General features: G+C 39.3%; 50 protein-coding genes (2 of these 50 only partly in view). 34 read left to right on the top strand and 16 right to left on the bottom strand.

What is annotated here, in order from left to right; all coding sequences use genetic code 11:
- From gyrA to E4S40_RS04195, 5 genes are all read left to right on the top strand, one after another.
- Window positions 1–354: the final stretch of a DNA gyrase subunit A gene (gene gyrA / locus E4S40_RS04215; protein WP_135071291.1), read on the top strand. The gene continues 2,178 nt to the left of window position 1, outside the view; 354 of the gene's 2,532 nt are visible here — the last part of the coding sequence; its start codon lies beyond the left edge, outside the window; its stop codon occupies window positions 352–354.
- 28 nt (window positions 355–382) lie between these two features.
- Window positions 383–1,591: a tetratricopeptide repeat protein gene (locus E4S40_RS04210; protein WP_135071288.1), complete on the top strand. Its 1,209-nt coding sequence runs from the start codon at window positions 383–385 to the stop codon at window positions 1,589–1,591.
- A gap of 182 nt (window positions 1,592–1,773) precedes the next feature.
- A complete protein-coding gene (locus E4S40_RS04205; RefSeq protein WP_135071286.1) occupies window positions 1,774–2,883 on the top strand; it encodes an acyloxyacyl hydrolase in 1,110 nt (369 codons plus the stop codon).
- Window positions 2,884–2,983: 100 nt separating this feature from the next.
- Window positions 2,984–5,443, top strand: a complete 2,460-nt coding sequence (locus tag E4S40_RS04200; RefSeq protein WP_135071283.1) for a PIG-L family deacetylase — start codon at window positions 2,984–2,986, stop codon at window positions 5,441–5,443.
- Between the two features lie 112 nt (window positions 5,444–5,555).
- Window positions 5,556–7,256, top strand: a complete 1,701-nt coding sequence (locus E4S40_RS04195) for a sodium:solute symporter (RefSeq protein WP_135071280.1) — start codon at window positions 5,556–5,558, stop codon at window positions 7,254–7,256.
- A gap of 37 nt (window positions 7,257–7,293) precedes the next feature.
- Here the strand turns inward: E4S40_RS04195 and E4S40_RS04190 are convergent, their stop codons facing one another.
- Entirely contained in the window at window positions 7,294–8,142 is an 849-nt protein-coding gene (locus tag E4S40_RS04190; protein ID WP_135071277.1) for a DUF2911 domain-containing protein, read from the bottom strand.
- A gap of 132 nt (window positions 8,143–8,274) precedes the next feature.
- Between E4S40_RS04190 and E4S40_RS04185 the strand changes: the two genes are divergently transcribed.
- The gene (locus tag E4S40_RS04185; RefSeq protein WP_135071274.1) at window positions 8,275–9,195 is read left to right on the top strand and encodes a 2-hydroxyacid dehydrogenase; all 921 of its coding nucleotides are present in this window, start codon (window positions 8,275–8,277) and stop codon (window positions 9,193–9,195) included.
- Window position 9,196: 1 nt separating this feature from the next.
- On the top strand, window positions 9,197–10,039 hold the full coding sequence (locus E4S40_RS04180; RefSeq protein ID WP_135071271.1) for a universal stress protein: 843 nt from the start codon (window positions 9,197–9,199) through the stop codon (window positions 10,037–10,039).
- Here E4S40_RS04180 and E4S40_RS04175 read toward each other — a convergent pair.
- Window positions 10,026–10,727: a tetratricopeptide repeat protein gene (locus E4S40_RS04175; protein ID WP_135071268.1), complete on the bottom strand. Its 702-nt coding sequence runs from the start codon at window positions 10,725–10,727 to the stop codon at window positions 10,026–10,028. The two genes, E4S40_RS04180 and E4S40_RS04175, sit on opposite strands and share 14 nt — an antisense overlap.
- Before the next feature lie 115 nt (window positions 10,728–10,842).
- On the opposite strand from E4S40_RS04175, the gene holA reads away from it, so the two are divergent.
- From holA to trmB, 9 genes are all read left to right on the top strand, one after another.
- On the top strand, window positions 10,843–11,865 hold the full coding sequence (gene holA, locus E4S40_RS04170; RefSeq protein ID WP_135071265.1) for a DNA polymerase III subunit delta: 1,023 nt from the start codon (window positions 10,843–10,845) through the stop codon (window positions 11,863–11,865).
- A 16-nt stretch (window positions 11,866–11,881) separates the two neighbouring features.
- On the top strand, window positions 11,882–14,869 hold the full coding sequence (locus E4S40_RS04165; protein WP_135071263.1) for a tetratricopeptide repeat protein: 2,988 nt from the start codon (window positions 11,882–11,884) through the stop codon (window positions 14,867–14,869).
- A 3-nt stretch (window positions 14,870–14,872) separates the two neighbouring features.
- Complete coding sequence (locus E4S40_RS04160; protein WP_135071260.1) at window positions 14,873–16,552, top strand: TonB-dependent receptor; 1,680 nt, start codon at window positions 14,873–14,875, stop codon at window positions 16,550–16,552.
- A 63-nt stretch (window positions 16,553–16,615) separates the two neighbouring features.
- Window positions 16,616–17,494 (top strand): SPOR domain-containing protein, encoded by an 879-nt coding sequence (locus tag E4S40_RS04155; RefSeq protein WP_135071257.1) that lies wholly within the window; start codon window positions 16,616–16,618, stop codon window positions 17,492–17,494.
- Window position 17,495: 1 nt separating this feature from the next.
- A complete protein-coding gene (locus E4S40_RS04150) occupies window positions 17,496–18,185 on the top strand; it encodes a MotA/TolQ/ExbB proton channel family protein (protein WP_135071254.1) in 690 nt (229 codons plus the stop codon).
- 2 nt (window positions 18,186–18,187) lie between these two features.
- Window positions 18,188–18,577, top strand: a complete 390-nt coding sequence (locus E4S40_RS04145) for an ExbD/TolR family protein (RefSeq protein WP_135071251.1) — start codon at window positions 18,188–18,190, stop codon at window positions 18,575–18,577.
- 1 nt (window position 18,578) lies between these two features.
- On the top strand, window positions 18,579–19,535 hold the full coding sequence (locus E4S40_RS04140; RefSeq protein WP_135071248.1) for an energy transducer TonB: 957 nt from the start codon (window positions 18,579–18,581) through the stop codon (window positions 19,533–19,535).
- A gap of 3 nt (window positions 19,536–19,538) precedes the next feature.
- Window positions 19,539–20,840, top strand: coding sequence for a bifunctional folylpolyglutamate synthase/dihydrofolate synthase (locus tag E4S40_RS04135; RefSeq protein WP_135071245.1), 1,302 nt, complete (start codon window positions 19,539–19,541; stop codon window positions 20,838–20,840).
- Window positions 20,841–21,500, top strand: a complete 660-nt coding sequence (gene trmB, locus E4S40_RS04130; protein ID WP_135071242.1) for a tRNA (guanosine(46)-N7)-methyltransferase TrmB — start codon at window positions 20,841–20,843, stop codon at window positions 21,498–21,500.
- Here trmB and E4S40_RS04125 read toward each other — a convergent pair.
- The 4 genes from E4S40_RS04125 to E4S40_RS04110 are packed head-to-tail and all read right to left on the bottom strand — an operon-like array spanning window position 21,493 to window position 25,377.
- Window positions 21,493–22,368, bottom strand: a complete 876-nt coding sequence (locus E4S40_RS04125) for a 3-hydroxyacyl-CoA dehydrogenase (RefSeq protein WP_135071239.1) — start codon at window positions 22,366–22,368, stop codon at window positions 21,493–21,495. The genes trmB and E4S40_RS04125 overlap by 8 nt on opposite strands.
- A 2-nt stretch (window positions 22,369–22,370) precedes the next feature.
- Window positions 22,371–23,399, bottom strand: a complete 1,029-nt coding sequence (locus E4S40_RS04120; protein ID WP_135071236.1) for a phosphotransferase family protein — start codon at window positions 23,397–23,399, stop codon at window positions 22,371–22,373.
- Window positions 23,396–24,604 (bottom strand): acyl-CoA dehydrogenase family protein, encoded by a 1,209-nt coding sequence (locus E4S40_RS04115; protein WP_135071233.1) that lies wholly within the window; start codon window positions 24,602–24,604, stop codon window positions 23,396–23,398. Before E4S40_RS04115 ends, E4S40_RS04120 begins: the two co-directional genes overlap by 4 nt.
- Before the next feature lie 5 nt (window positions 24,605–24,609).
- Window positions 24,610–25,377: an SDR family NAD(P)-dependent oxidoreductase gene (locus E4S40_RS04110; RefSeq protein ID WP_135071230.1), complete on the bottom strand. Its 768-nt coding sequence runs from the start codon at window positions 25,375–25,377 to the stop codon at window positions 24,610–24,612.
- Window positions 25,378–25,488: 111 nt separating this feature from the next.
- Here E4S40_RS04110 and E4S40_RS04105 point away from each other — a divergent pair, with 111 nt between their 5' ends.
- Both E4S40_RS04105 and E4S40_RS04100 read left to right on the top strand, forming a co-directional pair.
- Window positions 25,489–26,457 (top strand): zinc-dependent alcohol dehydrogenase family protein, encoded by a 969-nt coding sequence (locus E4S40_RS04105; protein WP_135071227.1) that lies wholly within the window; start codon window positions 25,489–25,491, stop codon window positions 26,455–26,457.
- A gap of 89 nt (window positions 26,458–26,546) precedes the next feature.
- A complete protein-coding gene (locus E4S40_RS04100) occupies window positions 26,547–26,969 on the top strand; it encodes a hypothetical protein (protein WP_135071224.1) in 423 nt (140 codons plus the stop codon).
- Window positions 26,970–27,008: 39 nt separating this feature from the next.
- Here E4S40_RS04100 and trpS read toward each other — a convergent pair whose 3' ends face one another.
- Window positions 27,009–27,983 carry a tryptophan--tRNA ligase gene (trpS, locus tag E4S40_RS04095; protein WP_135071221.1) on the bottom strand — a complete coding sequence of 325 codons (975 nt, stop codon included), beginning with the start codon at window positions 27,981–27,983 and terminating at the stop codon, window positions 27,009–27,011.
- Between the two features lie 70 nt (window positions 27,984–28,053).
- Between trpS and E4S40_RS04090 the strand changes: the two genes are divergently transcribed.
- Entirely contained in the window at window positions 28,054–29,145 is a 1,092-nt protein-coding gene (locus tag E4S40_RS04090; RefSeq protein WP_135071218.1) for a DUF1573 domain-containing protein, read from the top strand.
- Window positions 29,146–29,199: 54 nt separating this feature from the next.
- Window positions 29,200–33,684: a T9SS type A sorting domain-containing protein gene (locus E4S40_RS04085; RefSeq protein WP_135071216.1), complete on the top strand. Its 4,485-nt coding sequence runs from the start codon at window positions 29,200–29,202 to the stop codon at window positions 33,682–33,684.
- An 80-nt stretch (window positions 33,685–33,764) separates the two neighbouring features.
- On the opposite strand, the gene E4S40_RS04080 is transcribed toward E4S40_RS04085, so the two are convergent.
- Window positions 33,765–34,970 carry an acyl-CoA dehydrogenase family protein gene (locus tag E4S40_RS04080; RefSeq protein ID WP_135071212.1) on the bottom strand — a complete coding sequence of 402 codons (1,206 nt, stop codon included), beginning with the start codon at window positions 34,968–34,970 and terminating at the stop codon, window positions 33,765–33,767.
- Between the two features lie 115 nt (window positions 34,971–35,085).
- Between E4S40_RS04080 and E4S40_RS04075 the strand changes: the two genes are divergently transcribed.
- The gene (locus E4S40_RS04075; RefSeq protein WP_135071209.1) at window positions 35,086–36,045 is read left to right on the top strand and encodes a tryptophan 2,3-dioxygenase family protein; all 960 of its coding nucleotides are present in this window, start codon (window positions 35,086–35,088) and stop codon (window positions 36,043–36,045) included.
- A 21-nt stretch (window positions 36,046–36,066) separates the two neighbouring features.
- On the opposite strand, the gene E4S40_RS04070 is transcribed toward E4S40_RS04075, so the two are convergent.
- From E4S40_RS04070 to E4S40_RS04050, 5 genes are all read right to left on the bottom strand, one after another.
- The gene (locus tag E4S40_RS04070; RefSeq protein ID WP_135071195.1) at window positions 36,067–37,674 is read right to left on the bottom strand and encodes an amidohydrolase family protein; all 1,608 of its coding nucleotides are present in this window, start codon (window positions 37,672–37,674) and stop codon (window positions 36,067–36,069) included.
- A gap of 3 nt (window positions 37,675–37,677) precedes the next feature.
- Entirely contained in the window at window positions 37,678–38,748 is a 1,071-nt protein-coding gene (locus tag E4S40_RS04065) for an alpha/beta hydrolase (RefSeq protein ID WP_135071192.1), read from the bottom strand.
- 190 nt (window positions 38,749–38,938) lie between these two features.
- A complete protein-coding gene (gene ggt / locus E4S40_RS04060) occupies window positions 38,939–40,651 on the bottom strand; it encodes a gamma-glutamyltransferase (protein ID WP_135071189.1) in 1,713 nt (570 codons plus the stop codon).
- Window positions 40,644–43,022 (bottom strand): S9 family peptidase, encoded by a 2,379-nt coding sequence (locus tag E4S40_RS04055; RefSeq protein WP_135071186.1) that lies wholly within the window; start codon window positions 43,020–43,022, stop codon window positions 40,644–40,646. The genes ggt and E4S40_RS04055 overlap by 8 nt, the downstream gene beginning before the upstream one ends.
- 13 nt (window positions 43,023–43,035) lie before the next feature.
- Window positions 43,036–43,374, bottom strand: a complete 339-nt coding sequence (locus E4S40_RS04050) for an Hpt domain-containing protein (RefSeq protein WP_135071183.1) — start codon at window positions 43,372–43,374, stop codon at window positions 43,036–43,038.
- A 315-nt stretch (window positions 43,375–43,689) separates the two neighbouring features.
- On the opposite strand from E4S40_RS04050, the gene E4S40_RS04045 reads away from it, so the two are divergent.
- The 5 genes from E4S40_RS04045 to E4S40_RS04025 all read left to right on the top strand — a co-directional run bounded on the left by E4S40_RS04045 (window position 43,690) and on the right by E4S40_RS04025 (window position 47,524).
- Window positions 43,690–44,148, top strand: coding sequence for a DUF2452 domain-containing protein (locus E4S40_RS04045; RefSeq protein ID WP_135071180.1), 459 nt, complete (start codon window positions 43,690–43,692; stop codon window positions 44,146–44,148).
- Between the two features lie 3 nt (window positions 44,149–44,151).
- Window positions 44,152–44,796 carry a DUF7255 family protein gene (locus E4S40_RS04040; RefSeq protein ID WP_135071177.1) on the top strand — a complete coding sequence of 215 codons (645 nt, stop codon included), beginning with the start codon at window positions 44,152–44,154 and terminating at the stop codon, window positions 44,794–44,796.
- Window positions 44,793–45,548 (top strand): LytTR family DNA-binding domain-containing protein, encoded by a 756-nt coding sequence (locus tag E4S40_RS04035; RefSeq protein WP_135071174.1) that lies wholly within the window; start codon window positions 44,793–44,795, stop codon window positions 45,546–45,548. The genes E4S40_RS04040 and E4S40_RS04035 overlap by 4 nt, the downstream gene beginning before the upstream one ends.
- A 108-nt stretch (window positions 45,549–45,656) precedes the next feature.
- The gene (locus E4S40_RS04030) at window positions 45,657–46,799 is read left to right on the top strand and encodes a serine hydrolase domain-containing protein (protein ID WP_135071171.1); all 1,143 of its coding nucleotides are present in this window, start codon (window positions 45,657–45,659) and stop codon (window positions 46,797–46,799) included.
- A complete protein-coding gene (locus E4S40_RS04025; protein ID WP_135071168.1) occupies window positions 46,796–47,524 on the top strand; it encodes a hypothetical protein in 729 nt (242 codons plus the stop codon). Before E4S40_RS04030 ends, E4S40_RS04025 begins: the two co-directional genes overlap by 4 nt.
- A gap of 60 nt (window positions 47,525–47,584) precedes the next feature.
- Here the strand turns inward: E4S40_RS04025 and E4S40_RS04020 are convergent, their stop codons facing one another.
- Window positions 47,585–48,202 (bottom strand): deoxynucleoside kinase, encoded by a 618-nt coding sequence (locus E4S40_RS04020; protein WP_135071165.1) that lies wholly within the window; start codon window positions 48,200–48,202, stop codon window positions 47,585–47,587.
- 13 nt (window positions 48,203–48,215) lie between these two features.
- Window positions 48,216–49,109 (bottom strand): 3-hydroxybutyryl-CoA dehydrogenase, encoded by an 894-nt coding sequence (locus tag E4S40_RS04015; protein WP_135071162.1) that lies wholly within the window; start codon window positions 49,107–49,109, stop codon window positions 48,216–48,218.
- Window positions 49,110–49,277: 168 nt separating this feature from the next.
- Here E4S40_RS04015 and E4S40_RS04010 point away from each other — a divergent pair, with 168 nt between their 5' ends.
- From E4S40_RS04010 to E4S40_RS04000, 3 genes are read left to right on the top strand one after another with little or no spacing between them, the layout of a single operon-like run.
- On the top strand, window positions 49,278–50,117 hold the full coding sequence (locus E4S40_RS04010; protein WP_135071159.1) for a CvfB family protein: 840 nt from the start codon (window positions 49,278–49,280) through the stop codon (window positions 50,115–50,117).
- 30 nt (window positions 50,118–50,147) lie between these two features.
- Window positions 50,148–50,636 carry a YkgJ family cysteine cluster protein gene (locus E4S40_RS04005; protein WP_135071156.1) on the top strand — a complete coding sequence of 163 codons (489 nt, stop codon included), beginning with the start codon at window positions 50,148–50,150 and terminating at the stop codon, window positions 50,634–50,636.
- Between the two features lie 45 nt (window positions 50,637–50,681).
- On the top strand, window positions 50,682–51,614 hold the full coding sequence (locus E4S40_RS04000; RefSeq protein ID WP_135071153.1) for an ROK family protein: 933 nt from the start codon (window positions 50,682–50,684) through the stop codon (window positions 51,612–51,614).
- Here the strand turns inward: E4S40_RS04000 and E4S40_RS03995 are convergent.
- Window positions 51,595–51,996 carry a hypothetical protein gene (locus E4S40_RS03995; RefSeq protein ID WP_237563125.1) on the bottom strand — a complete coding sequence of 134 codons (402 nt, stop codon included), beginning with the start codon at window positions 51,994–51,996 and terminating at the stop codon, window positions 51,595–51,597. The genes E4S40_RS04000 and E4S40_RS03995 overlap by 20 nt on opposite strands.
- A gap of 235 nt (window positions 51,997–52,231) precedes the next feature.
- On the opposite strand from E4S40_RS03995, the gene E4S40_RS03990 reads away from it, so the two are divergent.
- The 5 genes from E4S40_RS03990 to E4S40_RS03970 form a co-directional block, all read left to right on the top strand.
- Complete coding sequence (locus E4S40_RS03990) at window positions 52,232–52,729, top strand: DNA topoisomerase IV (RefSeq protein WP_135071150.1); 498 nt, start codon at window positions 52,232–52,234, stop codon at window positions 52,727–52,729.
- Window positions 52,730–52,734: 5 nt separating this feature from the next.
- Complete coding sequence (locus E4S40_RS03985; RefSeq protein WP_135071147.1) at window positions 52,735–54,630, top strand: DNA topoisomerase IV subunit B; 1,896 nt, start codon at window positions 52,735–52,737, stop codon at window positions 54,628–54,630.
- 104 nt (window positions 54,631–54,734) lie between these two features.
- Window positions 54,735–55,364 carry a SatD family protein gene (locus tag E4S40_RS03980; RefSeq protein ID WP_135071144.1) on the top strand — a complete coding sequence of 210 codons (630 nt, stop codon included), beginning with the start codon at window positions 54,735–54,737 and terminating at the stop codon, window positions 55,362–55,364.
- Entirely contained in the window at window positions 55,354–55,674 is a 321-nt protein-coding gene (locus E4S40_RS03975) for a hypothetical protein (protein ID WP_135071141.1), read from the top strand. Before E4S40_RS03980 ends, E4S40_RS03975 begins: the two co-directional genes overlap by 11 nt.
- A protein-coding gene (locus E4S40_RS03970) for a DNA gyrase/topoisomerase IV subunit A (protein ID WP_135071138.1) crosses the window boundary here: on the top strand, window positions 55,675–57,671 show its 5' portion. 616 nt of this gene lie beyond the right edge of the window; 1,997 of the gene's 2,613 nt are visible here — the first part of the coding sequence; the start codon lies at window positions 55,675–55,677; its stop codon lies off the right edge, out of view.

Raw genomic sequence — 57,671 nt, 5'->3', positions numbered from 1 at the left:
GGAAAACGTTCTAACCTTGAAGAGTATAGAATTACCAATCGTGGTGGAAAAGGTGTAAAAGCCATGAATACTACGGAAAAAACAGGTGCTCTAGTAGCCATCAAAGAAGTGGTGGATACTGACGATTTAATGATTATCAATAAGTCTGGAATTACAATCCGGATTTCGGTAGATGATCTTCGAATTATGGGAAGAGCAACCCAAGGAGTAAGATTGATTAAGATTTCAGAAGGTGATGAAATCTCTTCAGTTGAAAAAATCTCCAAAGAAGAGGATGATGAAAATTCAGATTCTTCTCAAATTGCGGAAAATAATGAAGAGGAAACCAATGATTCCTCTGAAAACCAAGAATAATCAACCTTAAAAAAGATAAACGCTAATAATGAAAAAGCTAATTCTATCAATGGTCTTGGTTGGTGCTACGACCTTGGCCTTTGGACAAAAAAAAGTAGTAAGATCTGCTGAGAAAAATTTAAAAAGTGGAGATTATGCTACTGCCCTTAGTGAAATCGAAGCTGCTTTGCAGGATCCTGAAACTGGTTCTGATCCAGAAACTACCCTTTTGAAAGCCCAGATTTACTTGGGGATGTTTGCCTCTGATTCTTCCAACACCATGGAGACACTCGAAAACGGAAACTCCTCTTTCGATACATTCATGGAAGCTTTCAAAATGGGAGGAGAAGATAAAGAAAATGGTGTAGGAAAAGATATTTGGGAAGAGGATATCCCAGGTGCTCCAGACAACTTACGTCCAAACTCTATCAACAAATTGAAGAACGTGTCATTTGACAAGGCAATCGCTCAGTACAACATGGACGATTATGAGATGGCTTATGAGTTTTTCAATTTAGCTGGTATGGTAGATCCAAAGGATACTACTATCCACTACAATGCAGGTTTCCTTGCTAACGACTTAGGAAGATTTGAAGATGCTAAGAAGCACTTTATGACCTTATTGGATGTGCCAGGTTATAACAAATTGAATGCTTACTACTTCTTGGTTCAGATTCTTTCTACTGAACAACAAAATCCAGAAGGAGCTTATGAAATCGTAACTCGTGGAAAAGAGGAATATCCTACTGACAAGGTTTTGGCAGAGTACGAAATCCAATTGTTGCTTCAATTGAACAAGATGGATGAGGCAATGGCCCAAATCCAAGAAGCATTGAAAAACGATCCTAACAATACTTCAATCCTTTTGAGATCCGGTTATTTGAAGGAGCAATCAGGTGATGTGGAAGGTGCTTTGGCAGACTACAAGAAATCTGTTGAAATCGATCCAAACTTCTATGAAGGAAATTATTACACAGCTGCTCTTTTAATTGAAAAAGCAAGAGAGGTACTTGCAGAGCTAAATTCTCTATCTGATGAAGAATGGGAAAAAAGATCTCAGTCAATGGGAGAGGAAGCTAATGGATATTATGCTGACGCTGTAAAATACTTTGAAAAATCCCTAGAGATCAGACCTGACGATACTGGAATCATGGAAATTCTTTACCAAATCCACACTCGTCTAAAAAATGATGCTGAAGCAGAAAAATATAACAAGAAGCTTATTGAATTACTTGGTCCTAACTGGATGGATAGATAAGTAAAATTTAATATTTGAGAAAGCTGCCATTAGGCAGCTTTTTTTGTTTTAAAGCTTTGGATCATTTTTTGATTCATGCTGAATGAATGAACATTTAACTTAAATTTTTTGGATTATATGCTTTAAATCCAGAAAATAAGCTGGTTTTTATTTTAGGTATCAACCATTTGGCGTTTGATGTCATGAAAAAGGTTGTGAAGATTTATATCGTGTTTTTTTTACTTTTTGCCAGCTTAGGGAAAGCATGGTGCCAAAAGCAGTACAAAAAAGTTTTGGAAGCATCCTTTGAATCTGGTCCTTTAATTAGTAATGGTCAACCTTGGGCTGATGCGATCAAGGATTTGGTTTCCTATCATGCGATTGATATCCGATTAGGATGGAGAAAAAATACTAATTCTTTTTATGGCCAATTATACAGATACCCTGTTTTTGGGGTAGGCCTTTCCACCACCTTGCCTTATCAATCTGAAATTGGTAGACCCCAGGGAGTTTATTGGTTTTTCGATATTCCGTTTAAAGAATTTTCAACTAGCCGGAAACTTAACTTATCCTATTTTGGACACTTGGGTTTGGGTTTTAATCTTAACCCTTATGATTCTTTAGATAACCCTTTAAACCGATACATTGGCTCAGAGCTCAATAGTTATATCCATTTGGGTTTAAAGTTAAATTATGCAATTACGGAGCAAACCCAACTTTTTTCAATGATTGGGTTGAAGCATTTTTCCAATGGATCCACCAAAAAGCCCAATGCTGGAATAAACCTTATTCCCGTATCAATTGGAGTCCGGTATAATTTTGATAAGAGAGAAGAGCCTATTCCTGAACTTTGGGAAAGGCCAGAGCTCCTGCGTTCAGGATATTGGAGTACGGCTTTTTATTTCGGGTCCAAAAACTATGAAGTAGGGGAGCCTTCCTATTTTAGAGGAGGAGTGAATTTGACTTACCTATGGGAAAAGTCCTATAAATACCGATATGGAGTTGGGTTAGATGTTTTTTTTGCTCCTGGTCTTAAAGACCGTTCTGGTCAAGATGAGGTTACTTTTTGGGATCAAACCAGTATTGCAGCAGTAGGTTCTTGGGAATGGAAGCTTACCGAGAAATTGTATATACCAGTGGGTTTCGGTGTCTATCTACATAGAAATGAGGAAAATCAAGAGTTCACTTGGTTTTATGAGAGGGTGGGGCTCCGTTACAGCTTGACCGACCAATTATTCACCGGAATTCAAATTAAAGCGCATAAACTCAAAGCTGATTTCTTTGAGTTTACAGTCGGATATAGCTTTAAATAAGCATCAGGAGTAAGAAATTCGATAGCTTCCACTAGTCAAAAATTATTTTTATTTACCCATGGCTAATGGTAGCTTGCTTTCTGATTGAATCGCGTTTTTCATGAAGAAATCCCATATTTTCTTTCCATTGGTAATAGCCCTAGTCTTCGGGGTCTATTCTCCATTAATTTCCCAATCTATTCCCTCATCTTCCATTTATCATGAACTTCTCAAGTTGAGGGAGACGAAACGGGTTTTGTACGTGGCAGCTCACCCAGATGATGAAAACACCCGTTTGATTGCCTATTTGGCGAATGAGACGAAGGCACAAGTTGCTTACTTGAGTTTGACCCGTGGTGATGGTGGACAAAACCTAATAGGTCCTGAATTAGGAATTGGTTTGGGGCAAATTCGTACACAGGAACTTCTGAAAGCCAGAGAAACAGATGGAGGACGACAATTTTTTACCAGGGCTAAGGACTTTGGTTATAGTAAAAATCCAAATGAGACTCTTCAAAATTGGGATAGGGAGACTATTTTGTCCGATGTGGTTTGGGTAGTTCGGAAGTTTAGACCCGATATTATAATTACCCGATTTAATACGATTCCAGGAGTGACACACGGCCATCATACCACCTCTGCTATTTTGGCGGAGGAAGCATTCTCTTTGGCAGGTGATCCAACAGCATTTACAGATCAACTTCAATATGTAGAACCTTGGAGTCCAAAACGAATTTTCTGGAATGCTTATAATTTCCGGGGAGAATTTCAGGAAGAGGAAGGTGAAATTTATTTTGAATTCCCTACCGGAAATTTCAACCCTTTGCTAGGGGAAACTTATAGCCAAATTGCTGCAGATAGCCGAACCATGCATAAGTCTCAAGGTTTTGGCTCAACTGCTGGAATTGGAAATGCGGTGGATCATATTCAGTTTATTCAAGGGGAATCTTTTAGCGATTCTCCCTTTGATGGGGTAGTGGATCGCTGGGAATCCTTTGAAACAGGAAAAGAGGCAAGAGAATTAATCGATGGACTAATCCAGAATTTTGACTTTAAATCTCCAAGTTCCAATCTGTCGGATTTGTTAACAATTAAGGCAAAAATCGACCAGCTTCCAGAAGAATTAGCTTGGGTAAAGGAGAAAAAGGAACAAATGAATTCTTTGATTTTGGAAGTAATGGGAGTTGAAATTGAATTTAATTCCAATCAAGAATCTATTTTTCCCGGAGCTGTATTGCAAGGTGAAATTATCGTAAATAATCCTACGAGTTCTGAATTGACTATAGCCAGCATTCAAGTTCTTTCCAAAGATCAATTAGAGGCACCTGGCTTTTCTCAACATAACAATCCCTTCCGTAAAGACATTGAAGTTCAACTTTCAAAGGATTTCCCATTTTCTCAACCTTATTGGTTAAATGGTGATGTTGATCAACCCATGTACACCATTTCAGATCAACAACTAATCGGAAAACCTTTCAATGGTCCAAGTTTATATGCCGATTTGAAATTGGAAGTTGAAGGGGAAATCATGGATATCCAGTTCCCTTTGAATTACAAATTCAATGACCCTGTTGACGGAGAAGTAAAAGAACCGGTAGCTGTTGTTCCTTCGGTTGATTTGGAGTTATCCAAGCAAGTTATTTTTGGAGTAGGAGATACAAAACCACGTATCACTGTTTGGATAAACTTTAGGGATAAAATAGAAGATGGGGTTCTTTATTTTGAAGACTTAAACGAAACCGAATTCAGAATTTTAGAATCCGAAGACATTCCTGGCCAAAAGCGCCGTCGGTATGAGGTGGAGTTTATGTCCGAAGAAAATGGGAAGCGGAAAATCAAAGCAATTTATAAAACCAATTCAGGTGAATTCGATTTGATTACCAATCGGATTAATTACAAGCACATTCCCCATTTGACCTATTTTACTCCAGCTACCATTGAGTGGATTCAGGCAGATTGGAAAATTTCCAAAAAACCAATCGGATATATCCCAGGAGCAGGTGATGAAATTCCTCAGATTTTGGAATCCTTGGGATATCCTGTCACGGTTATTGGAAATGGAGATTATGATTTGAATTATTTGTCTCAATTTCAAGCTATTGTCGTAGGAATTCGTGCATACAATACCAATGAGGAATTAGCTTCGAATCAACAAGCCTTGATGGGTTATGTTCGTGCAGGAGGTAATTTAATAGTCCAGTATAATACTACCGGACGATTGCTTACCAATCAATTGGGACCATATCCTTTTTCAATTACTAGAGACCGTGTTTCTGTTGAAAATGCTCCAGTAACAGCGAATTTTGCTCACCCCGTTCTTTCCACACCAAACCAAATCAATGCTTCTGATTTTGAAGGATGGGTTCAGGAAAGAGGATTGTATTTTGCTGGACAACTTGATGCTGCTTATGAAACTCCTCTAATCATGAATGATCCTGGAGAAGACCCTAGCAATGGTTCTTTGATTTATGCAAAATATGGAGAAGGGAAATTCATCTATACGGGCTTATCCTTCTTTAGAGAGTTACCCGCAGGTGTACCTGGTGCGGTGAAGTTATTCATCAATCTCTTGGAGCAATAATTAAAAATAGGATGGAAGAAAAACCCATGAATTGGAATCGCTTATACTGGGCTTTGATGATTAGCTTAGGCATTTTAATATTGTTATTTTACCTATTGATGACTAGCTATTCATGAGTACGCTGGATTGGATTGTTTTATTTGGAACATTAGGGGCAATTGCTGCCTATGGAATTTATAAAACAAGAGGTCAGAAAAATCTAGATTCCTATTTAAGGGGAAGAAATTCCATGAATTGGTGGACGATAGGTCTTTCTATCATGGCTACCCAAGCTTCCGCTATCACTTTTTTAAGTACGCCTGGTCAAGCCTACGAAAGCGGAATGGGATTTATTCAATTCTATTTCGGTTTGCCCTTAGCGATGATCATTATTTCTGTGGCTTTTATACCGATTTATTATCGGCTGAAAGTTTATACGGCCTACGAATATTTGGAAAGTCGTTTTGATCTAAAAACCAGAACCTTAGCTGCTTTATTGTTTATAATTCAAAGAGGATTGGCAGCAGGAATTACAATTTATGCCCCTGCTATTATTCTTTCTACGCTCTTGGGGTGGAACCTAACTTGGACTGTGGTATTTATTGGTGCAGTGGTGGTGCTATATACAGTTTCTGGTGGTACAGCAGCTGTATCTATTACTCAAAAACAACAGATGGCTGTGATGATGGGAGGGATGATTCTGGCAGGAATAATTGTCATTCAATTACTCCCTGTATCCTTTGGAGATGCTCTTCACATTGCAGGGAAAATGGAAAAGTTGAATTTGGTCGATTTTGAATTCGACCCCTCTGATCGATACAATGTCTGGTCAGGGATGACTGCAGCCGTATTTTTGTTTTTATCCTATTTTGGATCCGACCAAAGTCAAGTGCAGCGCTATCTCTCTGGACAGACCTTGAGTCAAAGTAGAATGGGATTGATCATGAATGGATTTTTGAAAGTCCCTATGCAGTTTATCATTCTGTTCATCGGAGTTATGGTCTTTGTTTTTTACCAATTCTATCAGCCTCCGGTAGTTTTTAATACAGTTCAAATCGAAAAACTTCAAGAAAGTAATTATGCTCCTGAGTTTGAGGAATTACAGAATGGTTTTGGACAGAATTTTGAAAAAAGTAAAGCGGCTTATCAAGAATTGATTCAAGCGATTGAAGCAGGTGATGAGACCAAGCAAACAGAATTGAAGGCGGGACTTTTTGAACTGAAGCAAGAGCAAGAAAATATTCGAGATGAGGTAAAAGAACTGATTGTAAGAAATGACCCTGTAGCTGAAACACGAGATACCGATTATGTTTTCATGCGTTTCGTGATGGATCATTTACCTGTAGGGATTGTGGGACTTCTCTTTGCGGTAATTTTTTCCGCAGCTATGTCTTCTAGTGCTTCTGAACTTAATTCCCTTGGCTCGACCACCACGATCGATTTGTATAAGCGATCCATTCGTTCTCAAGAACAGGATCAGCATTATGTTTTGTCATCAAAGTTGTTTACAGCTTTTTGGGGAGGTGCGGCAATCTTATTTGCGATTTATGCTTCCCTTTTTGAAAATTTGATTCAAGCAGTCAACCTTTTAGGTTCGCTTTTTTACGGAACTATCCTAGGCATTTTCATGGTAGGCTTTTTCATGAAATGGATAAGGGGATCCGCCGTGTTTTTAGCTGCATTGTTATCTCAGGTATTAATCTTGATCATTCACTTTAAAAATGGAGTAGGACTCTGGGGATTCACGTGGGATATCGGTTTTCTTTGGTACAATGCAATTGGATGTCTATCCGTGATGCTTTTCGCAACCATAATCCAAGTTTTCAAAAAGTAAAAAAGAAGCCTTCCCCGATCGAGGAAGGCTTTTTAGCTTATTTTAATGACTTGATCAATCGCTCATTTAAACTGATGTAATCAGGGTTTTTTGCTTCTTCTGCCATTTTCATGGATTGCTGAGCAGAGGCAATCGCTTCAGTATTTTTGCCGAGGGCCGCTTCAATTTTTGCTCGCAAATGCATTGTCCAATATTTTGCATCTGAGTCTGTGGATACTTTTATCCACTCATAGGCCTGATTCAAATCCTTCTGAGAAGTGAAGTAGTAATTGGCAGCTGCATACAATAAACTTGGATCTTGGGTATTTGTGTCTATTACCATTTCCTTGATTTGTGCCATTACCACAGGATCCACATCCATGGAAATTCGAAAATCCACTCGGGTATTTTCCCATTTCATTGAAAGGTCAGCTCCGTCATCCGTCATGTTGTTGAAGCTGATTTCAAAGGTCTCATACTTTCGACTCAGTTTCTTTGGTTCAACTTGGAATCTCAACAAATCGTCATCTGCTGTATAACCAATTGCTCCCCAAAGTTGGGTGTTTTTTGAAATGACGATGGTCCAGGTAGATTTTCCAGGAATAGTGTAGATGGCATATTTTCCGGCAGGTATCTTATTCCCTTCCAACATTACTTCAGTAGAAAACTCCAAGGTTGTTGCTGCATTGGCACCGGTTCTCCAAACCTGACCATAAGGAACCAATTCTCCAAAAATCTTTCGCCCTCTCGTACTTGGACGGGAATATTCAACTGTTACGTCAGTTAAGCCGATTTTTTGAGAAATTTTTGCCGAAGGTGATGCCTGAGGCATTTGAAGTTGCTGCCCAAAAGACAAACCTGCCCAGCCTATCAAGGAAATCAAAATGATAAATTTTAGCTTATTCATGTGATATGGATTAGTTTTTTTACGATTAATTTTTGCCAAATTTAAAAGGTTATTGATTCTTTTTTTGATTAGTGGAAATATCCTGTTTTCCATAGCCGTTTTTCCCAAGTTGCTTTTCTGAAATTTGTAAATATGAGTTTGGTTATCATTAGTCCCGGAAGAAATCCTGAACCTTGGATTCAGGCTCTCAAAAAATCAAATCCTAATCTGGAAATTGAGATTTTTCCTGACGTCAAAAATCCGCTTGAAGTGAAGTATGCCTTACTTTGGCAACATCCAGAAGGAATTTTATCAGAATATCCCAATTTAAAATTAGTCAGCTCAATGGGAGCAGGAGTAGATCATATTTTAAGTGATCCAAATATTCCTGGAAATCTTCCTATTGTGCGGATCGTAGATGACCGACTTACATGGTCCATGACTAATTATGTGGTAATGGGTGTCTTAAATTTCCACCGTCAAATCCAACGCTATGAGGCCGATAAAAAGCGAAAGGTTTGGGATATGTCTAATCCTGAAATTCCGGTGACTATCGGAGTGATGGGTACAGGAGCTTTAGGTTATGATGTGTTGGAAAAACTCGATTTCATGGGATTTCCTGTAGTTGGTTTTGGATATTCCGAAAAGACAGATTTCCCTTATCCTTATTATTCAAAGGAGCATCTTCAGGAGTTTCTTTCAAAAATCAATGTCTTGGTTTGTCTGCTTCCTTTGACACCGGATACTGAAAATATTCTGAATCTGGAACTGTTCGAAAAATGCAACCCGGGCACCTATTTGATTAATGTGGCTAGGGGTAGACATTTAGTAGAAGAGGATTTGCCAGTTGCAATAGGAAAAGGATTTTTATCTGGGGCACTTTTGGATGTCTATCGAGAAGAGCCTTTGCCTGAAAATCATCCATTTTGGGATAACCCGGCAATATCCATGACTCCTCATATTGCCAGTGTGACTAATCCAGCTGCAGCTGCTCCTCAGGTTATAGAGAATATTCGTCGCATGGAATGTAACGAACCCCTATTAAATCTCGTCAATCGGAAAAGAGGTTATTAAAATGGACTCACCAAACGTTATACTTTGTCCCACTGATTTTTCAGAATGCTCTCTGAACGCCATTGAGTATGCCGCTAGAATAGGGGAGCGTTATGGTTCCACTTTGATTTTGATTCATGTGGCGAATAGGGAAGATTACTTTAAACTGAACCCCCTGAGTAATGAAGCGGATTATCAATTGGCATTTTTGAAAGAAAAGCTTTCCAATTTGCAGCAAACTGTAAGAAATGAATCCATTCCAAAAGGCTTGAAAGAATGTCATGTGTTGATTTGTGAAGGGGATATTGTAAAAGAGTTGATAAAAGCCAGTGAAGAAACCAAGGCCCAGTTATTAGTAATGGGGACTGAAGGGATGAATGAATTGCGGAAAAATATCATCGGAAGCCGAACTAGTAGAATTGTAGAAAAGTCAAAGGTGGATGTGTTGGTTGTCCCCCGAAAGGTATTTTACAAGCAACCTAGGAAGTTGGTATTTGGGACCGATTACCGAGAAGAAGATAAAGTCGCCATTCAAAAAATTGTAGAATTCGCGAAGTTCTTTGATGCTGAAATAGACATTGTTCATGCTTCAGAAGGCAAAAATAAACTAGAGAAACCGCTTCATCAGGTCATGATTGAGGAACTAAAGCCGTTCATCAAGTATGATCGAGTGAATTTTGTTTTGAAAACTTTCCGGGATGATTTGGCTTTGGGGCTTGAAAACTATTTGCAATCAGCAAAAGGTGATATGCTAATCACCTTAAGTCGTCAACGAGATTTTTTCAATAAGATATTTACCAAGAGCGTCTCTAAAAAGATGTCCTATTTCATCACGAAACCTCTTTGGGTGATCAAGAATTTTTAGGCTTTTTAAAAGGTTTTTTGAGGAACTGAAGAAAATCCTTTCGAGTCTTTTCGTCCACAAAAACATCTTTCAAGGTTTTTACAAAATAGCTAAAAGTCAAAGTGGCTTTTTCTTCCTTTTGAATTTTTGGTAAGGGAGCTGGGCTTTCTTCTTTTGGAGAAGTGGTCTGCTTGCTTTCAGGGGCTTTATATCCTACTAATTCATCAGCTTTCGAAAAGCTATCTTTTGATTTCTTTTTGTAGCCTAATTTTTCTTCAACCAATCCTTTGTTGTTATAGGCGACAGCATCTTCAGGATCCAATTCGATTGCCTTTTCATAATCCTCAATTGCCCCTTTCAAATCTCCGATTCGGTCTTTGAAAAAAGCCCGGCTACTGTATCGATAAGGATTGTTTGGATCCAAGTTGGCTGCCCGATCAAATTCAGCCAAAGCCTCTTCATTTCGGTTTAGCAAGTGTAAGACTACTGCCCGGTCTGCAATAAAATCGGTATTGTAAGGTTCAAGGGCTACGATCTGATCAAAATCTTCGAGTGCATTTTCAGTTTTACCCATTCTGGATAAAATCCGACCTCTGTATAAAAAGTACGAAGTCTGGGTTTGATCCTCCTCGATGAGCTGATTAAATACGGTAAGTGCTTCATCGAATTTTCCTGCTTTGTAATATTCTATGCCTACTTGAAAGTTCATGTCTTGCTTTTGGAATAAATACAAAGTTAAGGCATGAATAGTTTTTCAAATAATCAAATTGCTTTTGGAGGCTTTTCATGAGTACTCTTATCTTTAAGTCCCAAATCACTGATCTATGCCTAAAAATCCAAATGACGTCGTCAAAGATTTGAAAGCCGGAAAGTTTTCACCGGTTTATTTTTTGGATGGTGAAGAGCCCTATTACATTGATTTGATTACCAAAATCATTGAAGAAACGGCTATTCCGGAGCATGAGCGTGGATTTAACCAATTGGTGATTTATGGCAAAGATGCCAATATGGGTGTTGTTTTGAACAATGCTAGAAAATTTCCCATGATGGCTGAGCGACAGTTGGTAGTGGTAAAAGAAGCGCAAAGTTTGCCCGATTGGGGAAATGAAGGGATTCCCGAGCTTTTGATTAAATACATAGAGAATCCATTACCTAGTACCATTTTGGTTTTTGCCTACAAATACAAAAAAATCGACGGCAAGACCAGTCTAGGGAAAGCGTTGAACAAATATGCGGTCTATGTCCGCTCTGAGAAGGTGCCGGACTATAAAATGAATGAGTGGGTGGAGCTCTATATAAAGGGTACTGGCCACCAAATCGATCCAAAAGCAGCAGCATTGCTGGCTGATTCCATTGGAAATAACCTGGAAGTGATGACCAATGAAATCGGGAAGATGCTAATTAATTTTAAGGAACCTACTCAGATTACAGTCGATCACATTTCCAAATATGTGGGGATTAATAAAGACTACAATAATTTTGAACTGCTTAAGGCGATTGGATTTAAAAACGCTTACAAAGCCAATCAGATTATTCAATACTTTTCCCAAAACCCCAAGAATCACCCAGTGATTCCGCTTTTTTCACTAATCTATTTTTATTTCCGTCAGCTGGCCTTGATTCATGAGAACAAAGCACAAACCAATGATCAGGTTGCAAGTATTTTAAAAATGAATCCTTTCATTGCTAGGGAATACCTGGCTGTTTCAAGAAATTATAATTTGGGCAAGATAATTGAGGTGTTTAAACACATTCGGGAGGCAGATCTTCGTTACAAAGGAGTAGAATCCGGAAGTATGAGCGATGCTGAAATCCTCCGGGATCTCGTGTATAAGATTTTACACTGAACCTCAATTACCAACTATGCGATACTACCTAGTGCTATTGGCTAGTCTAGGTTTGAGTTGGCAGGCATCCGCCCAGTCTACTCTATACCAGACCAGTTCTCAGCGTGTTTTGGATGAACAGTCTTCTTTTTTTCAAAACCAGCTTTTTTCAGTCACTCTTCTGGAAAACCAGCAATTAGATTCCAGGAATTTTTATGATGATCAAGTTCGGTTTGGAAGGCTTCAAGCAGCGCAATCTGCCTTGGAATTGGAAAGTCCGGATGGAGTGGGCTTGATGAAGTCTTACATACTTGATTATCGAAATCACCCTTCTGTAAATTCTGCAGGACTTTATTTGGGAGACCATTTCTTTTATAAGAGGAATTATAAAGAAGCGGTTGACGGATATAGTTTAGTTAATGCTGCAAATTTGGATCCTGAAAGCCAGGCTGATGTACTTTTCAAGCAGGGATATGCTTATTTCCAATTGAAAAACCTGGATTCGGCAGCGATATATTTTGATCAGGCAAAGACTTTAGGACAGCCGATTAGTTATGATGCCTACTATTACAGTGGTTACATCGCTATGCAATCGGGAAATACATCAAAGGCTATTTCTGATTTGGAAAAAGCGGGTCAATCGGCATTTTATGCTCCTAAGGTTCCTTATCTATTGGCGTCTCTATATTACCAAGAAGGCCGCTATCAGGATTTGATTAGCTATGCAGAATCAAAACTTGCTTCCAATGCGAATTTGGAGCGAAAGGAAATGATTCACTTATACCTTGCAGAAGCTTACTTCGAGCAAAGGGAATTTGCGAAGGCTGCCGAAAATTATGATGCATTTGTTAATTCCAGAAAAGGGGAGTTAAGCTCAGAGCAAGTTTACAAAGGTGGAGTTGCGCAGTTTGAAATTGAAAATTATCAGCGTGCAACGGATTATTTGAAGGTTTCAGCTTCGGCGCAAAATGAAATGGGGCAAGCCTCTTCCTATTATTTAGGGCATGCCTATCTCAAGTTGGATAACTTTCAATTTGCCAGTACTTCCTTTAAATCAGCAGCAAATTCTGATTATAATCAGCAGATAAAAGAGGAAGCCATATTCAATTATGCTAAATCCAATCTTCAAAAAGGGAGTTTTCAAGAGGGAATTTCTGGCTTGGACCAATACTTAAATGAATATCCAAACGGAGCCTACCGTGGCGAAGCAGAGACCTTGCTTTCCGAAGCATTAATTAATACTAGTGATTATTTGCGGGCTATAGAGCAAATGGATCGTATTCAAAATAAGTCCCCAAGAATTCGGGAAGCTTATCAGCGAGTGGCTTACTATCAAGCCATGGTCTATTTTCGAGATAAGCGCTATCCTGGAGCAATTGCCTATTTGGATAAATCCTTAGCATTTCCAGTTAATCGCGATTTAGTTTTGGAAGCCCATTTTTGGAAAGGGGAGATTTATTCTGCTGATGGTCAATTAGATCAGGCGATTTCTTCCTACAAAAAAGCACTGGATCTTGGAAGAACTACCTCCAGTGCTTACTTAAACAAAAGTTTGTATGGTTTGGGATATGCTTATTTTAATTCCAAGCAATATCGAGAGGCGGAATTTCAGTTTAAAACCTACACCGATAGACTGCGAAGTAGAGAAAACAAAGAAAACTATGACGATGCTTTACTTCGTTTAGGGGATTGCTATTACGTTCAAAAACGCTTTTCTGAGGCAGAATCTACTTTCCAGCAAGCTATTTCTGAAAGGAATTCAGGAATTGATTATGCTTTTTATCGATTGGGTGTTGTTCAAAATTTCCAAACAAATAATAGTGCTGCTCTTCGCAATTTGGACCAACTGATTGCCAATTATCCAAATTCCCTTTATCTGGAAGATGCCTTGTTTCAGCGTGGACAGATTTTGATGGAAGAGCTTCGATATAATGATGCGACCTTTGCTTTTTCGGATTTGATTTCCCGAAGACCAAATAGTCCTTTTGTGCCATTTGCTTTGGAAGGAAGAGCTGTGGCTAATTTTTCACTTCAAAACTACAATGAGACCATTCGGGATTATTCTACCATTTTAGATGAACATCCAAATTCTTCCAATTCCGAAACAGCCTTAAAAGGACTTCAGGAAGCTTTAGCGCTTCAAGGAAGAGCAGGAGAGTTCTCAGCTTATTTGGATAGATACAAGCAAGCAAATCCAGATGGGGGATCGGTTCAATCTCTGGAGTTTGAGTCAGCAAAGAGTTTGTATTTCGAACGGAATTTTGCACAGGCCGCAAGAGCTTTTGAAAATTATTTGAGGAGCTACCCTCAAACAGCTCAGCGCAATGATGCTCTTTATTACATGGGTGATTCCTATTTCCAATCAGGTAATCAGGAAAATGCTTTAGCTGCGTTTTTAGAATTGGAAAAAGAACCTGCATCTCCGCAGCGACTTCGCGCAATGCAAAAGATAGGGGAGATCAGGTTGAATCAGAAAGACTATGCGGCTGCAATTCCATACTTGGAATTAGCTACTTCTAATGCTCGAAGCAAGGTGGAGGAAGCAGAGGCTTTGATGGGATTATTGGAAGCTTATAATCAGACTAAGCGCTACCGGGAGGTAATTTCTACAGCAGAAAAATTAGAATCCTTGGATGGTATTTTACCGGAATCTACGCCAAAAGCCCTCTTGGGAAAGGCAAAAGCACAATTGGCTTTGAAGCAAGATCAAGTAGCGGAAGTGACACTATCTGTTTTGGTGGATGAATACAAGACGCTTGAGGGTGCAGAAGGGCTTTATCTGCTTGCAAAGAACTATCAAGAAAAAGGTCAAGTCGAACAATCGAATGAAAGTATTTTCGAGATGTCTGGACCTTTTGCTGATTTCGATTATTGGTACGGACAGATGTTTTTGCTCATCGCTGATAACTATCTGAAACTGGGAGAGGATTTTCAAGCAAAAGCAACGCTGGAATCCATCGTGGAAAATGCCACCAATGAGGAGGTTAAAAGAATAGCACAAGAGAAACTTCAAAAACTGAATTAATCCATGCGTAAAATATATTTAGTCCTAGCTTTTGCTTTTTCTTGGATCTCGAATGATCTCTTGGGACAAATTCAGTCTCGTGGAGAAGTTCAAGATCAGGAGTTTGTGATTCGAAAAGATCGAGTTCTGACGCTGCCCACTCAGCCACGGATATACGAAAAACTTCCAGTCTTGCCTCAGCCCAAGGGGCTATCCGATTTTAATTATAGTGTCAAATTTTATGAATTGGATCTCCCACCTGTTGTATTGGATGTGGAGCCCGCTCAAAAGGTTTATAGAAGAGATTACAAGGATTTGTTTCCGGGTTATTTGAAGCTTGGGTATGGAAATTTTGCCAGTCCATTATTGGAAGCCCGGTTTATGGCTACTGAAGTTTACGACTGGAATTACAGCATTGGTCTCAAGCATCAAAGTTTTGGAAAAGGACCTGTATTAGACGAGCAGTCGAAAGAATCCCATACTCAACTGGGAGGAGCTTTCAGTTATTTTCTAGATCAAGCTGAGGTTTTTGGAGGTTTGAATTGGAAACAGGATTCGTATTCATTTTATGGAATCGATACCTCTATTTTCAGTAATCCGAATTTGGATTTTGGCGGAATTCAAGGCAATGTTTTTAGCACTGTTCAGGTTTCTGCAGGTATTAAGGACCTTGAAAAAGTGGGTCCGGTTTCATACGAGGGGAAAATTCACTTTAGAAACTTCAAGGATAGCTATTTAGCTCAGGAAAATGAGATAGGGATTTCTGGAAAAGGAATTTTTAGACCTTTAGAAGATTGGAAAGGATCTGTGGAAGTGTCTTATTTTCACACAACTCCGGAGGATGAAGGTTATGATGAAACAAGAACCTATTTTGCAATAAGGCCGGAAGTTGGATATGAATTAGATGCTTTTCGGTTTACAGCAGGTTTGAATATTGTGTCTGAAAACGATTCTTTACCTGGGAAATCCAGCGATTTTAGGATTTTCCCTGTATTAAAGGCTTCCTATCAGTTTGCAGATGAGTTTGGGTTTTTTGGAGAGTTTTCCGGTGATGTTCAGCGAAATACCTATTATAGTTTTGTAATGGAGAATCCATTTTTAGGACCTTCATCTCAGCTTTTAAACACGATTAACAATTACAAAATAGCAGGGGGGATAGAAGGGCGAGTCCAAAATAAAGTCCATTATAAAGCTGGTATAGATGTTAGTCGCTTCAATCAGATGCACTTTTTCATCAATTCGCCTGCTGATACCTCTAGATTTCAATTGGTCTATGATGATAAGGTCAGCGTATTCAATATCAATGCGGAGTTGGGTGTTCAAATTCAATCCCTATATCGATTATCCACTCGCCTAGATTTGTACCAATACGATTTGAATACCTTGTCCGAGGCTTGGCATCGACCAACCTGGCAAGTGGGAATTAATAATCAGCTAACTCCCTTTGAAAGTTTGCTCATTCAAATGAATATCAATTTGATGGGAGGAATAAAAGCTCCTCAAATGACCGAAGAACCCGGCTTTTATAGTTCTAGAAATTTAAAATCCATAGCTGATTTACATCTGAAGGCCGAGTATCAGATTACAGAACGAATAGGAGTTTTTGCTGAAGGAAATAATTTGTTGAATGGGAAAAATATCCGTTGGCAAAATTACCCGGTAAGAGGAGTTCAATTGTTAGGTGGAGCATGGCTTAAATTTTAATTTCGGTTTGGCTTTCCCTTCAAATCGATTAGTTTCGTATCAGGCTATTTTTCAAAATTCGCTGTGGAGAAAAAAGTAAGTAAAACCTGGAATGATCCTAAGGATTTTGGACTTCCCTTTGTAGAAGTCAAAACCCTGAAAGAGCAACAAAAACTTCCGCAAAAAGCGGTTAAAGTTGATGCTGATTCAGCTCAGGAAAAACCTATGGAAGCAGCTGAACTACGAAAGAAAATCCGCTCTCAAATCCCGGTTAAGCCAGTTGAACCAAGTGAAATTTCTCCAAAAGAAGAAGTTACAGTAAAGCCAGAGCAATCAGTTCAAAGTTATGAGAACAAAAAAGAGGTGGTTCAAAAGGCAGAAGATCGAGTCATCCCCAAGAAAAAAACTCCGAGTTGGGTTATCTATGTCTTGTTCATAGGATTGCTTTTGGTTTCTGCCGTTGTTTGGCAACTCATGAAAGAAAAAGATTCTGCCCCAGTAACCACTGAACAAATCAATATGGAGCAAGAGCCAATTGCTCAAGTGGAACAAGAAGTAGTTCAAGAACCAGAAAATATTCAAGAAGAAATTCCTCAGCAAGTATCTGAAAATCAACAAACTGAAGAAGAAACTCCTCGAGCTCAAAATCCAAATCCTCCAGCAGCCGAAACTGGTACAACAATTGAGCGTAGTGTAGAAAGATCTTTGATCCGAATAGAATCAAGAGAAGATCGATCCCGCTATTTCATTGTTGTTGGAAGTCTCCCTTCCGAACGGCTGGCAGTTGCAAAATCTGAAGAATACTGGGATCGTGCTTCAGAGCTTTATTTGATCACGCCATACGAAGATTCCCCAAATTATCGTTTGGCAATTGGAAGATATTATTCCTTCTCCCAAGCAAATCAAGCTCTTTCGGAAATCAAAGACGATTATTCCGAAGCATTGTGGATTTTGAAATATTAATATGATTTTACTACAAACTCTCTCTACAGACTCGCTTTCTATGGCGGATAGTCTGAGTATGAATGATATGGGCCAAGAAATCGGTCTTCTTGATCTCTTGATCAAAGGGGGCTACATGATGATTCCCTTGTATCTGCTCTTCATTTTGGCAATTTATATTTTTGTGGAACGGCTAATGACGCTTAAGAAAGCTTCCAAAACGCCGGCTCATTTATTGGATCAGGTTAAGGTATTGGTTTCTAGCGGTCAGGTAGAAAAGGCCAAGATGCTTTGCGCTGATGAAAAGACTCCGATTGCCAATATGATTGCTAAAGGAATAGAACGAATTGGTTCTCCTTTGAAAAATATTGAAGTATCCATTGAGAATGTTGGTAAAATCGAGATCTATAAGCTCGAGAAGAATCTAAGCTTGCTGGCAACTGTCTCCGGTGCAGCTCCAATGATCGGTTTCTTGGGAACAGTAGCAGGGATGATTCAGGCGTTTATTGCCATTGCTCAAGAGGAGGGAATGGTTTCCCCGAAACTTCTTTCTGAAGGAATCTATGAGGCGATGATTACCACAGCTACAGGATTGGTAGTAGGTATTTTGGCCTATTTAGGATACAATTATTTGGTTACTCAAGTATCCAAATTAGTGCACCGTATGGAATACGCTTCCATTGAGTTTATTGAATTGCTTCAAGAGAAATAATCATGGCACTTCAGTCAAAACATAAAGTCGAATCAGCATTTAGCATGTCCTCAATGACAGACATCATCTTTCTGTTGTTGATTTTCTTTATGCTTACTTCCTCATTTATCACTCCCTCAGGCTTGCCAGTTAATTTGCCTTCCAGCGAGACTTCCGACATCGCTATGCAGGAAGTAACAGTGTCTGTAACGAAAGATCTTCTATACGCAGTAAATGATAAAGTCGTTAGCAGAGATCAAATCAAATCTGAATTGACCACTTTATTGAAAGATAAAAAGGGTCAGGTGGTACTTCATATCGATAAAGAAGTTCCTGTAGAATACTTAGTGGAAATCGGCGGCATTGCTGCGGGTTTGGAGGCGAATGTTTCCATCGCGACAAAACCTTTCTAGTATGGAATTTTGGAATGCGGATAAAGTAGAGAGTCAAAATAAGAAGCGAGCAGGTTTGATTACCTTCTTGCTGAATATCTTATTGCTGATTGCGATCTACTTTATTGTAGTTTGGAAACAGCCCATTCCGCCTCTGCCCACTTTTGGTTTGGAATTGAATCTTGGTTTTGATCAAGCTGGTTCCGGTGAGATCAATAGCCCAAACCCGCCTTCTGAATCTCCATCTTCTGTTGTAGAATCAGCAGCACCTGGAGAAGTAGCAACCAAAGTTACTCCGGAGGCAACTCCAACTCCTGCACCTCAAACCACTCAAGCTAAACCCAAATCCAATCCTCAACCTGCAACAAACCAGGCAGTTTCTAAAAATCCTTCGCCAATCAAAGGTGAAGAGAAGGCGAGTGAGGTTAATAAAAAGCCTGACCCTAAACCAATTGAACCTTCTAAAACGGTGACTACACCAGCTGAATCAAAAGCTGAAGAAACTGTCCAAAAGGCTCCGGAACAGCCCAAAATCAATGAACGGGCCTTAATGGGGGCAGGAGGGACAAAAGGGAAAAGCAATCAGCCTGCAGCAGGTGGTGCTCAAGGAGACTCTAATCAAAAAGGAGATGCCGGAGATCCTAAAGGAACGGTTGACGGAAGAGCTATTATGGGTCAAGGAACAGGCCAAGGGACAAATTCAGGTTCTGGTTATAGTTTGGATTTGGCTGGATGGGATTTTGCTGCTAGACCAAATATCAATGATCGCGTTTCCTCCCGAAATGGCAGAATAGTATTTAAAATCACTGTTGATGATTCTGGACGGGTAGTACAAGCTGTTCCTTTAGAGTACAATGTATCCAATGAGGTTTTGGCTTATTATAGGCAGGTTGTCAATCAGGTTTCCTTTAAACGTCAAGGTGGTCCTGTTGCAGATTTTTCAACAGGAAAGATCACCTTTATTATTAAGGTAGATTAAAAAATGACCTATCAGGAGACGCTGGATTTTTTATTTAATGCTCTTCCCATGTTTCAACGAGTGGGAGCCTCAGCATTTAAAAAAGATCTTTCAAACACTTTGGCTTTATGTGAGCATTTAGGAAATCCTCAGAAAGAATTTAAATCTGTTCATATTGCAGGGACCAATGGAAAGGGAAGTTCTTCGCATGCCCTTGCTGCTGTTTTACATCAAGCTGGATACAAAACAGGTCTTTATACTTCGCCTCATTTAAAGTCTTTTACTGAGCGAATTAGAATCAACGGGGTTGAAATTCCGGAAGATGATGTGGTCCTTTTTGTGGCTGAAAACCAAGACTTTTTAGAAGAGCTAAAGCCTAGTTTTTTTGAAATGACCGTTGCGATGGCCTTTTGGTTTTTCGCCAAAGAAAAGGTCGATATCGCAATCATTGAAGTAGGAATGGGAGGTCGATTGGATAGTACCAATGTGATCAATCCAGAGTTATGTTTGATTACCAATATTGGATGGGATCATATGCAATATTTGGGAGACACTCTTCCAAAAATCGCCGCGGAAAAAGCTGGAATCATTAAAGAAAATACTCCCTTAATCATTAGCCAAACTCAGGAGGAATGTAGGGAGGTTTTTATTGAAAAAGCTACTGAAAAGCATGCTCCCTTAGTATTTGCAGATAAAAAATGGAGGATAAAGCGAATTCAAGAAAAGGAAACTCAAAATTCATCCTCTAAAGCACTTTATGAAATTCATCATGATGGGGAGGTTACTCAATTGAGATTTGGTTTGTTGGGCGATTATCAGGTCTGGAATATTCCCGGAATTCTTGAATCAGTTTCTCAGCTTCAGCAAATGGACTGGAAGATCTCTAAAGAAGCTATTGAAGTTGGGCTTTCTAATATTTCGGAGCTTACTGGTTTGAAAGGACGTTGGCAGATTTTGAGCTCTTCTCCAATGATTATTTCTGATACTGGTCATAATGAACCCGGAATTCGTGCTATTTTGAGCCAATTGTCAAAATATGATTATGATAGGCTCTGGATGGTAATAGGGATGGTGAATGATAAGGATGTTTCTAAAATCCTTGCGCTATTGCCTAAAAATGCCAAGTATATTTTTTGTGAAGCCAAAATTCCTCGAGCCTTGCCTGCTGAGCAATTGGCTGAAAAAGCCAAAGAATTTGATCTTCAAGGAGAAATTATCTCCAATATTCCAGAAGCTATTCAATATGCTCGAAAAAATGCGGCGCCAAATGATTTGATTTTTATCGGAGGCAGTACTTTTGTGGTCGCAGAAATCGAGGAACTTTAAATGAGCAGAAAGAAGCTGGTTCGCTTTAAGGCGAATGAGGAAAACCCCAATGTAATTCAGGCCGGAAAACCAATTTTTGAAGAAATCCAAGGAAACTGGAAAGAGCGTCAGTTCAATAATGAGAATCCACTTGTGGTCGAGTTAGCTTGTGGAAGGGGAGAGTTTACAGTAGGTCTGGCTCGTGTTTTTCCCTCACAAAATTTCATTGGAGTTGACATCAAAGGAAGTAGAATCTGGAAGGGTAGTTCCACAGCTACTGCAGAAGGACTCGAAAATGTAGCTTTTCTTCGAACTCAAATTCAACAATTGGATAAGTTCTTTGCTGTTGGTGAAATAGATGAACTTTGGATTACATTTCCCGACCCTTTTCCGCGAGATGGTGATGAAAAGCGTCGGCTAACATCTCCCCGATTTTTAGATATGTACAAACCTTTGATCAAAGAAGGCGGAGTTGTCCATTTTAAAACAGATAATACTGGTCTTTTTGAATACACTCTTGAATTATTGAAATCACGAGAGGATATAAAGTTGATTGGCTTTACTCACGATTTTTATCAAAGTGAATGGAAAGATGATCACTTTGGAATTAAGACCCGGTATGAAAAGATTTTTACCGAAAAAGGCGAGAAAATCAAATATCTGAAGTTCCAGTTTATTTGATAAAGTTTGGTGCTTTGTAAGCTGGATGAGGGTATTTATAAAAGCCTTCACCGGTTTTTTCTCCCAATTTCCCCGCATCAATATAGGTTTTCAATAAAGCTGCAAACGCTTGTGATGCGGAATCTTTCCTGTTTTTAGTGACATGCCAAGCTGTATCCAATCCGATTGAATCCAAGATTCCAAAAGGTCCCATAGGCATATGGAAATTGACCATCCATGAGCGGTCAATATCTTCTACGCTTCCAACTTCACCAGTCAAGAGCTTTCCTGCTGCCCCAATTAGAGCCAAAAGCATGGTGTTGAAAATGTAACCTGGATTCTCCTTTTTGACTAAAATGGGAACTTGATTGAGTTTTCTACCCAATTCTTCCAAAAGTGGAATTAATTCGGGTTCGGTACCGGGGTGAGGCATGGTATCGACTATTCTCGAATAGAAAACATCATGGAAATGAAAGGCACAGAATTTTTCAGGTCGACCTGATTCCTCGGCAAACATGGAAGGAAGCAAATAAGAAGTGTTGGTGGTAAAAATGGTTTTCTGGGGTGCGATTTCTCCAAATTGTTTCCAAACCTTCTTTTTTATTTCTACATCCTCGGTTACACTTTCATTTACAAAATCAGCGTCCTGAATAGCTTTTTCTGGGGCAGTTGTAAAATATATTCGGGAAAGAATTTTCTCTTGAGGTTCTTTCAAAAGTTGTCCCTTTTCTAACTGAGCAAGGATTTTTTTCATTGTCTTAAATCCAAAATCCAGTGCTTCCTCATGAATATCATAGACAGAGACTTCATACCCGGAAATGGCACTTTGTATGGCAACTCTTGAACCCAGTGTTCCAGCACCAAGAATGCAGATTTTTTGAATGGTCATACTTATATTTTTTCAGTTAGGATACTTTTTTCAGCTTTCTTCGCTGCTACCTTTACTACTTCAATTAAAGAGGCGAATCGGGGGTCATTGGCTTGTCCCAACTTAAAGCGTTTATAAATTTGCTGGGCGATAACAGCCACCTTGAATAGACCAAAGACGTAATAAAACAAGATGTTATTTAGCTTAAGATTTGAATGCTTTGAATAATATTCGATTACTTCATTCCGAGTGAAATTTCCGGGAAGATGGGTTAGGTTGAACATTTTCAAAATATCTGAATCCTCTACTTGTGCCCAATAGGCTAGGCTTGTTCCCAAATCCATTAATGGATCCCCCACAGTAGCCATTTCCCAATCCAAAACAGCTTTGATTTCAAATAGATTATCTGGATTTAAAACCAGATTATCATACTTGAAATCATTATGAATAAAACCTTTATTTTCTGTCTGAGGAATATTATTAATTAGCCATTCGGCTGTTTTATCCATTTCAGAAATTGGTTCAGTTTGGGAATGCTTGTATCGATCTGTCCAGCCAAAAACTTGTCTTTGTACATATCCTTCCGGCTTCCCCAATTGAATAAGTCCGGAATCTTCCAATTCCAGCTTATGAAGTTCGAGAAGGCTGTCAATCGTATTCTGAGACAATTTGCGGAATGTATCTTCAGTGGGAATTGGTCCTGAAGTGGGAAGCTTATTGCGAAGTACTTTTCCTTCTACAAATTCCATAATGAAAAATGGTGCCCCTAATACCTTCTCATCTTCATGAAACAGGATGGGTTTGGGGCCTTTGGAATAATGTGCTTTTTGCAAAGCTTCCAGCACCTTACTTTCTCTTCCCATATCGTGGGCGGTGCTTATTTTATATCCAAAAGGAGGTCTTCTTAGAGCGAATTTTCCACTTGGAGTTTTCAATAGATAGGTCAAATTTGAAAACCCGCCTGATAAGGGGCTGATTTCTATTTCTGAGGAAGCGCAATCGAACTGTTCACCCAAAAATTCCTTTAGTGCATCGAAATTCATTTCCTTCATGCTTTTGGGAAATTTTTGAGGATGGATTTAGCTAAAGAAGCCTTATGAACTTCATCCGGACCATCATAGATTCTTGCACCTCTTTCATGTCTATACCAGAAAGATAGAAGCGTGTCATCCGTAACCCCTAAAGCTCCGTGAATTTGAATAGCTCTATCTATTACTTTCATTAGGACATCCGCTACAAAAAACTTGATCATGGATATCTCCTCTTTGACTGCTTTGGATCCATGAACTTGCATTCGGGAAGCTACGTCCAAAACCATTAACCTACTTGCGTTGATTTCGGCACGGCTTTCTGCAATCCAATTTTGAATAGTTTGTTTTTCGGCTAATGGTTTCCCCGGGTACAATTCTCTAGTTAAGGCTCGTTGGCACATTAAGCTAAATACCCGCTCACAAATTCCTATCCATCTCATACAATGGTGAATCCTTCCGGGACCTAGCCGCTCCTGAGCTAAAGCAAAACCCTGTCCTTCAGATCCAATAAGATGATCCACAGGAACTTTACAATTTTCAAATCTAACCTCACCATGAGAAATATAGTCTTCTCCTTCTTCACCCATGATTGGGATATTTCTGATCAAAGAAAACCCAGAATTATCTAAGGGAACTAGGATCATACTTGCTTTTTTATAGGGAGATTCTTCCTCGGGGTTGGTTACAGCCATGACAATTGTAAAAGTGGCTCCATCTGCTGCTGTTGTAAACCATTTGTGACCATTGATAACATAATAATCTCCTTCTCGCTCGGCAGTTGTACTAAGGATGACCGGGTTGCTTCCTGCATTTTCGGGTTCTGTCATAGCAAAGCAACTTCTGATTTTCCCTTCCTGAAGAGGTTTGAGAAATTTTTCCTTTTGCCAATCGGAGCCAAAAAGCTCTAATAGCTCCATATTTCCTATGTCCGGGGCTTGGCAATTGAAAATAAAATGACCAATAGGACTTTGACCGAGAATTTCTGAGACTTTGGCGAAATCCACTAAGCTTAGGCCTAAACCTCCCGCATCTTTGGGAAGGTGTGGAGCGAATAGTCCAAGGTCTTTTGCTTTTTTTCGAAGTTCATGAAGCTGAGGAAGAAATGATCGAAAGGGACCCTTTATAACCTTCAAATCAATCGGAAAGAGTTCTTTTTCAACGAATTTCCGATAGGTTTGGAGCAATTCTTCCAATTGCTCTTTGGATAAATTTTCGTTTGTACTCATGAATATCAAATAGTAAATCCTCCATCAGCAGTAAAGACTGCCCCTGTTGTATAGCTTGATGCTTCGGATGCCAAAAAGAGAGCCATTGCTCCGATTTCCTCAGAAGTTCCCGCTCGTTTAATAGATAAGTTTTGAAGAATCATATTCATGATTTTTTCATTGCTCCACAGCGCTTCTGAAAACTTGGTTTGGATCAATCCCGGGCAAATTGCATTTACTCGAATTCCTGCGCCGCCCCATTCTTTTGCATAGACTTTTGTCAAAGAAATTAAAGCTGCTTTACTGACAGAATAAATTCCTAAGCCTCTTTCCGGTGAAATTCCTCCGATAGAACTGATATTGATAACGGAGGCATTGGATGATTTTCGAAGGTGTGGAAAACAAAGACGCGTCAGTTCAAATGGGGCTTTGACATTGACGTCCATGATCTTGTCAAAAGCTTCCAAGCTAGTTTCATGAACAGGCCCAAAAACCGGATTGGAGGCGGCATTATTCACCAAAATATCAATTTGTCCATATTTTTCGACCGTTTGATCAACCAATCCGGGAAGTTCTTCCATGTTTCCCACATTACAAGCAATACCGGTAGCTTCATAACCTTTGGACTTGAGTTGATTGGCCATTTCGTCCAATACTTCCTGTTTTCGGCTACTGATTACGACTTTAGCACCTGCGGCAGCAAATATTTCTGCTATGCTTAGGCCAATTCCTTTACTTGCCCCAGTGATTAGAGCAACCTTTCCATCCAGAGAAAAAATTTTAGATAAATCCATAAATCAGTGTTTGGTGTTTTCTTTTCAAGATATAAAAAAATTGCCCTTTGGTAAGGCCAGAGCTAGAATATATCCCTAGTTTTATTGAAAATAAACTCATGAAATTATCCTATGAAAGAGATCATTTTTGAAAAGCTTGGAAAGCCTTTAGAAGTACTTGAACTTCGAGAATCTGAAGTTCCAACCCCAAAGGAAAATGAAGTGCTAATTCGGGTGACTGCCCGGAATATTAACCCTTCAGACATCATGTTTATACAAGGGTTGTATGGAATCACCCCAAGGCTTCCAAGCAGTGCTGGTTTTGAAGCAGCCGGAGTAATAGAAAAAGGCGATGAGGCTGGACGTTTTTCAAAAGGAATGCGGGTCATGTTTACAGGACTTGGTACTTGGAGAGAATACATGGTTGTGCCTGTAGGAGGGGTTATTCCCATTCCTCAAAATATGCCCGATGAAATTGCTTGCCAAGCATTTGTTAATCCATTGACAGCTTATGGAATGTTGGAAGAATCTGGGCTGGAAGAGGGGCAATGGTTACTGATTACAGCTGGAGCTTCAGCTTTTGGAAAATTTGCCGTCCAATTAGCCAAAGAAAAGGGGATCAAAGTGGCAGCGACTGTTCGACATGATGATCAAATAGAAATATTAAAAAATCTAGGAGCTGATCTTGTGGTGAATACTGAAAAAGACAAAATCCATAGGATTATTCCAGACCAAACTAGCGGAGGTGTCCACGTGATATTTGATGCAGTTTCGGGAAAACTAGGATCACAAGCTTTATCCTGTCTTCGAGCAAATGGAAAAATGATGGTATTTGGAGCTTTAAGCCTTGAAAATCTGTCTATAAATAGTGGTTTGCTTATTTTCAAAAACTTAAAAATTGAAGGTTTTTGGTTGAGTACTTGGACAGAGAAATTGGACCATAAAGAACGTATAGAGGCTTTTGGTAAAGTTTTTCATTTCCTGATGAGTGAAGATTCCCAAGTTGATATTGCCGGGAAATTTCCATTAGAATCTTTCCGGGAGGCCATTATGGAATATGAAAAGCCTGGAAGAAATGGTAAGATTCTATTAATGGGTTAATTTCTTTGAAAATGCCATGCTTTGCGAGGCTTATTACCGATCTTTGTGGCTTAAATTAATTTTCAAAACCAAAACCAAAACGAATACGAATGAATTGGGAAAAGCTGGACCAAGAATTAACTGATATTGTAGAAAAGCGGATCCAACTTGCGGCAATGGATTATAGTGATGAAAATTACGATGATCTTGAGGAAGAACTTCATGATTTGGAGGATGATTTCAATGAAGAATATGAAGCGGTTTTAGAAAAAGAGCTCGAAAAAATATATGACTTATTGAAGTCTGATACAGATATCTTACTTCCGACTGCCTACATTGCAAATAAATACAAACCTCTCCAAGCGGATGCCAAAGGAGTTGTGAGCTACGAGGTAGTTGGGCAGGAAGGGGTTCCGATTGAATCAGATCAGTTTGATCGGCAAGATGTACGGATCGTGATGATACCAAATCCGGCTCGTTTTGTAATGCTGATAAATGGTCGACCTTTAAAAGATCTTTGGCGAAGTAGATAAAAAAATCCCCGTTTGAGATAATCAAACGGGGTTTATTTTTTAAGCAAATCCTAGTTTCTGACGGACTTTTGAGAGAATTTTTTCTCCTTCGATTTTCGCTTTTTCTTCTCCAGCAGCAAGTTTCGCTTCTATTTCTTTCGGGTTGCTCATGTAGAAGTCAAATAACTCCCGTTCTTTCGCAAATTTTTCTAGAATTAATTCCAGAAGTTCCTTCTTAGCATGTCCGTAGCCATAATTACCACCCAAATACTTTTGTCTCATTTCTGTAATCTGATCCACAGAAGCCAGCAGACTGTAAATTTTGAAAACATTGCAGGTATCAGGATCCTTAGGCTCTTCTAAAGGTGTACTATCAGTTACGATTTGGTTGACGTTTTTCTTCAATTGTTTTTCAGGAAGAAAAATATCAATAGTGTTCTGATAGGATTTACTCATTTTTTGCCCATCAGTCCCCGGAATGGTTTTTACCTCTTCAGCAATTCTTGCTTCGGGAATAGTGAAAATATCCTCTTCCATGATTCGGTTGAAAGCAGAAGCAATATCCCGGGTCATTTCGAGATGCTGCATTTGATCCTTTCCTACGGGTACTAAATCAGCGGAGTAGAGCAGAATATCGGCTGCCATCAAGACTGGGTAGGTGAAAAGGCCGGCATTTACATCTGCTAATCGATCTGCTTTGTCTTTGAAACTATGGGCATTGGCCAACATAGGGAATGGAGTGAAGCAGTTTAGGTACCAAGTCAACTCTGCTACTTCTGGTCTGCGTGATTGTCGATAGAAAACCGTTTTTTCAATGTCTAATCCAAAGGCCAACCAAGCTGCAGCCACGGCAAGAGTATTTTGCTTTCGCAATTCTCCGTCCTTAGTGGTAGTCAGAGAATGAAAGTCAGCGATAAAAATGAAGGATTCTTCAGCATTTTGTTTTGCCAATTCGATAGCAGGCTTAATCGCTCCTAAGATATTTCCTAAATGCGGCCTTCCGCTACTTTGAATTCCTGTCAGTACTCTTGCCATTTGTTAAATTTTGGCGCAAAATACGTAAAAGAGCCTATAAATCGTTTGGATTTATACGTTATTTGCCCTCATGATTCGATTTACGGTTTTATTCATTTTTCTAGCCAATCTTCTAATCTTTATTCAACCTGCTGTAGCTCAGGATACTATTCCATCCAGACTAGTTTGGACGGTGAATAAGGTAGATTTGGGAACAATTTTAGAAGAACAAGGTGAGCAGCTTGCAATTTTCGAATTCACCCATTCTTTAGACTCAGGGGTTTGGATAGAGCGAGTTTGGACTGACTGTGGATGTACTACTGCTGATTATTCCAAAGACACCATTTCAGCGGGCGAAACAGGTCAATTGCAAGTGAGTTTTGATCCATCTTCAGCCGTTGGGGATTTTTCTAGAATGGTGGTAGTGAAAGGAAATTTAGCCGGAATGCAGGATACGCTTTTTATTGAAGGTAAATCTATTCCTTACCCAACCAATCCTGAGGTTGATTATCCATTTGTTCGTGGTCAAATTGGTTTTAGAATGGAGAAAATCAATATGGGTGATGTTTTTACCAATGAGCCCTCAATTAGAACTGTGGAGATTTATAATTTTTCAGATTCCACATTATTAAAAGATAGCTTGAAATACTTTGGACCAGCACATATTCAGGTTCATCAGCTTCAGGATTCGATTGAAAGCAAAAACCGAGGGTTACTTGAAATCACTTATTCAGGAGCAGAAAAGAATGATTTGGGTTTTTTTGAAGATCCAATCCAATTGATTTGGCCTGACTCCCTTGTCGTCAATGCGGATGTTATTGCCAATATTTTTGAGTTTTATCCAAATCTTTCCAAGGATCAATTGGGATTGGTTCCCACTTTACGGATTTCTCCAACAGAAATTGATCTGAAGGAAATATCTACTGATGATATTCAGGAAGTCTTTTTCACATTTACAAATCGTGGAAGAGAGCTTTTGGAGATCAAAAAAGTTCAGGGAAATTGTGACTGTATGGAATTAACACTACCCAAACTCGAGTTAGCTCCCGGAGAAAGTATGGATTTAAAAGTGGTATTTGATCCAAAGGGTAGAAAGGGGATAGATCAGCGAAATATCTATATTTTTTCCAATGACCCACTTAATTCAATTCAGTCAGTAATACTTAAATCTCGTATTAAATAATTTTGCATTTTTAGCAATTGTTATTTTATTGATAACTAGCTATTTATGCTGCCCATGAAACGATTGTATTTTTCCTTTCTTTTGTTGTTGCTTTATGGGCTATTGGCATTCCAACCAAATTCAGATTCTGAATTTAGGGTGAAGCCCTATCTGCAAGTTTATGGAGCAGGCGATTATCAGATAACCTTCTGGTCAACAGGTACTTCCTTAGCAGAGTTTATACTTTTGGATAAAAATCAAAATCCGGTTTTAACAGAGACACTAATTGGGGAAGAAGTACCTGAAATTTATTACACTCAAATTGAAAAATCAGAAAATATAAACGGATTGAATCAAGGCAGTTGGCTTTATCCGGATCAAACCTATAAGTTCAAAATCGTTTTAAGCAACTTAGATAGGGACGCTGCCTACTTTTACCAAGTAAAACTTGGTAATGAAGCTTTCAATAGTGGATTTACCACAGCGCCTGATAAAAATAATTGGTCCTCAATTCGTTTCATTGCGCTTTCTGATAGTGAGACAGAACCTCTAGGCCGGGTAAACAGAAGAGCATGGTATCCTGCTAGTATTAATTCAAGACCGACTGCTTTTTTCCAACCTTGGAAAGAAAAATTTGGAGTCACGCTCGACCAAGGCTTTGAAATTTCGAATTATATTCTAACCGAAAAGGAAGGGTATGAATACAATTTGAAAACAGTCAATTCAAGGCTTCCTGACTTTTTATTGATGCCGGGCGATTTGGTGCAAGGTTCTGGATATCAGCCTGCCTGGGATGAGTTTTGGAGGCACAATGCGGGAGAGTATGACCAAGGTCTATCAAAGTATCCGATCATTCCTGCTTTGGGTAATTGGGAAAATTACGGCCCAAAAAATGGGGGTTATGGTTATAATGAACGGGGTGAGTTCCTGCCTAAATTAGGAAGGTCCAGATTCCATGCATACTTTGAAACACCCACCGAAGATCCTCTTCAAAAACATAGACAAAGCTATTACCGAGTTGATTATGGTCCTATTACCATTTTGACCTTGGACTCTTCGAATGGTACCCCAGATCAAAAAAGATCAGATTTTCCCGCTGAACAAAAAATTAAGAATCAGGAATTAACTGTTTTAGGTACAGATACACAGGAAAATTATACCCTTTCAGATTATCAAGCTGCAGGTGGAAATGATTTGAGTGGTTTTGGACCAGGAACTCCGCAATATGAATGGTTAGTGGCAAACTTGAAGGAGGCTAAAGAATCAGGACAGTTGATTTTTGTTCAATTTCATCATATCCCTTTTAGCTCAGGAGAGCATGGAGTGCCTATAAATCATGAATTGGCTACTGGTCAAGGTGGGATTCCGATGCGTGTACTTCATCCCAAATTTGAAGAATATGGTGTGATTGCGGTTTTTGCCGGTCATGATGAATTATTTGAACGCTCTTTTGTCGATGAAGACCAAGATGGCAAAGGCGTGATGTATTATGATGTGGGAGTCGCTGGAGATGGAATGCGAGGCGAAAAACGCAATTACCTTAAAAACCCACTGGAATTGCTCAATTACAATCCTTATAAAAAATGGACAGCTGACCAGAACAGTGCAGAGCAATGGGATCAAAGCCTTAGCAATCCGGTGTTGACGGATGGTGGGAAGCACTATGGGCATTTGGAAGTGAATGTGAATCGCATTGCTGAAAACGGAAAAGAATATGCAAAGATTGATTTCAGTCCTGTTTACATTTTCCCTGTTTTAGATCAGAATTATAATCTGCAGAATGTAGAACGAAGGGTTTATAACGATGAAATCTATCTGAAGGTATTGCTCAAATCTGAAGCCTTTGAGCCTGTATTGAAGGACACAGTGCAACTCTTCCTCGATGAAGGAGGAAGAGCCTTTCTATCACCTGAGGCTGTACTAAAAGAGCAACCCGATGAAGATTTTTCGTTTGAGTACTCTACAGGCATTCAACTCAATTGTGATGCTATTGGTGAACAGGAATTGATCGTCACTTCCACCCGTCAATTTGATGGGGAGGTATTCAAGGATACCACTCGCTTGATCGTATTGGATACCATCGCACCCTATTTTGATGCTGCAAATGCAATTGTTGTGTTTGATCCGACCATTGGAAGGGCAGACTATTCAATTGCTGATTTTGATCCGGTGGATTTCTTGGACAATTGTGAACTGCGTGGGATACGAGTAGAGGGACCTGAAATTACTTGCAGCAGCTTTGAAGACCCAGAATTGTTTTTTGGAGAATTCCCGGTTCGATTGATCGCTGAAGATGCATCAGGCAATCAATTTATCAGGGAGTTAAAAGTTCAAATATTCAATAGCGTTGAATCAACCAAGGTAAGTCTTGAGCCCTCAGGAGTGCTTGTCTCTGGACAGACCATAGATCTGGTAATTGGAGATGAATTGGATTATGAGGTGGTTGGTTGGTTCTTTCAATCTTCCATTCCGATTGAGGGAGAAACTGCCAAAACCCTAACGATCGATCAGCCTGGAGTTTACTATGCAAAATTGTTACTCAGTACAGGCTGTATAGTCCTATCTGAAACAATTGAAGTCACTGAGGTAGCGGATAGTTTTCCGGAGGTCAAAGCCTCTCTAACCTTAGGCTTGGACCAAAATGGTCTAGCAGAGCTGACTAATGATCAAATTTTCACGGAATGGCCAATTGCCGAGGACATAGAGGTTAGCCTAAGTCAAAGCCAATTCTCTTGTCAGGATCTTGGAGAGAACACAGTTCTTGTCACCTTGTCCAAATCGGATGGATCTAAAAAAGAATTGGAAATACTTCTTCAAGTAATAGATAAAACCTCACCTGTATTGGAATGGAAATCAGCTGAATACGACTTTGATTTGAGTAAAGGTGAGCTCAGTTTGAAGGTAGAAGATTTTATCGTTTCAGCTCCTACCGATAATTGTGATTCAGAAGGTATTCAAGTTAGCTTGAGCAAAACAGTTGTGACCTGTGCAGATATCGATTCCGAACGGGTAAACTACCCCATTGATTTGGATGTAATAGTGACCGATGCTTCTGGAAATACCTCGATTTACCCTACGTTTGCTCTATTGATTTTTACCGAATCCCAAAAGGTTTCACTGACTGCTCAGGGACCTCTTTATGAAGGGCGAACCGTGGAATTGAGATTAGGGGAGGAGTTAAATTTCCAGGTGATAGAATGGAGAAAAGGATCTGAACTGATTCCGGGTGAAAAAGGAAATTCAATCTTTGTAGACTCTCCGGGTATTTATTCTGCTGTTTTAGCCTTGGAAAATGGATGTTGGGTTACTTCACAATCTGTTTCTGTGGAATTGGAAAATCTCCCTTTCCCAACTGTGAAGGAAGCTATACAACTTGAACTGAATTCTGAAGGAATCGCAGTTTTGGATTACGAATCGCTATTTGAAAGCTGGCCATTTGATACTACCGGATTGAATTTGGAATTATCTAAAAGCCAGTTCAGCTGTGAGGATTTGGGAGAAAATAAGGTTCAATTATCTATAACAAATCAAGATGGTGGAGAATGGTCTTTTGAAGTTGCTGTACTGCTTGAAGATAAGATGGCTCCAATTTTAGAAGCTCAGAATATTGAAATAGATCTGGATGTCAGCATTGGAAGTAAATCAATTTCAAAAGATGATTTGATTCTAAGCTTAAAGGAAAACTGTTCCATTTCGGAAATAACTTTAAGTAAAGATGAATTTTCCTGTGAGGATATCGGAAAGGAAATTCCTGTAATTCTTAGGGCAGTCGATCCATCTGGTAATGTTACCGAGGTTCAGACCCAAGTTTCCATCAATAGGTTCGAAGAAACTCCTGTCACGCTTTCTGGGAATTTAGAATTTTGTGAAGGGGAAGAATCTTTTCTTTCCGTACAAGCTTCAGGAAATTTTGAAGTGGTTAGGTGGCTGAGGAATGGAAGCGTCATCGAGAATCAAAATGCTTCAAGTTTGCCTTTATCTGAAAGTGGAATTTATCAAGCCGTAATCCGATATGAGGGAGGATGCGTTTCAGAATCTGATGTTGTTGAGGTCAAGGTAAATCAACTTCCAAAAGGAAAAATTGAAGTTAATGGGGATATTTTGATTGCTCCTGCAGGAGTATTCGAGTATCAGTGGTTTAGAAATGGGGAATTAATTCCTAATGCCACCGAGTCTTCATTACAGGTACACTTGATGGGAGAATATTCCGTATTGCTAACAAGTTTGGCGGGCTGTCAGGCATTAATAGAACCCGTAACTATGACAATTGCGGGATTGGGAAGCAGACCAGTCTTTGAGGTGAAAGCTATTCGAATTTACCCGAATCCAGCAAGAGAAACTGTAAAGTTGGAATTTCCAGATGATATTTCATTAGAGGCAAATAAAATGACTATTTATGGTCCTGATGGAAAAAATGTATCATCCCAAGTCTATGTTCTTAATTGGGAAATTGGAAAAGTAGAACTTGATATTCGTTTGCTCTCTGTGGGCCTTTATTGGATACAACTTCCTGCTGAGAATCAAACCCTTTATCAAGGAAAGCTAATTAAGATTCATTGATTTTAGTTATTGAATTTTCCTCAATAAAAAAGGTTCATGTTTAGCAACATGAACCTTTTTTTGCTTTGAATTTCTATTCATTATTTAAAAGCTGGTATTCCCGTAATTTCATTACCAAGAATCAGCAAGTGAATATCGTGGGTGCCTTCATAAGTGATTACTGATTCCAGATTCATCATGTGACGCATAATCGGATATTCTCCGGTGATTCCCATTCCTCCATGAATTTGCCGGGCTTCACGAGCTATATTCAAGGCCATTTCCACATTATTTCGCTTTGCCATAGAAATATGAACCGTCTTGGCTTTTCCTTCATTCATCATCTTTCCTACTTTCCAGGCAAGTAATTGAGCTTTGGTGATTTCTGTTAGCATCTCAGAAAGCTTCTTTTGAACTAACTGAAAACTTGCAATGGGCTTGTCAAACTGAATCCGCTCAGCTGCATATTTACGGGCTGATTCATAGCAATCCATCGCTGCGCCAATCACTCCCCAAGCAATTCCATAGCGTGCAGAATCCAAACACATTAGTGGAGGTCCCAAGCCTGATTTTCCAGGAAGTAGATTTTCCTTGGGAACTTTCACATTGTCGAAAACCAACTCGCCTGTGCATGAAGCTCTCAAAGACCATTTATTATGAGTTTCAGGCGTAGAAAAGCCTTCCATTCCACGTTCTACAATCAGACCATGAATTCTCCCTTCCTCATTTTTCGCCCAAACCACAGCAATATCAGCTTTTGGAGCATTAGAGATCCACATTTTGGCTCCATTCAGCAGGTAATGATCTCCCATATCTTTGAAATTTGTTACCATACCTGAAGGATTTGAACCATGGTCAGGTTCCGTTAATCCAAAGCAACCGAGCATTTCACCAGAAGCTAGTTTGGGAAGATACTTTTTGCGTTGCTCCTCCGAACCAAATTTGTAAATGGGATACATAACCAAGGAACCTTGTACAGATGCAGTTGATCGCATTCCTGAATCTCCTCGCTCAATTTCTTGCATGATCAGGCCATAGGAAATATAATCCAATCCTCCTCCTCCGTATTCTTCAGGGATTTGAGGGCCAAATGCACCCACTTCTCCAAATTTCTTAACAATGGATTCAGGGAAGTAGGCATTTTGTGCCCATGATTCTATATATGGTGATATTTCCTTCTTGACAAAATCCCGAATGGAGCTCCGGATCAATTGATGTTCCTCGGTAAGCAGATCATCAATATCCAAAAAGTCTACTCCTTCGAAAGTATCTTGCTTTTGGGATTTTTGGATTTCTATAGCCTGCATGTGTTTTTTGGTTTATTGAATTGAATCAGTGATTTTTGTCGGGAAGTAAACCCAATGCCTTTCGAAATAAATAGATCGGGGGGTAAAAAACTATCATTTTTGATAAAATTTAGTGATGGAAAATCCCCAATTTGATCCCCGGATTCTAGAAAAAATCAAACAGCTTGAAGAGAAGTTTAAGGCATCCGGTCAGGACATGCTTTCTTACCTGGAAGGACTTCTTTATGCAGATTATTTGACCTATTGGGAGTACATCAATTTGGATGTGTTATTGTCCCTTCAACAGCCAAAGACTAGCTTCAAGGACGAGAAGATTTTCATCATATATCATCAGATTACCGAACTCTATTTCAAATTGATTATTTCTGAGATGGAGCAGATCTCTGACGAGAATCCGCTTACAGAGGAGTTTTTTAAGACCCGTCTTGACCGGATTTTAATGTACTTTGATCATTTAATCAGTTCCTTTGCTATGATGTGGAAAGGAATGGAGCGGGAGCAGTTTTTAAAGTTTCGCATGTCTTTGTTGCCTTCTTCAGGATTTCAAAGTGCTCAATATCGCGAAATTGAGTTGATGGCGACAGATGCTTTTCATTTAGTAACCTTAGCTGATCGAGAGGGCTTTGACTATCATTCACCTGCAGATGACATTTTTGATCATTTATATTGGCAGCGCGGAGCTATTGAATTGGCAACCGGTCAAAAAACATTAACCTTGAAAAACTTCAATTTGAAGTATGGTAAAAAATTGAAGGAATTGATTGAGGGATATAGACGGAAAAATATCTGGCAACGCTATATGGAGCTGGAAAATCCATCTAAGGAGATGACTGAATTGATGAAGCAATTTGACCTTAAGGCTAATGTTTTTTGGCCATTGGCGCACTATAAATCAGCAGTGCGCTACCTTCAAAGAGATCCAGTGGATATTGCAGCTACCGGTGGAACCAACTGGCAGAAATATCTTCCTCCGCGTTTTCAGAAAGTGATTTTCTTCCCAGAGCTTTGGACCGAAAAAGAAAAAGAAGAGTGGGGAAAGGGCTGGGTTGTCAAGGAGATATTTGGAGAGGAATAAACCTGATATTTCACATTCCAATTATTTCGGATAATTCTCTTTTACAAAACTTGAGGCATTGTTGAAGCAAAAATCATCCACTGCTTTTTCAATATCCTCCTTCGATTTGAAGTGCGCCAGATGAGGTTTTCCTCCTTTCAATCTTGCAGTATCAATTTCATTAACCAATTGCTTACTAAAAGCATCAAATTCTAATGCTGTAGGGAAAGGATCTACGGGATCAATAAGTCCTTCAAAATCTGTCCCTATGGTGATTGATTTCCATATTTGGGGTTTTTCAGAGACCGATAGATTAGGGTTCTCATAGGCACTTTGGATGACCGCTTCAATATTTTCCCAGATAAGCTGAATTCCGTTTCGTTGTGGATTTTTTTCAAGGTCTTCCTTGGTAATCCCTAGAATCCTTTGATCGAAGGAAAGGCCAAACATACCTTTTGATTTGACAATCATTTCGATGTCCTCATCACACATATTGATGTTCCAGGCATTGAATTTTCCACTAGGATCTGTGTAATCATCTTTCTCTTTTTTCTCCCATTCGATGTGCTGGTCAAGTGTAGAAATACCAGAATAACCACAATGTGAAGCGATCACCGGAATTTGATCTCCTTTTTCAAGACATTTTTTAACAAGGTTATAAAACTCCTTTCGGGAGCGTGCACTCATGTGTTTTACATCGATCAAAATTCGGTAACCCAATGAATCATCCTTAACCAAATCTTGACTGAGGCTGAGTAATTCTTTTAGAATCCTTCTTCCGTCATTATTGAATCCTGCATTCATGCGCTTGGATTGGTCCATGAGGATTTTTCCCATTCCGGGAATGGAATGAGCGTGCCCACAAAGATGATTATCAAAGTGGTGAGCAAAGGTGATAAAGAAGACGGGTACCAGCCAATCATTCTTGATTGCCTTAACTCGATTAGAGATTTCCTGAATAGATTCAGCTTTATCAGTTCCCAACGCATGAGCACCTTCAATCGTCAATATCATGGTGATTTCGTTATCGTCATCTAAAGACTGATTCAACTCTGCCTTATTATTGGGTACTCGGTAACAGGCATCTTTTGCTTGATAGGAGCGGGGATGTTGACTTGCAAATTTTCGCGCTAGTCGTTCTTCTCGAAGAAAGGCCTTAGGAACATGGATTTCATTTTTTCGAATTCTTTTTCCTGAATCCATCAGGACAAAATCCCGCTCTCTTTGTAAAGATTCCCAATAGTCGTAATCATCCGACTGGAAATAATCCACCACTTTATCAGGGATTCGCATGTAAGCTGTTTGCAACAAATCTCTTCGAAGTCCTTTCGATCCTAGAATAGCTGAGGTCAAAAAACGGAACCATTTGTCTTTTCCAATTTTCGGATCAATACCCTTTACAAATTGTCTTTCTAAGGGATACAAGGAGTTAAAAGTGAGGCGTAGATTGGAATTCCAGCATTTCACCAAATCAATTTGACTGTAGCTGGCACCCATTTTTCCCAATTGATGATTCCGATGGTTGGATGCAATCACCGTCCAAGGACTGAATTCCTCTTTTCTTCTAAACTTTTTTTCTTTTTCCTGCATGTGGAAATGGGCACGCATATGTTTATGACAATGCAGGTCCGAAAATTTCCGCTTTCCCATTTTTTACATGCTAAAAATTGAATTTCCACCTTTCATGACCTCAATGATGTCATCTACTACAGAAGGAGAATTGGTGTAGTACCAATGGTGGACCGTATCATGTAGAATGCCCTTATCATCGTCTATTTCAGTCACATCACATTGATAGATATCATCTGCTAGATTCACTGAGTTTTTAGCACCCCATCTTCCCAATCGGTTGAAGGCATTTTTGGTTAATTCGGAGATACCTAATGCTTGATCCTTATTGTGATAATAAACATGCACCCGCTCTCCAAAGTCAATCAGTCTGTAAAGAGGATTTGGGCGCTCCAAGGCGTAATAATCAATATCAGCGCCCACCAACAAGATTTCTCCAAAAATCGAATTGATATCTAGTCCAATATCTTGCACCCCTTTTACCATATTTTCGAGAACTCTATTTCCCATACTATGGCACATCAGGTGGATTTTTTGATCACAAAGTGGCTTTCGCTCCTCGACAAATTTCTTTTTGAAAAACTCTCGAAGTGAGGCCATTGACCTTGCCAAAGCGAATCCGGACTGCATGGCATCATAAGCATCAGAGCGGTATTTGAGTAATTTCTTCTTGGCAGGCCAGGTAAATAGTACCAAGTGCTTAATGGTAGAGTTTTCTGGTTCCACATATTTTTTATGCAGTTCACAGAGCGTTTGCATGGCAGTTTCCAAGTCAGATTTGAAGCCATGTACAAATACCATAATATCCTCAGAGATTTTAATATGATCTCCTCCAGGTGATTTTTTACTGGCTTTTATTCCAGATTCATACAGTTCATTGAAAATGTGAGTTGAAGGAAATTTCGCCTTATTCACGTCTTTGTCATCCGCATAACTTGCTAGGAGTGTTTCGTCTACTTCAGGTATGATTTGTATGTTAAAATCCTTCAGCTTTTTGGCCTTTTTGGGATCAAAACTGACTGTTCCATATCGGAGATTATGCCTAGCTTCTTCATCGCCATCTTTTCGCATGAACTCCGTTTCGTTGACTGGAATGTAGTTTTTACTTTTTCTGGAAGTGACTTCTCGGTTGGTAATAACGTAGTGGGTAACCATGATGAAAGAAATTTTAAGGGTTAAAAATGATTCGATTTCCAGTCGCTTATGAATGGACTGAAATAAAAATCCTACTTAATTTTAAAAATAATTGCCTGATTTACAAATGTTTTGACTTCAGAAATGAGCTCAATTTTATGAGCTGTTGGATCAAAAAAAAAGCCTTGAGTTAATTCAAGGCCTTAGAATCTTAAAATCCAGCTGCTTCATTTTCCCTTCTAGGATCAGCTCCTCCCTCTAGCTTTCCGTCTGGCAAAACCATGATGGCATCGACGGAACCGATAATTGGAGTTCGACCTTCATTGATCAGGTAGTTCTTGGCAGTTAAAATTTTCAATAAGGTGCTGTCAAGGGAATTTTCCTCAAATAGAATTTGATCCGGAAGCCATTGATGATGAAAGCGTGGAGCCTCTACGGCCTCCTGCATGGTCATATCAAATTCATAGGCATTAAGAATTGTTTGAGCTACTGCAGTGATAATGGTAGAACCTCCTGGAGTTCCTACTATCATCCAAAGTTTTCCATTTCGCTCTACAAGAGTTGGGGTCATAGAGCTAAGCATTCGCTTACCAGGTGCAATGCTATTAGCCTCTGCACCTATCAGACCAAACATATTTGGAACTCCAGCTTTACTACTGAAATCGTCCATTTCATTATTCATGAAAAAGCCCAATTCATCCAAGTAAACTTTAGATCCATATGCACCATTCAAGGTAGTAGTCACAGCGAGCGCATTTCCCTCTGTATCCATGATGGAGTAGTGGGTTGTTTCCATGCTTTCTGCAAAAAGAACCGATCCTTCCGCTATGTCAGAGGAAAGAGTAGCCTTATCCGGATCAAAACTTTCCATCCGATTTCTTAAATATTCATCATCCAAAAGCTCTGCAATAGGAATCTCCACAAAGTCTGGATCGCCTAAATAATAATTTCTATCAGCATAAGCTCTTCTCATTGCTTCTGTCAGAACTTGAACATAATCCGCCGAATTATGGCCCATGCTTCTAAGATCAAAAGGCTCAACCATTTTTAAAATTTGTCCGATAGTCACTCCACCTGAACTTGGGGGTGCCATAGAAATAATCCGTAACTCCTTGTAGTCAAAGACAACAGGATCCCTCCAAACAGCTTCATAAGCAGCGAGGTCTTCTAGGGTAATAATTCCCCCCATTTTCTGCATGTGGTCTACCAGAACCTTGGCTGTTTCACCTTTGTAGAACTCATCGCGGCCATTGTTTGCGATTCGCTCTAGCGTCTCTGCTAAGGCAATATTTTTTATGGTATCACCAGCGTTCCATTCCTTACCAAAGAAAGTGTCTTCTCCATTTACTTCTCGAACTACCTCTCGAATCCCCTGAAGGCGGCTTGCTTGTTGCGTACTGACGACAAATCCATTTCTTGCCAAATCAATGACCGGTTGTAATATTTCCTTGGGATCGAGTTTTCCGAATTTGGATTGAGCTTCGAAGATTCCCGCAATGGTTCCTGGAACTCCTGAAGCCAAGGCTCCTTTTGTACTTAATCCCGGAATTACATCTCCATTCTCATCAAGGTACATGTCTCGATGAGCAGCTCCCGGAGCTTTTTCTCGGTAGTCTATAGATCCTATATCTCCATTTGCCATGCGATAAACAGCAAAGCCTCCGCCTCCCAAATTTCCAGCGAAAGGAAAAGTGACAGCAAGAGCCATTTCCGTTGCCATCATTGCATCAAAGGCATTTCCACCTTTTTGCATGATTTCCACACCTATTCTTGATGCTTCACCACGAGCTGAAACAACCATGGCATTTTCTGCGACTAAACCTCTTTTTGGTTCTTTATCTATTGTGGGAGTTTTACAGGAAAATACCAGAAAGGGGATGCTCAAAAGAAGAGCAGCAAAGCGGATGTAGGCTGTTCTATTCATTCAATAAAGTGCTGTTGAAGAGTTTAAGGATACGCTTATATTCATCTGTCCAGGAACTTGGCTCAACAAATCCGTGATCTTCCACTGGATATATAGCCATTTCCCAGTTATCTTTTTCCAATTCAATTAATCGTTGAGAAAGCCGAACTACGTCCTGAAAATGCACATTAACATCCAGCATTCCATGTGCCATTAATAAATTTCCTTTCAGGCCTTCAGCAAAGTAAATAGGGGAGGATCTTCTGTATGCAATTGGATCTTCCTCAGGGGTATTTAATATGTTGGATGTGTAGCCATGATTGTAATGTGCCCAATCTGTCACCGAACGAAGGGCTGCACCTGATTTAAACACTTCTGGCTCTGTAAACAAAGCCATCAAGGTAATAAAACCTCCATAGCTACCTCCGTAGATTCCAATTCTGTCTGCATCAATTTCATATTCTTTTACGAGATGTTTGGCTCCGTCAACTTGATCAGACAAGTCCTTTCCACCCATATGACGGTAAATTCCTGTTCGCCAATCTCGACCATATCCAGCTGAAGCACGGTAATCGATATCCAAAACAGTATATCCCAAATCAGCCAATAGATTATGGAACATGTATTCTCTAAAGTAACTGCTCCACCATTTATGCACGTTTTGGAGGTAACCAGCTCCATGTACAAAGATTACAGCAGCTCCATTTTTCTTGGAAGGCTCTGGTTCGTAAATCCTGGCAGGAACTTTTGCTCCATCCTGAGCTGTAAACCGAATGATTTCAGGATCTTTCCAATTATAAGATTTAAACTCCTCGCTTTGACCATCAGTCAATTTAATAGGGGCAGCACCGACTCTGTTTTCTTGCAAATAAAGCTCTTCCGGTGAATTGCTATAAGAGTGGAGAATTGCTAAATACTTCTCATCAGGAGATAATGTGACCTGATTATTTCCTGCCATTTGGGTAAGTTTCTCAACCTTTCCTCCGTAAACAGGCATGCGATAAAAATGCCGTTCACCCGGATCAACTTCAGACGTAGTCAAATACCAATGGGAGCCATCTTTTGATAGGAAAGGGTCAAAAACCTCAAATTCTCCTTTGGTTAATGCTTTCTTTATTTTCTTTTCTACATCGAATAAATAAAGGTGAGAATAGCCGGTTTCTTCAGATTGAAAATAAATGTGCTTATTGTCCGGAAGCCACCCTAGCGTTCCTCCAGAAAAGGTCCAACCGATTCCTGGGCCAGCAATCCAAGCTTCATCTCGTTGTCTGTCCAAGGTGGTCAATTCGCCACTTTCCAAATCGACAAGGGCAATCCATCGATCTTTATTGTCTAAGGAACGAGCCCGAATGATTGCCTTTGTACCATCCGGTGAAAAAACCGGACCGAATAGCGCCAAGTCTCGTTCTTTTTGGGGCCATTCCTTATCTGGGTAATCCTTTACATAATCAGGAAGATCCGTCAATCCAGGAAGGGTAGAAGTATTAATGAAATAGACGGTATCCTTTTCCAAATTGTAAATTCCTATTTCGGAGGTAGTTGGATTTGTTCCGACTTTTGGCCGGGCATTTAAATCTTCGGTGTAGCCAGAGGCATCTACATAATTCGGGACCTTGGTGTTTTTGTTATTTGCTGTTTTGTAAAAAGTGAAACTTGCAAATCTTCCATTTGGGGAAAGCTGGAGGTTGGAAGGGTTTTTCCCCTCAGTGTAAAAAGTAAATTCTTCTTCAGGTTCAAGCTGGGTAGCTTCCCGATACGCTTGGCTTGACTTTCGTTTTTCCTCCCGCTGACGAACAACTTCCAAAAGCTTTAGATTTTCCTCTTCCAAAAAGGGTCTGGAAGAATCTAAGTTTGATTCCCTTCGTTCTTGCCTTCCGGGCTTATTTCCTGTTGAGATATTGGTAACCCGCTTTACTGCTTCAGTTTGGAGATTATAGGTGTAAATATTTTGTTCACTGACAAAATAGATCAAGTTTTCATCAGCCATAAAGGTTGGATTGCTTACCCTTGCATGCCAGTTTAAAATTTCTTTTTGCTCTCCATTTGGAAGACTTTCCAGAAAAATCCGATCATTTGGCATTACATAAAGCCTTTTACTTTTGTCTTTATTGTAAGCTGCTTGATTTCGGCGCAGGGATCGTTCTTCTCTCCAATCTACCTTTTGGAATTCCTTTAGCTGGTCTAATTGGATTTGATAGAGGGAATCATCAGGATTTCCTTCCGGGTTATAATCAAAATAAATGGTTTGGCTATCATCGCTCCAACGGATATCCGAAGGAAAATACCCCATCCATTTCGGGTCCCGCATGATGTATTCAACACTCAAAGTGCTTTGAGCATACAGAACTCCTTGGACTAAAAGAATTAGTCCAATCAATGAAAGTTTTCGCATGAAGTATGGTCTTTTATTTACTTACTGTTTCCAGAAAGTCTCCCAATTCCCGTTTGATTCCGATCAAATGAGATTGAAGTTGTTCATTAAGGTATTGAGAGGTTTCTAGATTTTCCTCGATTTCTTCCAGAAGCTTTCTGGTTTTTACAGCTCCAATATAGCTCATTGAAGGTTTCGCCTTATGACATCTTTTTTTAATGGTCAAAAAGTCCTTTTCTTGATAAAAATGAGGCAATTCCTCCAAATCATGAATATTGGTATCGAGAATAATTTGGATCATTTCCCGAATCATATCCGGATCATCTTCTCCAAAATATTGGTAAATGGAAGATTCGCTGATGAATTGATACATGTATTTGGCGAAAAAACTGAAACTATCTAATTACTCTTAAAGAGTTTTCCTAAAATTATAAACATTTTTCAAATAGCATTATTTCTATAAAGAAAGAATTGAGCTCGGGAATCTTCTTTTAGGTATTTGGGTTTAATTTTGTTTTCTATTTAAGCATCGTGACCTTTATGAGCAGAGGAAAAAAAATATTTCTTATCCTTTTCTTCATTTTCATGGCTATCATGTTGTGGATAGGTTATGATATTTCTCAAAAAACAACCTTTCCAGGATCAAAAGGGAATTTGAAGGAGAGGATATCTACGGGACAAGAGTAGCATGAACGTTAAGAAAATTAATATTGAAGAGCTTGATTTGGAGCGAATGAAAGACAAGGTTTCTGAAAATCCTGGAACTTTGCCTTATGCCCATCATTCCGGAAGTGCCATTATCAAGCCTGAAGATAAAGGGAAAATAACTGGACGAGCTGTGGCAGCCATGCATTCTCAAACTGATATGCAAATGGCTCAAATTTACCAGCAGATGAAACTTTTGGCCGAACAGGCAGAGAAAATAAAAGCCCGCGTGGAAGTTTCCGAACGGATTTATCAAGCTGCGATAGGATTCGAACCCTTGATCAATCACATCTATTTTTTATATCAGAAATCCGATGGAACAGATTTCTTGAGTTTGATAGCTCCAGAGGAATGGGGTAGAAAAAAAGATTGGGCCCACTTTGTTGCAGAAGTAAGGCTACTAGCCGATCATACTTGGGAAATCATTCGAGAAAACGTCTGATCCATGATGCATTTGATGACCCGCCAGCTTGAATTGATTCTCAAAGATGGAGGTGCAGAATATGAATCGGAAGTTGATCTTCCAATTATGCCTCATTATTTGGATGAAAAAGGTAAAAGCTGGCTCGCTGAGATATTTTCCGATTTAGGGGGAGAAGGTTCAATTCCACTTTTTGAAAAAATCAAATTGGACTTTAAGATTAATCGCCACTTGATTTTGTGGGATACCGAAGTCCATTTTAACCGTTATAGACTAACAACTCTACGTTCTGATTTATATTCAGAAAATAATTTTTCCTTCGTCGATGCCTATAAAAGGCTTTGCAGGACCTATGAAAAGGAAGCGATAAAGGCAGGTTTACAAATGAGGATTTGGAATGGGCCTCCGATTGCAAACCGACTTTTTGGAAATTCCAATGAGCCAGGAGATTTTTCAGGAAATGGTGCATCGGGATGGAAGCTGCAAGCTTATAATGATAGCCAAATAGACTTCTTGACTAGAATTCATGGGTACAAATTAATTCGCCTTTGTCCTTTCGAGACACTGATGACAGGTGGTTCTTTAAAACGATTAGATCAAATTCTAATCAATCCCAAAGAGGAACAGCGGGAAATGATTTTCAATTGGCTAATGAGAAAAATTCAATGAAAATTTCCTTGCAAACAATAAGAATCCTCTATGTGGTTTTGCTAGGACTAATCCTATTTTATGTGCTTTATGTCTTTGAAGCATTCGGGATTAATCAAGGAACTTCGTGCTCGGGGCATGATTTTTTAACCAGAGCTGTTTTATTCGGTTTGCTAAATACACTCGTTTTTTTCGTACTTGAATTTGGTGTTTCCAAAAAGGTTCATCCGAGCACCCTTCTTCAAAAAATCGCTTGGATTTTGGTTGAAATTCTTATTGGAGGGACAGCTATTTTTCTTTTGTTCAATTACTTCTGGAATTGGCAAGAGTGGACTTTAAATGCCTATTTGTTATTGATTTTGGAGTATTTATCGATGATGGTTATTCCTTTGGCTCTTTTTCAATTTTTGATAAATGACAGGTTTAATATTCGATTACCAGGTCCTGAAATTTTAGCCTTCGAATCAGAAAACGGGAAAGATGCAGTTCAGATAAAACCCGAATTCTTTTTGTTTATCCGGTCGGACAAAAACTATCTCGAAATATTTTTTCTGGATAAAGGTGATGTCAAAACGCACTTAATTCGAAATCGCCTTAAAGTAATTGAGGACAGCTACCAGAACTCTCCATACATTCAAAGATGCCATCGAAGTTATTTGGTGAATCCACTTCAGATAGACAAAATCTTTAAAAACAAGGGTAAGTCTGAAATACATATTCAAAATCAAGTCATTCCTATTTCGGATTCATTTTTAGAAAATTTTTCAGTTTAGTTTCAAAGAACTAAAGTTCGTCCCGCATTTTAGATTTTCGTCCCAAAGCCTATTTTTTTGGACCATAATCCAGATAAATCTTTTTTGATTTGGGAAAATGAATCAATTATGATGAACACAATCATTCTGTTTGTTTGGGTCTTAAGTAGCTTTATTTCTTTTGAAAAAGATTCCCTAGCTCTTCGAACAGACTCCTATTCCGAAATTGAAAAATTGATCAATGAGGAATATGAAAAAGGGAATTTCAGTGGGAGTATTGTCATTGGGAATAAAGATGGGATGCTCTTTCAAAAACATGCTGGAATTGCAAATCGTGTTTGGAATATTCCAGTTGCTTCTGATACTCGCTTTGATATTGCCTCAGTCAACAAATCCTTTATTGCCGCTTTAATTTTGAAAGCCGTTGAGGAAAAAAGACTCGAGCTAGATTCAAAGCTGGTGGATTTATTGGATGATGTCAGTTATTCTGGAAGATTCAATTCTTCCATCACGATTCACCAAATGCTTAGCCATACATCTGGGATTCCTGATTATGATGGGGTACCAGAGCCCTTGAAGAAAAATGAATTTTCTAGGTTTAAGCGACTTCACTTTGATCCAGATTCCTACACAGATTTCATTAGCCAACTTCCCCCGCGTTTCAATCCTGGTGAGGGATTTTATTATAGCAATTTCGGATATCACCTTTTGGCCATTATCCTAGAAAAAATTTATGAAAAGCCGTTTGAAGAAATTCTTAAAGAAAAAATTTCTATCCCGTACGGACTTGATCAAACATTCTCAACGACTAACAATGAAGAGGTATTTCCACGTTTGGCAGAGGCTTATAATTATAAAAATGGAGCAAAAGAATGGTACCGAAATAGTTTTATTGACTTAACTCTTGGGAGAAGGATTTTTTCGACTGCAGGTGATTTGTTTAAATGGGGCCAAGTCATTTCAAAACTAGAATTGCTTGAACCATTGCTTCAAAAGAAAATGACTACAAATCATCTTGAATCAATTACTGATGAAATGTCCTATGGATATGGTTGGGTAGTTTATCAACCAGGAGATCATTTTCAAATGGGGGATTTGGGTATTGATTTACCGTATTTGATTCATGGAGGAAGTACAGAAGGGTATCGCTCCATGCTCATCATTATAGATGAAGGAAAGCTCATTTTTTCAATGACAACAAACTCAGGAAATCGAGCTAATGAAATGGAGTTAAGCAAACGAATTGTTCAATTATTAATAGCGAAGAAATGATAAATCAAATCCGAAATTTGGCTATTTTAATGGTTATACTCTTTTGGAATGCTACCTTTTCCTTTAGTCAAGAACTAATAGGATTATGGGAAATTCAAAAGGTGAATGTAGGTAGTATGGAGATGACACCAGTTGCTAGGTGGTCTGAAATAAAAGAAGATGGGACTTTTTATTCAGGAAATGGTTGGATGCGACATTCTGAAGGAATTTGGAGTTTTGATTCTTCTACCAATGAATTTTTACCTGAAAATCGGTATGGACCTGCTGACTCTTTTGGATCATTTAAAGTTTCTTTTGATGGAGTAGATAAAATGACCTGGACTAGAGTTGAAGAGGGAGAGGAAGTGGTTGTTTCATTAACAAAAGTTCAAGAGAGACCAACAGCCCACTGGGATCTTATGATTGGATTATGGGAGCTCAAAGAAATTACAGATGGAGTAGACTCAGAAAACAAAAAGAGTAATTTCTCTGAAAACAGTTTCCTTTTTATACGTTGGGATCGGATTTATAACCAAATGTCTCCTGAAGAGGGTCGACAAACAGGTTATTGGCATAGCCATGGACATCGGCCCGAAATGACTTTCCTAAGCCACAATTCAAATAAACCTGTGGAAAGTTGGAAAATTTCATTTCAAGGAGAAGATAATCTCCAAATGGAAGGAATATCGGACACAAATAAAGGAATTACTGTCTCCTTTCAACGATTGAGTCAATTCCCTGATTAAAAAAATCCCCTTCATTTTTGAAGGGGATATTGCTTTGGGGTTTAAATGATTAGGAAGTTTTTAGGCAAACAGACCAAACATTTCCCGCTCAATTTTTTCTACGATAAAAGAAAAATCCTCAGGTCTTTCCACAAAGTCTAAGTCATTCACATCTATAATGAGGAGTTTTCCTTCTTTATAGCCTGCTATCCAATCCTCATAGTGTTGGTTCAGGTTTTTGAGGTAGTCGATCCGCATGGCGGTTTCATAAGTTCTTCCTCGTTTCTCGATCTGGCCTACTAATTTGGGGATGTCTGCCTTTAGGTAAATCAATAAGTCCGGAGCCTTCACATGCTGAATCATGGAGTCGAATAAACTTCTGTAATTCCAATAATCCCGCTCGGTCAACAGTTTGCTTTTATACAGGTTTGCCGCGAAAATGTAGGCGTCTTCATAGATCGTTCGGTCCTGAATGGTATTCTCTTGACTTTCCTGAATTTTTCGGATTTGGTTGTATCGTGAATTGAGGAAATAGACCTGAAGGTGAAAAGCCCATCGCTTCATATCTTCATAAAAATCCGGGAGATAAGGATTATTGTCTACAGCTTCAAACTCAGCTTTCCAACCATAATGTTTGGCAAGCTTTTCAGTAAGCGTAGTCTTCCCACTCCCGATATTTCCGGATACTGCTAAATGCATATTTATTGGTTAATTATTTTTTGACGAATCTTGGTGAAACAACCAAATCTTTACTTCCTGGAGTGTATTTGTAGAATCCTTCTCCGGTTTTTACCCCTTTGAAGCCTGCTTCGACCATATTGATCAATAGTGGGCATGGAGCATATTTAGGATTTCCAAATCCATCATGAAGAACTCTTAAAATGGAAAGACAAACATCCAAACCGATAAAATCTGCCAATTGAAGTGGTCCCATAGGATGAGCCATTCCTAGCTTCATCACAGTGTCTATTTCTTCCACTCCTGCAACTCCTTCATATAAGCTGTAAATCGCTTCATTGATCATCGGCATCAAGATTCGATTGGCGACAAATCCAGGGTAATCATTTACTTCTACCGGAACTTTACCCAAATCCTTGGAAAGGTCCATAATGGTCTTGGTCACTTCATCGGAAGTTGCATATCCTCGTATTACTTCTACCAATTTCATTACCGGAACTGGATTCATGAAGTGCATGCCGATCACTTGTCCAGGGCGATTTGTAGCTGCCGCAATTTTGGTTATTGAAATGGAGGAGGTATTTGTGGCAAGAATTGCTGAAGAAGGAGTCAACTCATCTAATTGACGGAAAAGATCCAATTTGATGGCCATGTTTTCAGTGGCTGCTTCTACTACCAAATCAGCGGACTGAACTCCTGCATTCAAATCGGTAAAAGTTTTTATTCTGGATAGGGAAGCTTCTTTTTCAATTTCAGAAATAAGCCCTTTGGATACTTGGCGATCCATATTTTTGCTGATCGTAACCAAAGCTTTTTGCAAATAATCTTCTTTGAGATCTACAAGCGAAACTTCATATCCTCGCTGTGCAAAAACATGGGCAATCCCGTTTCCCATTGTTCCAGAACCGATTACTGTGATATTTTTCATGAAAGAAAGTACGTTTAAAGATGAATTATTTGGGTTTAAATTTCTATCCTATTTCGACTGCCAAAACTACCCCTGAAAAGGAGTAATTCCAATTTTTAACATGAGCATCTCCGACTTTGTTTGTCTCAAATTTCGGAGTATGGAAGATTTATATCTTACCTTTGAGGTATGGAAGAACTCGGTCAAATCAGTTTGCTACCCATCAACCGGTTTACTGACTTTGGTGCTTATTTAGCTACTAAGTCCGGTGAGGAAGTTTTGTTACCTAATCGTTATCTAACTGGAAATGAACGTGAAGGAGACGTTATTTCAGTTTTTATTTACACAGATAGTGAGGATAGACCTGTAGCGGTTACAGACATTCCGAAAGCCACATTGGACCAATGGGCAGTACTTGAAGTGAAGGAAGTGACACAAATTGGTGCTTTTTTGGATTGGGGATTGCCAAAAGATCTTTTTGTGCCAAAAGCAGAAATGGGAAAATCCATGCAGGTTGGGCAAAAATACCTGATAAAAGTATGCATGGATTACCGCACCAACAGATTGATTGGTTCTGGAAAATACAGGGATTTTTTCTATCCAGCTCCAAAAGACTATGAACCCGGAAATGAGGTAGAAGGCTTAATTTTCGAAAAGACTGACTTGGGATATAAAGTCCTGCTAGAGGATCGGTATGAAGGCTTAATCTATGCCAATGAAGTTTTTCAACCTCTTGAATTGGGGGATAAAAAAATCCTGTACGTGAAAAAGCGTAGGGATGATGGAAAGATTGATTTACAACTTCTTCCTACCGGCCGAGCCAAATATGAAGAAGGTGCTGAACGAATTCTTGAAATTCTGAAAGAGAAAGGATTTTTGCCTCTGCATGATAAATCCGACCCTGAAGAAATCAAGGCCATGCTTGGAATGAGTAAAAAGCATTTTAAGCAATGCATTGGGCAACTATACAAAGCAAGAGAAATTCAGATCTTAGAGGACGGTATCAGTCTTTCCAAAAAGGGTTCATGAGTTTGGTCCCTATAATAATCTGATTCTAAAATGGACTTAGAAAATTTTCAAAAGGAAAGTCGGTCGGATTTCCCCGCCAATAAAAAATTATTGGATAGGCTCAAGCGATTAAAGCCAAAAGAGCTTGATCAAGAATTTGAAAATCTCCATGAAGAAGTATTCGAGGAAATAGACTGTCTGGAATGTGCTAATTGCTGTAAAACCACCAGTCCAATTTTTTTGCAAACAGATATTGATAGGCTGGCTAGGGTATTTCGACAAAAGAGTGCTGCATTTATTGATGAATATTTAGAACGGGATGAAGACGGTGATTTTGTGCTAAAATACTCGCCTTGTCCTTTTTTAGGAACAGACAATAAATGCTTGGTTTATGAGGATAGACCAAAGGCCTGTCGAGAATATCCCCATACCAATCGGAAAAATATGCGAGGGATTCTTAACTTAAGCCTGAAAAATACTTTGATCTGCCCGGCGGTTCATAAAATTTTCCGCCAGTTGGATAAAGAATATAGGAAGTAAGCCGAATTTTTGGCTTTTTTGAGAATCAAACCTATAAATAACTCTATGGAACAAACGGAAACACACTTTTTGGGAGTGGATGTGGGGGGAACCCATTTAAAGATTGGATTAGTCAATAAAAATGGAGAAATCCTTGATTTTGAGAAGGAAGATACGACGCCTTTTCGGGATCATCCAAAGGGTTTTGGCCAGGCTTTTACCGAAGGACTCGCCAAATATTTCCGTAAATATCCTCAAGTTGAAAAAGTTGGTATAGGACTACCTGGACTTATTTCTAAAGACCGTACTACACCGCTTGAAATTCCTGCAATTACCAGCTTAAATAATTTTAATCTGAAGGAAAGTTTAGAAGCGAGTTATCCAGATAAGGAGTTCTTTCTAGAAAATGATGCTGCTGCGGCAGCTATTGGCGAATTCTACTTTGGAAAAGATGATCCTTCTGATAATTTCCTTTTTATCACCTTAGGAACTGGTATTGGAAGTGCATTGGTGTTGGATGGTATGGTCTTCAAAGGTTCCCGCGGAAATGCCATGGAGATGGGTCATATGCTTTCCAAAGGAAATGCTAGACTGGAAACCTTGATCGGAAGAAAGGGGATCTTGGATATTCTCGAGCGAATGATCGCTGCATTCCCTCATAAATCTGGAAGATTAGAAGGAGCAACACTAGGAGTTCATTTATTAGTAGAAACCGCCAGAGAAGGAAATGAAGTTTCTTTGATGGTTTTTGAGGAAGTAGGAGAGATCTTGGGACAAGCGATTGTTTCTACTGTTCGTATTCTGGATGTGACAGAAGTATATTTTGGTGGCGGAATTTCGGCTGGCTTGGAATTTATGATGCCGGCCTTAGAGCGTACTATCCGACAATATCTTACTAATTATTACAATAAGGATTTGACCCTGAAGAAAGCAACTTTAGAAAACGATGCTGGTGTTCTAGGAGCAGCAGCGCTTTGTTTTATGGGTTCAGGTCTGTAATCGTAACTTCAGAGACTTTAGAAATAGCATTCATTCGAAAAAGAACCTTGAGGGGTTCTTTTTCATTTTCTACTCCTTCACAATCTGAACTTGGTTCTAAAAAGTAGAAAAAGAAACTTTGACTTTTATCCACCAATTCGACTCGGTCGGGTCTTCCAAAAGTTTTGATCAAGGCCTGATTACTCGCTCCCAAAAAATTATTTTTGACCTTCTCTAATTCATCCAAATCCTGAAGGCGCAAACCATTACAACCATCCCGGTCTGCTTTCCAATTTTCTAGATTGATACCACCAGCATCTAGTTTTTGGCTACAAGAAAAAGTAGCAAAGCCTAAAGTTGCGAAAAGAATAGAGGCGTAAACTGTTTTAAAGGATTTTTTCATAGGTTCCGCAAAGGTAATGTCCATTTCACAGACAGCAAGTTCAATTTCTCATTTCGAAGGAGAGATCGAAGGTAAATAGCAATATCTAATCAAGATCCGCTGTTGAGCTGACTAAATTACTTCCTGACTTTCATTGCATTGGATGTTTTTGACAATTTTTGTCTGAAGGGTAAACCCTTTTATCCGCACTCTGTTTGGCCAAATCCTGTATATTAGCGCAACTAAATTCAGGCATATGTATTATCGATTTGGGAAAGCTTTCTATTTCCTGAGCATCTTGTTTTTCCTCTTTTTCTTATTGTATTTCTACTCAGCTCTTCCTGAGCAGGTCTCTCTTCGACCACAGGCAGAAGGAGAGGAGTTGCTTCGTTGGGAAAAAGGGAATTTCTTCTATGGTATGATTGCGTTATTTGTGCTTTTTAATGCAATTGCACTTCTTCCTCCCAAAATGTTGGAAACCAAGGCTTCGGTTAAATTGCATCGGATTTTTCCAAAAGGTGATCCTTTCCGGGACTACATTTTAACTTGGTTTTATTCGTTTGGAGGAATTCTAAATTTGAGTTTAGGAATGATGGTTTTTTACACACATTCCATCAATAATCAGCAGGAAATTGGAGCTGATCAGTTTAGTTTTTTCTTCTATTTGATTCCAACCCTACTCGCACTTTGGGTCCTCGCACTCTTTTTGCTATTTGTTGGAAAAACCAAGCAACTCCAAAATCAATCTGAGTAAAAGCTATGGCAAACCCTGTAAACTACACAGAAGACAGTATTAAGTCCCTGGATTGGCGAGAGCATATTCGCCTTCGGCCAGGTATGTATATCGGAAAATTAGGAGATGGTAGCGCCCAGGATGATGGGATTTATGTCCTTGTAAAAGAGGTGATCGACAACTCCATCGATGAGCACATGATGGGTTATGGTCGTACCATCGACGTGAAAATTTCCGAACACCGGGTTGAAGTGAGGGATTACGGAAGAGGCATTCCTTTGGGTAAAGTGATTGATTGTGTTTCTAAAATCAATACTGGAGGAAAATATGACTCAGGTGCCTTCCAAAAATCTGTGGGCTTAAATGGCGTGGGTACCAAAGCAGTGAATGCGCTTTCCGAGTATTTCAAAGTCCAGTCTTTTCGTGATGGAGAAAGTAAGGTTGCCGAGTTTGAAAAAGGGGTTTTGATCGAGGATAAAAAAATCGAGAAAACCTCAGAACGGAATGGCACCAAAGTAATTTTTTCTCCGGATTCTACAGTTTTCAAAAACTTTCATTTCATTCCAGAATATCTCGAAAATCAAATCTGGAATTATGCCTACCTCAATGCTGGCTTAACAATTAACTATAACGGAAAGAAGTATTTTTCCGACAAGGGCTTATATGACCTTCTCTCTAATAAGGTAGATGAGGAAACTATTCGATATCCGATTATCCATTTGAAGGGAAATGATATCGAAATGGCTTTGACTCACTCTAATCAGTATGGTGAAGAGTACTACTCTTTTGTGAATGGGCAATTCACGACTCAGGGGGGAACTCATTTAGCTGCATTCCGAGAGGCTATTGTCAAGACTGTTAGAGAGTTTTATAAGAAAGATTTTGATGCTTCTGATATTCGTCAAAGTGTGGTCGGAGCTATTGCTGTTCGAGTTCAAGAGCCGGTTTTCGAGTCTCAGACAAAGACAAAACTTGGTTCCCAGAATGTAGGCCCTGAGGGTCCAACTCTTCGGACTTTCGTCAATGATTTTGTTAAGACAGAACTGGATAATTATCTACATAAAAACCCAGCAACTGCAGATGCGCTTTTAAAAAGGATTCTTCAGTCCGAACGTGAGCGGAAGGAAATTTCCGGTATCAAGAAATTGGCGAATGAGCGGGCTAAAAAGGCGAACCTTCATAACAAAAAGTTGAGGGATTGTCGAGTTCATTATGACGATGCCAAGGCCGATGAGGATCTGAAAAACAATACCATGCTTTTCATTACAGAAGGTGACTCAGCCTCGGGTTCCATTACCAAATCCCGTGATGTACAAACGCAAGCAGTTTTTTCATTGCGTGGGAAGCCTTTGAATTGTTATGGAATGACCAAAAAGGTGGTCTACGAAAATGAAGAATTTAACCTTCTTCAGCATGCTTTGAATATTGAGGATGGTATCGAAGGGCTCCGTTATCGAAAGATCGTAATTGCGACCGATGCTGACGTAGATGGGATGCATATCCGGCTTTTGATTATGACTTATTTCTTGCAGTTTTTCCCTGACTTGGTTAAAAATGGTCATTTGTTTATTCTTGACACCCCGCTTTTCCGAGTTCGAAATAAAAAAGAGACGATCTATTGTTATTCGGATGAAGAACGTCAAAGAGCGATTCATAAGCTTGGAAACAAACCTGAGATTACCCGATTCAAGGGTTTAGGTGAAATTTCTCCTGAGGAATTCGGGAAATTTATTGGAGAAGATATTCGCCTTGAGCCAATCATTCTGAGAAAAGACACCAAGATTGCTGACTTGTTAGGATTCTACATGGGAAAAAACACTCCTGATCGACAAAACTTCATTATCAAAAATCTGAAGGTTGAAAAGGACTTAGCTTTGGATGATCCCAAATCTGAAGAACCAGGGGAAGAAGAAGCAGCTTAATTTCATTTTTCTTGCAATTAAGTGATCTATTGCATAAAAAGTGAAATAATGTTTTTATTTCATAAATAATGCAATACCTTGCTTCTTCAGCAAAAGTATAGAAAATGGAAAGTTGGATTTTGATGGGTGATATTGTTGGAAGTAGCGAGTCTGACTCAATCACTTTGCAAAAAGAATTCTCACGGTTGATAGGGAAAATCAATCAGGAATTTAAAGATCAATTGAAATCTCCGCTTACGATCACTCTTGGGGATGAATTCCAAGGAGTTGTAGCTGATTTACAAACATCCGTTCAGATAATTGTGAGAATTGAAGAGGAAAAATGGGAATTGAATTATCCGATTTTGATTCGATATAGTTTGGGATTAGGTGAAATTTCTACTCCAATAAACTCAGAAATTGCCTTTGGAATGTTAGGGAAGGGGCTTGCTGAAGTCAGAAATTCATTGACCAAACTAAAAGAGAAGGAAGAAAGAATAGTTTTGACCGGGAAAATTCCGGACAAAGAAAAATTGGGTTTGTCTCTGGAGTTGCTACTTGAGAAACAGCAGGAATGGAAATGGAAAGACCGTGAAGTGATTTCCGGATATTTTAAGGGCAAAGATTATAAGGAAGTTGCAGAGACCATGAAAAAAGATAAATCATTGATTTGGAAGAGATTTAAGTCTTTGGACTTTGATTCCTACGAAAAGCGAAGAAGGCTTTTAAAATTAATAGCCCAAAATGAGAATTGATTTTATACTCTTTTATGTCATTTCTGAGCTAATTGCCTTCGTTGTTTTTCGAAAAATCAGAAAGTACTATTTGGGAAATTCTGGTTCGAAAAGACCTATGTGGAATGGAATTATTGAGCGGGTTTTTCTCTATGTATGTTTGCTAAGTGGAGTATACCATGAACTTGTTTTATTCGGCGCACTGAAAATAGGAACCCGGATTAAAACTGATGAAAATAAAATTTCAAACGATTATTTCCTGATAGGAAATTTGGTTTCGGTAGGTGTTGTCATATTGACGGTTCACCTATATAAAATTTGGATGAATTAAATGAGCGAAGAAACTAACAAACCTGAAGAATTTGACGACAGCTTACACAATTCGGTTCCAGTAACCGGAATGTATAAAGACTGGTTTTTGGATTATGCTTCTTATGTGATTTTGGAGCGAGCAGTTCCCGCAATTGAAGATGGTCTAAAGCCTGTTCAAAGAAGAATTCTGCACGCCATGAAGGAAATGGATGATGGCAGATTCAATAAAGTGGCTAATATCATCGGTCAATCCATGCAATATCACCCGCATGGTGACGCTTCGATTGGTGATGCCATTGTGAACTTGGGTCAAAAGGATCTATTGATTGAAACTCAGGGAAACTGGGGTGATATCCGAACGGGTGATTCAGCCGCCGCTGCACGATATATTGAAGCACGTCTTTCAAAATTCGCACTAGAAGTTGTCTTTAATCCACAAACTACAGAATGGCAACTTTCCTACGATGGTAGAAAAAGAGAACCGGTTACTCTTCCAGTTAAATTCCCACTTTTGTTGGCTCAAGGCGTAGAGGGAATTGCCGTTGGTCTTTCCACTAAAATCCTTCCACATAACTTCTGTGAACTCATTGAGGGATCAATTGAAATACTAAAAGGAAACAAAACGGATATTCTTCCTGATTTCCTTACCGGGGGGTTGGCTGACTTTAGTGAATATAATGGAGGTCTTAGAGGAGGCAAAGTAAAGGTTCGTGCAAGAATTGAAGAAGAGGATACGAAAACCTTAGTAATCAAAGAAATACCGTATGGTACAACTACTGATTCTCTTATCGATTCTATTTTGAAAGCCAATGACAAAGGGAAGATAAAAATCAAAAAGGTGGTAGATAATACTGCCAAGGATGTTGAAATTCAGGTTCACTTGGCCTCAGGCGTTTCTCCTGATGTGACCATTGATGCCCTTTATGCATTTACTGATTGTGAGGTTTCCATCTCTCCAAATGCATGTGTCATTATTAATGAAAAGCCGGTATTCCTTTCAGTCAATGACATCCTAGAATATAATACCAAGCAAACCAAAAAGCTTCTCAAGCAGGAATTAGAAATCCGCAAAGGAGAGTTAATGGAAAAGTTGCTTTTCTCTTCTTTGGAAAAAATCTTTATCGAGAATCGGATTTATAGAGACATTGAGGAATGTACTACTTGGGAAGAAGTTCTTCAGGCTATTGATAAAGGATTGGATCCTTATAAACCTGATTTTTATCGGGAAATTACCCAAGATGATCTGGTTCGCCTGACAGAAATCAAGATCAAGCGAATTTCTAAGTATGACTCTTTCAAGGCAGATGAATTGATGCGTCGCTTAGAGGAAGAACTGAAGGAGGTTAATTATAATCTCCGTCATTTGACTGAATATTCTATTAAATATTACCAAAGACTACTCGAGAAATACGGAAAAGGGCGTGAGCGAAAAACTGAAATCCGTGCTTTTGATACCATTCAGGCAACGGTGGTTGCAGCGAACAATGCCAAGCTATATGTGAACCGAAAAGATGGTTTTGTAGGCTTTGGGCTCAAAAAGGACGAGTTTGTCTGTGATTGTTCTGATTTGGATGACATCATCGCGATCCGAAAAGATGGAAAAATGATGGTTTCCAAGATTCAGGATAAGCTTTTTATGGGCAAGGACATTCTTCATGTGGGGATTTTCCGGAAGAATGATGATCGGCTGACCTTCAATTTGATTTACCTGGATGGAGCTAGTGGACGCGCGATGGTGAAGCGCTTCCAGCCAGGAGGTGTTACCAGGGATCGGGAATATGATCTCACCAAAGGCACCAAAGGATCAAAGGTTTTGTATTTGACGGCAAATCCAAATGGAGAAGCAGAGATCGTGACAGTTTATCTAACTCAAGGAGCAAAAGCTCGGGTGAAAGTCTTTGATTTTGATTTTGCCGAATTAGATATCAAAGGTCGTGGTGCTGGAGGAAATATTTTGACCAAATATCCAGTAAGAAAGGTTCAGCTGAAGATGGAGGGTGTGTCTACTTTGGGAGG

Source organism: Algoriphagus kandeliae (assembly GCF_004571135.1).
Taxonomy (GTDB): Bacteria; Bacteroidota; Bacteroidia; order Cytophagales; family Cyclobacteriaceae; genus Algoriphagus; species Algoriphagus kandeliae.
The sequence above is the reverse complement of the archived record's forward strand: the minus strand, read 5'-3'. Positions and strand labels throughout refer to the sequence as shown.

Bases quoted from the DNA above. Each gene is read 5' to 3' on its own strand.
- E4S40_RS04080 (WP_135071212.1), bottom strand. From the start codon at position 34,970: ATGCAGGCTATAGAAATCCAAAAATCCCAAAAGCAAGATACTTTCGAA.
- E4S40_RS04135 (WP_135071245.1), top strand. From the start codon at position 19,539: ATGACCTATCAGGAGACGCTGGATTTTTTATTTAATGCTCTTCCCATG.
- ggt (WP_135071189.1), bottom strand. From the start codon at position 40,651: ATGAATAGAACAGCCTACATCCGCTTTGCTGCTCTTCTTTTGAGCATC.
- E4S40_RS04185 (WP_135071274.1), top strand. From the start codon at position 8,275: ATGAGTTTGGTTATCATTAGTCCCGGAAGAAATCCTGAACCTTGGATT.
- E4S40_RS04150 (WP_135071254.1), top strand. From the start codon at position 17,496: ATGATTTTACTACAAACTCTCTCTACAGACTCGCTTTCTATGGCGGAT.
- E4S40_RS04110 (WP_135071230.1), bottom strand. From the start codon at position 25,377: ATGGATTTATCTAAAATTTTTTCTCTGGATGGAAAGGTTGCTCTAATC.
- E4S40_RS04065 (WP_135071192.1), bottom strand. From the start codon at position 38,748: ATGGTTACCCACTACGTTATTACCAACCGAGAAGTCACTTCCAGAAAA.
- E4S40_RS04035 (WP_135071174.1), top strand. From the start codon at position 44,793: ATGAAAATTTCCTTGCAAACAATAAGAATCCTCTATGTGGTTTTGCTA.
- E4S40_RS04000 (WP_135071153.1), top strand. From the start codon at position 50,682: ATGGAACAAACGGAAACACACTTTTTGGGAGTGGATGTGGGGGGAACC.
- E4S40_RS03995 (WP_237563125.1), bottom strand. From the start codon at position 51,996: ATGAAAAAATCCTTTAAAACAGTTTACGCCTCTATTCTTTTCGCAACT.
- E4S40_RS04085 (WP_135071216.1), top strand. From the start codon at position 29,200: ATGAAACGATTGTATTTTTCCTTTCTTTTGTTGTTGCTTTATGGGCTA.
- E4S40_RS04030 (WP_135071171.1), top strand. From the start codon at position 45,657: ATGATGAACACAATCATTCTGTTTGTTTGGGTCTTAAGTAGCTTTATT.
- E4S40_RS04105 (WP_135071227.1), top strand. From the start codon at position 25,489: ATGAAAGAGATCATTTTTGAAAAGCTTGGAAAGCCTTTAGAAGTACTT.
- trmB (WP_135071242.1), top strand. From the start codon at position 20,841: ATGAGCAGAAAGAAGCTGGTTCGCTTTAAGGCGAATGAGGAAAACCCC.
- E4S40_RS04010 (WP_135071159.1), top strand. From the start codon at position 49,278: ATGGAAGAACTCGGTCAAATCAGTTTGCTACCCATCAACCGGTTTACT.
- E4S40_RS04210 (WP_135071288.1), top strand. From the start codon at position 383: ATGAAAAAGCTAATTCTATCAATGGTCTTGGTTGGTGCTACGACCTTG.
- E4S40_RS04025 (WP_135071168.1), top strand. From the start codon at position 46,796: ATGATAAATCAAATCCGAAATTTGGCTATTTTAATGGTTATACTCTTT.
- E4S40_RS04045 (WP_135071180.1), top strand. From the start codon at position 43,690: ATGAACGTTAAGAAAATTAATATTGAAGAGCTTGATTTGGAGCGAATG.
- E4S40_RS04075 (WP_135071209.1), top strand. From the start codon at position 35,086: ATGGAAAATCCCCAATTTGATCCCCGGATTCTAGAAAAAATCAAACAG.
- E4S40_RS04005 (WP_135071156.1), top strand. From the start codon at position 50,148: ATGGACTTAGAAAATTTTCAAAAGGAAAGTCGGTCGGATTTCCCCGCC.
- E4S40_RS04145 (WP_135071251.1), top strand. From the start codon at position 18,188: ATGGCACTTCAGTCAAAACATAAAGTCGAATCAGCATTTAGCATGTCC.
- E4S40_RS03990 (WP_135071150.1), top strand. From the start codon at position 52,232: ATGTATTATCGATTTGGGAAAGCTTTCTATTTCCTGAGCATCTTGTTT.
- E4S40_RS04165 (WP_135071263.1), top strand. From the start codon at position 11,882: ATGCGATACTACCTAGTGCTATTGGCTAGTCTAGGTTTGAGTTGGCAG.
- E4S40_RS04175 (WP_135071268.1), bottom strand. From the start codon at position 10,727: ATGAACTTTCAAGTAGGCATAGAATATTACAAAGCAGGAAAATTCGAT.
- E4S40_RS04100 (WP_135071224.1), top strand. From the start codon at position 26,547: ATGAATTGGGAAAAGCTGGACCAAGAATTAACTGATATTGTAGAAAAG.
- E4S40_RS04160 (WP_135071260.1), top strand. From the start codon at position 14,873: ATGCGTAAAATATATTTAGTCCTAGCTTTTGCTTTTTCTTGGATCTCG.
- E4S40_RS04140 (WP_135071248.1), top strand. From the start codon at position 18,579: ATGGAATTTTGGAATGCGGATAAAGTAGAGAGTCAAAATAAGAAGCGA.
- E4S40_RS04050 (WP_135071183.1), bottom strand. From the start codon at position 43,374: ATGTATCAATTCATCAGCGAATCTTCCATTTACCAATATTTTGGAGAA.
- trpS (WP_135071221.1), bottom strand. From the start codon at position 27,983: ATGGCAAGAGTACTGACAGGAATTCAAAGTAGCGGAAGGCCGCATTTA.
- E4S40_RS04115 (WP_135071233.1), bottom strand. From the start codon at position 24,604: ATGAGTACAAACGAAAATTTATCCAAAGAGCAATTGGAAGAATTGCTC.
- E4S40_RS04055 (WP_135071186.1), bottom strand. From the start codon at position 43,022: ATGCGAAAACTTTCATTGATTGGACTAATTCTTTTAGTCCAAGGAGTT.
- E4S40_RS04090 (WP_135071218.1), top strand. From the start codon at position 28,054: ATGATTCGATTTACGGTTTTATTCATTTTTCTAGCCAATCTTCTAATC.
- E4S40_RS04200 (WP_135071283.1), top strand. From the start codon at position 2,984: ATGAAGAAATCCCATATTTTCTTTCCATTGGTAATAGCCCTAGTCTTC.
- E4S40_RS04125 (WP_135071239.1), bottom strand. From the start codon at position 22,368: ATGACCATTCAAAAAATCTGCATTCTTGGTGCTGGAACACTGGGTTCA.
- E4S40_RS03975 (WP_135071141.1), top strand. From the start codon at position 55,354: ATGAGAATTGATTTTATACTCTTTTATGTCATTTCTGAGCTAATTGCC.
- E4S40_RS04015 (WP_135071162.1), bottom strand. From the start codon at position 49,109: ATGAAAAATATCACAGTAATCGGTTCTGGAACAATGGGAAACGGGATT.
- E4S40_RS04205 (WP_135071286.1), top strand. From the start codon at position 1,774: ATGAAAAAGGTTGTGAAGATTTATATCGTGTTTTTTTTACTTTTTGCC.
- E4S40_RS04195 (WP_135071280.1), top strand. From the start codon at position 5,556: ATGAGTACGCTGGATTGGATTGTTTTATTTGGAACATTAGGGGCAATT.
- E4S40_RS04120 (WP_135071236.1), bottom strand. From the start codon at position 23,399: ATGAAGGAAATGAATTTCGATGCACTAAAGGAATTTTTGGGTGAACAG.
- E4S40_RS04180 (WP_135071271.1), top strand. From the start codon at position 9,197: ATGGACTCACCAAACGTTATACTTTGTCCCACTGATTTTTCAGAATGC.
- E4S40_RS04040 (WP_135071177.1), top strand. From the start codon at position 44,152: ATGATGCATTTGATGACCCGCCAGCTTGAATTGATTCTCAAAGATGGA.
- E4S40_RS04020 (WP_135071165.1), bottom strand. From the start codon at position 48,202: ATGCATTTAGCAGTATCCGGAAATATCGGGAGTGGGAAGACTACGCTT.
- E4S40_RS03980 (WP_135071144.1), top strand. From the start codon at position 54,735: ATGGAAAGTTGGATTTTGATGGGTGATATTGTTGGAAGTAGCGAGTCT.
- holA (WP_135071265.1), top strand. From the start codon at position 10,843: ATGCCTAAAAATCCAAATGACGTCGTCAAAGATTTGAAAGCCGGAAAG.
- E4S40_RS03985 (WP_135071147.1), top strand. From the start codon at position 52,735: ATGGCAAACCCTGTAAACTACACAGAAGACAGTATTAAGTCCCTGGAT.
- E4S40_RS04190 (WP_135071277.1), bottom strand. From the start codon at position 8,142: ATGAATAAGCTAAAATTTATCATTTTGATTTCCTTGATAGGCTGGGCA.
- E4S40_RS04070 (WP_135071195.1), bottom strand. From the start codon at position 37,674: ATGGGAAAGCGGAAATTTTCGGACCTGCATTGTCATAAACATATGCGT.